This is a genomic window from Stutzerimonas kunmingensis (genome assembly GCF_002929225.1).
Classification (GTDB): Bacteria; Pseudomonadota; Gammaproteobacteria; order Pseudomonadales; family Pseudomonadaceae; genus Stutzerimonas.
The window spans coordinates 286,287-341,032 of the sequence record NZ_PISM01000004.1; the positions used below are offsets into that span (position 1 = coordinate 286,287).

The 54,746-nt window shown below is 60.3% G+C and carries 60 protein-coding genes and 1 pseudogene (2 of these 61 cut by a window edge); 41 read left to right on the forward strand and 20 right to left on the reverse strand.

The genetic code is table 11. The features are described 5' to 3' along the window. The 18 genes from cysE (CW305_RS02360) to der all read left to right on the forward strand — a co-directional run. Window positions 1-363, forward strand: partial view of a serine O-acetyltransferase gene (cysE, locus tag CW305_RS02360; RefSeq protein ID WP_042928298.1) — the 3' portion only. It extends 414 nt beyond the left edge of the window; 363 of the gene's 777 nt are visible here — the last part of the coding sequence; its start codon lies off the left edge, out of view; its stop codon occupies window positions 361-363. A gap of 158 nt (window positions 364-521) precedes the next feature. After that, a complete protein-coding gene (gene iscR, locus CW305_RS02365) occupies window positions 522-1,013 on the forward strand; it encodes a Fe-S cluster assembly transcriptional regulator IscR (RefSeq protein ID WP_014819461.1) in 492 nt (163 codons plus the stop codon). Window positions 1,014-1,044: 31 nt separating this feature from the next. Further along, a complete protein-coding gene (locus tag CW305_RS02370; RefSeq protein WP_014819462.1) occupies window positions 1,045-2,259 on the forward strand; it encodes an IscS subfamily cysteine desulfurase in 1,215 nt (404 codons plus the stop codon). A 43-nt stretch (window positions 2,260-2,302) separates the two neighbouring features. Next, complete coding sequence (gene iscU / locus CW305_RS02375) at window positions 2,303-2,689, forward strand: Fe-S cluster assembly scaffold IscU (protein ID WP_003284664.1); 387 nt, start codon at window positions 2,303-2,305, stop codon at window positions 2,687-2,689. Window positions 2,690-2,703: 14 nt separating this feature from the next. Beyond that, window positions 2,704-3,027: an iron-sulfur cluster assembly protein IscA gene (iscA, locus tag CW305_RS02380; RefSeq protein WP_003298170.1), complete on the forward strand. Its 324-nt coding sequence runs from the start codon at window positions 2,704-2,706 to the stop codon at window positions 3,025-3,027. 7 nt (window positions 3,028-3,034) lie between these two features. Further along, window positions 3,035-3,556, forward strand: coding sequence for a co-chaperone HscB (gene hscB / locus CW305_RS02385; RefSeq protein ID WP_104097013.1), 522 nt, complete (start codon window positions 3,035-3,037; stop codon window positions 3,554-3,556). A 41-nt stretch (window positions 3,557-3,597) separates the two neighbouring features. Next, the gene (gene hscA / locus CW305_RS02390; protein WP_104097014.1) at window positions 3,598-5,460 is read left to right on the forward strand and encodes a Fe-S protein assembly chaperone HscA; all 1,863 of its coding nucleotides are present in this window, start codon (window positions 3,598-3,600) and stop codon (window positions 5,458-5,460) included. A gap of 5 nt (window positions 5,461-5,465) precedes the next feature. Continuing rightward, window positions 5,466-5,804, forward strand: coding sequence for an ISC system 2Fe-2S type ferredoxin (fdx, locus tag CW305_RS02395; RefSeq protein ID WP_003298166.1), 339 nt, complete (start codon window positions 5,466-5,468; stop codon window positions 5,802-5,804). An 11-nt stretch (window positions 5,805-5,815) separates the two neighbouring features. Continuing rightward, window positions 5,816-6,016, forward strand: coding sequence for a Fe-S cluster assembly protein IscX (gene iscX, locus CW305_RS02400; protein WP_041013198.1), 201 nt, complete (start codon window positions 5,816-5,818; stop codon window positions 6,014-6,016). 168 nt (window positions 6,017-6,184) lie between these two features. Continuing rightward, window positions 6,185-6,616, forward strand: coding sequence for a nucleoside-diphosphate kinase (gene ndk, locus CW305_RS02405; RefSeq protein WP_003284654.1), 432 nt, complete (start codon window positions 6,185-6,187; stop codon window positions 6,614-6,616). Between the two features lie 19 nt (window positions 6,617-6,635). Continuing rightward, the gene (rlmN, locus tag CW305_RS02410; RefSeq protein ID WP_014819466.1) at window positions 6,636-7,784 is read left to right on the forward strand and encodes a dual-specificity RNA methyltransferase RlmN; all 1,149 of its coding nucleotides are present in this window, start codon (window positions 6,636-6,638) and stop codon (window positions 7,782-7,784) included. An 11-nt stretch (window positions 7,785-7,795) separates the two neighbouring features. Next, on the forward strand, window positions 7,796-8,554 hold the full coding sequence (gene pilW, locus CW305_RS02415) for a type IV pilus biogenesis/stability protein PilW (RefSeq protein WP_014819467.1): 759 nt from the start codon (window positions 7,796-7,798) through the stop codon (window positions 8,552-8,554). Continuing rightward, window positions 8,551-9,558: a RodZ domain-containing protein gene (locus CW305_RS02420; RefSeq protein ID WP_104097015.1), complete on the forward strand. Its 1,008-nt coding sequence runs from the start codon at window positions 8,551-8,553 to the stop codon at window positions 9,556-9,558. The genes pilW and CW305_RS02420 overlap by 4 nt, the downstream gene beginning before the upstream one ends. A gap of 7 nt (window positions 9,559-9,565) precedes the next feature. Next, entirely contained in the window at window positions 9,566-10,678 is a 1,113-nt protein-coding gene (gene ispG / locus CW305_RS02425) for a flavodoxin-dependent (E)-4-hydroxy-3-methylbut-2-enyl-diphosphate synthase (RefSeq protein ID WP_003298158.1), read from the forward strand. Between the two features lie 16 nt (window positions 10,679-10,694). Further along, window positions 10,695-11,984, forward strand: coding sequence for a histidine--tRNA ligase (hisS, locus tag CW305_RS02430; RefSeq protein WP_104097016.1), 1,290 nt, complete (start codon window positions 10,695-10,697; stop codon window positions 11,982-11,984). A gap of 27 nt (window positions 11,985-12,011) precedes the next feature. Then, window positions 12,012-12,653, forward strand: a complete 642-nt coding sequence (locus tag CW305_RS02435; protein WP_104097017.1) for a tetratricopeptide repeat protein — start codon at window positions 12,012-12,014, stop codon at window positions 12,651-12,653. Window positions 12,654-12,656: 3 nt separating this feature from the next. Beyond that, on the forward strand, window positions 12,657-13,805 hold the full coding sequence (bamB, locus tag CW305_RS02440; RefSeq protein ID WP_104097018.1) for an outer membrane protein assembly factor BamB: 1,149 nt from the start codon (window positions 12,657-12,659) through the stop codon (window positions 13,803-13,805). 102 nt (window positions 13,806-13,907) lie between these two features. Next, a complete protein-coding gene (der, locus tag CW305_RS02445; protein WP_104097019.1) occupies window positions 13,908-15,386 on the forward strand; it encodes a ribosome biogenesis GTPase Der in 1,479 nt (492 codons plus the stop codon). 4 nt (window positions 15,387-15,390) lie between these two features. Here the strand turns inward: der and cysE (CW305_RS02450) are convergent, their stop codons facing one another. After that, a complete protein-coding gene (gene cysE, locus CW305_RS02450) occupies window positions 15,391-16,185 on the reverse strand; it encodes a serine O-acetyltransferase (protein WP_104097020.1) in 795 nt (264 codons plus the stop codon). Window positions 16,186-16,343: 158 nt separating this feature from the next. Here cysE (CW305_RS02450) and CW305_RS02455 point away from each other — a divergent pair, with 158 nt between their 5' ends. Continuing rightward, window positions 16,344-17,492: a pyridoxal phosphate-dependent aminotransferase gene (locus CW305_RS02455; protein WP_104097021.1), complete on the forward strand. Its 1,149-nt coding sequence runs from the start codon at window positions 16,344-16,346 to the stop codon at window positions 17,490-17,492. After that, a complete protein-coding gene (locus CW305_RS02460; RefSeq protein ID WP_104097022.1) occupies window positions 17,480-18,274 on the forward strand; it encodes an amidohydrolase in 795 nt (264 codons plus the stop codon). Before CW305_RS02455 ends, CW305_RS02460 begins: the two co-directional genes overlap by 13 nt. Window positions 18,275-18,397: 123 nt before the next feature. On the opposite strand, the gene CW305_RS02465 is transcribed toward CW305_RS02460, so the two are convergent. The 6 genes from CW305_RS02465 to leuA all read right to left on the reverse strand — a co-directional run bounded on the left by CW305_RS02465 (window position 18,398) and on the right by leuA (window position 24,292). After that, complete coding sequence (locus CW305_RS02465) at window positions 18,398-18,775, reverse strand: DUF2784 domain-containing protein (RefSeq protein ID WP_104097023.1); 378 nt, start codon at window positions 18,773-18,775, stop codon at window positions 18,398-18,400. Window positions 18,776-18,779: 4 nt separating this feature from the next. Next, window positions 18,780-19,406, reverse strand: a complete 627-nt coding sequence (locus CW305_RS02470) for a DUF2238 domain-containing protein (protein ID WP_014819478.1) — start codon at window positions 19,404-19,406, stop codon at window positions 18,780-18,782. An 82-nt stretch (window positions 19,407-19,488) separates the two neighbouring features. Then, window positions 19,489-20,220, reverse strand: coding sequence for an endonuclease (locus CW305_RS02475; RefSeq protein WP_102833006.1), 732 nt, complete (start codon window positions 20,218-20,220; stop codon window positions 19,489-19,491). Window positions 20,221-20,322: 102 nt separating this feature from the next. Next, window positions 20,323-21,177, reverse strand: a complete 855-nt coding sequence (locus CW305_RS02480; RefSeq protein ID WP_104097024.1) for a carboxylate/amino acid/amine transporter — start codon at window positions 21,175-21,177, stop codon at window positions 20,323-20,325. A gap of 89 nt (window positions 21,178-21,266) precedes the next feature. Further along, window positions 21,267-22,322, reverse strand: a complete 1,056-nt coding sequence (locus CW305_RS02485) for an NAD(P)-dependent alcohol dehydrogenase (RefSeq protein ID WP_023446535.1) — start codon at window positions 22,320-22,322, stop codon at window positions 21,267-21,269. Between the two features lie 299 nt (window positions 22,323-22,621). After that, window positions 22,622-24,292, reverse strand: coding sequence for a 2-isopropylmalate synthase (gene leuA, locus CW305_RS02490; protein ID WP_104097025.1), 1,671 nt, complete (start codon window positions 24,290-24,292; stop codon window positions 22,622-22,624). A gap of 308 nt (window positions 24,293-24,600) precedes the next feature. Between leuA and CW305_RS02495 the strand changes: the two genes are divergently transcribed. Both CW305_RS02495 and CW305_RS02500 read left to right on the forward strand, forming a co-directional pair. Continuing rightward, a complete protein-coding gene (locus tag CW305_RS02495; protein WP_104097026.1) occupies window positions 24,601-24,954 on the forward strand; it encodes a DUF2946 domain-containing protein in 354 nt (117 codons plus the stop codon). 53 nt (window positions 24,955-25,007) lie between these two features. Next, window positions 25,008-27,203, forward strand: a complete 2,196-nt coding sequence (locus CW305_RS02500; RefSeq protein WP_104097027.1) for a TonB-dependent copper receptor — start codon at window positions 25,008-25,010, stop codon at window positions 27,201-27,203. A 165-nt stretch (window positions 27,204-27,368) separates the two neighbouring features. On the opposite strand, the gene CW305_RS02505 is transcribed toward CW305_RS02500, so the two are convergent. The 4 genes from CW305_RS02505 to xseA all read right to left on the reverse strand — a co-directional run bounded on the left by CW305_RS02505 (window position 27,369) and on the right by xseA (window position 31,589). Then, window positions 27,369-28,667, reverse strand: coding sequence for a mechanosensitive ion channel family protein (locus CW305_RS02505; RefSeq protein ID WP_104097028.1), 1,299 nt, complete (start codon window positions 28,665-28,667; stop codon window positions 27,369-27,371). 78 nt (window positions 28,668-28,745) lie between these two features. Continuing rightward, window positions 28,746-29,288, reverse strand: coding sequence for a hydrolase (locus tag CW305_RS02510; RefSeq protein ID WP_104097029.1), 543 nt, complete (start codon window positions 29,286-29,288; stop codon window positions 28,746-28,748). Window positions 29,289-29,307: 19 nt separating this feature from the next. After that, a complete protein-coding gene (locus tag CW305_RS02515; RefSeq protein WP_104097030.1) occupies window positions 29,308-30,132 on the reverse strand; it encodes a M23 family metallopeptidase in 825 nt (274 codons plus the stop codon). Between the two features lie 80 nt (window positions 30,133-30,212). Continuing rightward, the gene (gene xseA, locus CW305_RS02520) at window positions 30,213-31,589 is read right to left on the reverse strand and encodes an exodeoxyribonuclease VII large subunit (RefSeq protein WP_104097031.1); all 1,377 of its coding nucleotides are present in this window, start codon (window positions 31,587-31,589) and stop codon (window positions 30,213-30,215) included. Between the two features lie 130 nt (window positions 31,590-31,719). On the opposite strand from xseA, the gene CW305_RS02525 reads away from it, so the two are divergent. The 13 genes from CW305_RS02525 (at window position 31,720) to CW305_RS02585 (ending at window position 44,007) form a co-directional block, all read left to right on the forward strand. After that, window positions 31,720-32,271, forward strand: coding sequence for a hypothetical protein (locus tag CW305_RS02525; protein ID WP_044316105.1), 552 nt, complete (start codon window positions 31,720-31,722; stop codon window positions 32,269-32,271). A gap of 126 nt (window positions 32,272-32,397) precedes the next feature. After that, window positions 32,398-33,867 carry an IMP dehydrogenase gene (gene guaB, locus CW305_RS02530; protein WP_044316104.1) on the forward strand — a complete coding sequence of 490 codons (1,470 nt, stop codon included), beginning with the start codon at window positions 32,398-32,400 and terminating at the stop codon, window positions 33,865-33,867. A gap of 110 nt (window positions 33,868-33,977) precedes the next feature. Continuing rightward, a complete protein-coding gene (gene guaA / locus CW305_RS02535; protein WP_042928273.1) occupies window positions 33,978-35,558 on the forward strand; it encodes a glutamine-hydrolyzing GMP synthase in 1,581 nt (526 codons plus the stop codon). A gap of 308 nt (window positions 35,559-35,866) precedes the next feature. Then, window positions 35,867-37,054 carry a tyrosine-type recombinase/integrase gene (locus tag CW305_RS02540; RefSeq protein WP_011785209.1) on the forward strand — a complete coding sequence of 396 codons (1,188 nt, stop codon included), beginning with the start codon at window positions 35,867-35,869 and terminating at the stop codon, window positions 37,052-37,054. A gap of 201 nt (window positions 37,055-37,255) precedes the next feature. Further along, window positions 37,256-37,480: a helix-turn-helix transcriptional regulator gene (locus CW305_RS02545; RefSeq protein WP_011785208.1), complete on the forward strand. Its 225-nt coding sequence runs from the start codon at window positions 37,256-37,258 to the stop codon at window positions 37,478-37,480. Between the two features lie 4 nt (window positions 37,481-37,484). Beyond that, window positions 37,485-38,369, forward strand: coding sequence for a helicase RepA family protein (locus CW305_RS02550; RefSeq protein WP_011785207.1), 885 nt, complete (start codon window positions 37,485-37,487; stop codon window positions 38,367-38,369). After that, the gene (gene repC, locus CW305_RS02555; RefSeq protein ID WP_011785206.1) at window positions 38,359-39,267 is read left to right on the forward strand and encodes a replication protein C, IncQ-type; all 909 of its coding nucleotides are present in this window, start codon (window positions 38,359-38,361) and stop codon (window positions 39,265-39,267) included. Before CW305_RS02550 ends, repC begins: the two co-directional genes overlap by 11 nt. Before the next feature lie 1,125 nt (window positions 39,268-40,392). Beyond that, a complete protein-coding gene (locus tag CW305_RS02560; protein ID WP_011785205.1) occupies window positions 40,393-40,584 on the forward strand; it encodes a FitA-like ribbon-helix-helix domain-containing protein in 192 nt (63 codons plus the stop codon). 147 nt (window positions 40,585-40,731) lie between these two features. Continuing rightward, window positions 40,732-41,511 carry a P-type conjugative transfer protein TrbJ gene (gene trbJ, locus CW305_RS02565; protein ID WP_104097032.1) on the forward strand — a complete coding sequence of 260 codons (780 nt, stop codon included), beginning with the start codon at window positions 40,732-40,734 and terminating at the stop codon, window positions 41,509-41,511. Window positions 41,512-41,523: 12 nt separating this feature from the next. After that, window positions 41,524-41,760, forward strand: coding sequence for an entry exclusion lipoprotein TrbK (trbK, locus tag CW305_RS02570; protein ID WP_011785202.1), 237 nt, complete (start codon window positions 41,524-41,526; stop codon window positions 41,758-41,760). 11 nt (window positions 41,761-41,771) lie between these two features. Beyond that, window positions 41,772-43,424: a P-type conjugative transfer protein TrbL gene (gene trbL / locus CW305_RS02575; RefSeq protein WP_011785201.1), complete on the forward strand. Its 1,653-nt coding sequence runs from the start codon at window positions 41,772-41,774 to the stop codon at window positions 43,422-43,424. A 12-nt stretch (window positions 43,425-43,436) separates the two neighbouring features. After that, entirely contained in the window at window positions 43,437-43,703 is a 267-nt protein-coding gene (locus CW305_RS02580) for a hypothetical protein (RefSeq protein ID WP_011785200.1), read from the forward strand. 67 nt (window positions 43,704-43,770) lie between these two features. After that, window positions 43,771-44,007: a type I toxin-antitoxin system ptaRNA1 family toxin gene (locus tag CW305_RS02585; RefSeq protein ID WP_011785199.1), complete on the forward strand. Its 237-nt coding sequence runs from the start codon at window positions 43,771-43,773 to the stop codon at window positions 44,005-44,007. A gap of 40 nt (window positions 44,008-44,047) precedes the next feature. On the opposite strand, the gene CW305_RS02590 is transcribed toward CW305_RS02585, so the two are convergent. The 6 genes from CW305_RS02590 to CW305_RS02615 form a co-directional block, all read right to left on the reverse strand. Further along, window positions 44,048-44,461 (reverse strand): very short patch repair endonuclease, encoded by a 414-nt coding sequence (locus CW305_RS02590; RefSeq protein ID WP_011785198.1) that lies wholly within the window; start codon window positions 44,459-44,461, stop codon window positions 44,048-44,050. 12 nt (window positions 44,462-44,473) lie between these two features. Next, window positions 44,474-45,061: a DUF4928 family protein gene (locus CW305_RS02595; RefSeq protein WP_341865950.1), complete on the reverse strand. Its 588-nt coding sequence runs from the start codon at window positions 45,059-45,061 to the stop codon at window positions 44,474-44,476. 6 nt (window positions 45,062-45,067) lie between these two features. Then, window positions 45,068-45,688, reverse strand: coding sequence for a glutathione S-transferase family protein (locus tag CW305_RS02600; RefSeq protein WP_104097033.1), 621 nt, complete (start codon window positions 45,686-45,688; stop codon window positions 45,068-45,070). 37 nt (window positions 45,689-45,725) lie between these two features. Then, a complete protein-coding gene (locus CW305_RS02605) occupies window positions 45,726-46,193 on the reverse strand; it encodes a MarR family winged helix-turn-helix transcriptional regulator (RefSeq protein WP_104097034.1) in 468 nt (155 codons plus the stop codon). A gap of 10 nt (window positions 46,194-46,203) precedes the next feature. Beyond that, entirely contained in the window at window positions 46,204-46,629 is a 426-nt protein-coding gene (locus CW305_RS02610) for an organic hydroperoxide resistance protein (RefSeq protein WP_104097035.1), read from the reverse strand. A gap of 429 nt (window positions 46,630-47,058) precedes the next feature. After that, window positions 47,059-48,030, reverse strand: coding sequence for an IS5 family transposase (locus tag CW305_RS02615; RefSeq protein WP_104097036.1), 972 nt, complete (start codon window positions 48,028-48,030; stop codon window positions 47,059-47,061). 528 nt (window positions 48,031-48,558) lie between these two features. Between CW305_RS02615 and CW305_RS02620 the strand changes: the two genes are divergently transcribed. The 3 genes from CW305_RS02620 to CW305_RS02630 are packed head-to-tail and all read left to right on the forward strand — an operon-like array spanning window position 48,559 to window position 50,680. Next, complete coding sequence (locus CW305_RS02620) at window positions 48,559-49,815, forward strand: tyrosine-type recombinase/integrase (protein WP_104097037.1); 1,257 nt, start codon at window positions 48,559-48,561, stop codon at window positions 49,813-49,815. 60 nt (window positions 49,816-49,875) lie between these two features. After that, window positions 49,876-50,151, forward strand: a complete 276-nt coding sequence (locus tag CW305_RS02625) for a hypothetical protein (protein WP_102847618.1) — start codon at window positions 49,876-49,878, stop codon at window positions 50,149-50,151. A gap of 4 nt (window positions 50,152-50,155) precedes the next feature. Then, on the forward strand, window positions 50,156-50,680 hold the full coding sequence (locus CW305_RS02630; protein ID WP_104097038.1) for a helix-turn-helix transcriptional regulator: 525 nt from the start codon (window positions 50,156-50,158) through the stop codon (window positions 50,678-50,680). A 20-nt stretch (window positions 50,681-50,700) separates the two neighbouring features. On the opposite strand, the gene CW305_RS02635 is transcribed toward CW305_RS02630, so the two are convergent. Beyond that, the gene (locus CW305_RS02635) at window positions 50,701-51,048 is read right to left on the reverse strand and encodes a helix-turn-helix transcriptional regulator (RefSeq protein WP_104097039.1); all 348 of its coding nucleotides are present in this window, start codon (window positions 51,046-51,048) and stop codon (window positions 50,701-50,703) included. Between the two features lie 343 nt (window positions 51,049-51,391). Here CW305_RS02635 and CW305_RS02640 point away from each other — a divergent pair. Further along, window positions 51,392-51,598: pseudogene (locus CW305_RS02640) on the forward strand (acyltransferase family protein); the annotation flags it as partial. Between the two features lie 60 nt (window positions 51,599-51,658). Here the strand turns inward: CW305_RS02640 and CW305_RS23325 are convergent. Further along, window positions 51,659-51,991: an I78 family peptidase inhibitor gene (locus CW305_RS23325; RefSeq protein WP_342748735.1), complete on the reverse strand. Its 333-nt coding sequence runs from the start codon at window positions 51,989-51,991 to the stop codon at window positions 51,659-51,661. Between the two features lie 184 nt (window positions 51,992-52,175). Here CW305_RS23325 and CW305_RS02650 point away from each other — a divergent pair, with 184 nt between their 5' ends. Further along, window positions 52,176-52,577, forward strand: coding sequence for a PA2779 family protein (locus tag CW305_RS02650; protein ID WP_003298355.1), 402 nt, complete (start codon window positions 52,176-52,178; stop codon window positions 52,575-52,577). After that, the gene (locus CW305_RS02655; RefSeq protein ID WP_104097040.1) at window positions 52,574-53,527 is read left to right on the forward strand and encodes a PA2778 family cysteine peptidase; all 954 of its coding nucleotides are present in this window, start codon (window positions 52,574-52,576) and stop codon (window positions 53,525-53,527) included. The genes CW305_RS02650 and CW305_RS02655 overlap by 4 nt, the downstream gene beginning before the upstream one ends. Before the next feature lie 6 nt (window positions 53,528-53,533). Here CW305_RS02655 and CW305_RS02660 read toward each other — a convergent pair whose 3' ends face one another. Beyond that, window positions 53,534-54,746 carry the 3' portion of an NAD(P)/FAD-dependent oxidoreductase gene (locus tag CW305_RS02660; protein ID WP_104097041.1) on the reverse strand. Its footprint extends 71 nt past the window's final position, so the window shows 1,213 of its 1,284 coding nt (coding positions 72-1,284); its start codon lies off the right edge, out of view; the stop codon is at window positions 53,534-53,536.

Sequence of the window (54,746 nt, forward strand, 5' to 3'; positions counted from 1 at the left end):
GGCGCGGGCGCGAAGATCGGCTCCAATGCGGTGGTTACCCGTGAAGTGCCGCCAGGAGCGACGGCGGTTGGAATTCCGGGGCGGGTGATCGTCAAATCCAGCGATGAGCAGGAAGCCAAGCGCAAGGCCATTGCCGAGAAGATCGGATTCGACGCCTATGGCGTCAGCGAGGATATGCCTGATCCCGTCGCGCGAGCCATTGGGCAGTTGCTGGATCATGTTCAGGCCGTAGAGGAGCGCTTGGAGGGAATGTGTGGCGCGCTCAAGGCGCTGGGCAGCGATTATTGCGCCAAGGACCTTCCGGAGCTGCGAGAAGAAGACTTCGTTGAAGTGAAGTCCGACGCTGGCGATGCCCGCACCTGAAGTGCGCGGGCTGGCAGCAGCTGGTATCATGCCGGCCCGCTGCCTCCGGCCGGGCGTGGTTCCAGACTAAAGACCTACTGAATTAATAGGTCTTATAGTTGACTCAAATACTCGGGAATTGCATAATTGCGCCAAACCGTAATGCTTGGTGCAGACCGATGCGATTAACCACCAAAGGCCGTTATGCCGTGACCGCCATGCTCGATCTGGCGCTGCATGCGCAGCATGGGCCGGTCTCCCTGGCCGATATTTCCGAGCGGCAGGGTATTTCCCTTTCCTATCTCGAGCAGCTCTTCGCGAAGCTGCGCCGCGGCAGCCTGGTGACGAGCGTGCGAGGGCCCGGCGGCGGCTATCAGCTTTCTCGTGACATGGCCGGCATTCAGGTCGCCCAAGTCATCGACGCTGTGAACGAGTCGGTCGATGCCACGCGTTGCCAAGGTCTAGGCGGCTGCCACTCTGGCGATACCTGCCTGACTCACCATCTGTGGTGTGACCTCAGCCAGCAGATTCATGAATTCCTCAGCGGCATCAGCCTGGCCGACCTGGTCAAGCGCCAGGACGTGCAGCAGGTCGCCCTGCGCCAAGACATGCGCAAGGCTGGCGGCACTTCGCCGCATATGGACAAGATAGAAACGTCCGCCATCGATTGAGCAGGGCGACTGCCTGATAGGAGATATCTGAATGAAATTGCCGATTTACCTGGACTACTCTGCGACCACACCTGTGGATCCGCGTGTTGCCGCCAAGATGATCGAGTGCCTCACCAACGAAGGCAACTTCGGCAATCCGGCGTCGCGCTCTCATGCCTTTGGCTGGAAAGCCGAGGAAGCCGTGGAGAATGCGCGCCGTCAGGTTGCTGAGCTGGTGAACGCCGATCCTCGTGAAATCGTCTGGACATCCGGTGCAACCGAGTCGGACAACCTGGCCATCAAGGGCGTCGCGCATTTCTATGCGTCCAAGGGCAAGCACATCGTCACCACCAAGATCGAGCACAAGGCGGTACTGGATACCACTCGCCAGCTCGAGCGCGAAGGCTTCGAGGTCACGTATCTCGAACCGGGCGAGGATGGCATCGTCACGCCGGCGATGGTCGAAGCTGCGCTGCGCGACGACACTATTCTTGTGTCGGTCATGCACGTGAACAACGAGATCGGCACTATCAACGACATCACCGCCATCGGCGAGCTGACCCGTTCTCGCGGCATTCTTTTCCATGTCGATGCGGCGCAGTCGACCGGCAAGGTCGAAATCGATCTGGAGAAGATGAAGGTCGATCTGATGTCCTTCTCCGCTCATAAGACCTATGGGCCGAAGGGTGTGGGTGCGCTGTACGTTCGCCGTAAGCCCCGCGTCCGCCTTGAGGCACAGATGCATGGCGGTGGCCATGAGCGTGGCATGCGTTCCGGTACGCTGGCTACCCACCAGCTGGTCGGCATGGGCGAGGCCTTTCGTATCGCGAAAGACGAAATGGCCCAGGAGAACGAGCGCGTCCGCTCCCTGCGTGATCGCTTCTACAAGCAGGTCGAGCATCTCGAAGAGCTTTATGTGAACGGTAGCCTGACCGCCCGTGTACCGCACAATCTGAACCTCAGCTTCAACTACGTCGAGGGCGAGTCGCTGATCATGGCGCTCAAGGATCTGGCGGTATCGTCTGGCTCCGCCTGTACGTCCGCTTCGCTGGAGCCGTCGTACGTGCTGCGTGCACTGGGTCGTAACGACGAATTGGCGCATAGCTCCATCCGTTTCACCTTTGGTCGGTTCACTACTGAAGAGGAAATCGACTACGCAGCGCAGAAGGTTTGCGAGGCCGTCACCAAGCTGCGCGAGCTTTCGCCCCTGTGGGACATGTTCAAAGACGGCGTCGACATTTCCAAGGTCGAGTGGCAAGCCCACTGACCGGCGTCAAGCGCCGCACAGCCTGATCTAAGAGGATTGCACCATGGCATACAGCGATAAGGTCATCGACCACTACGAAAACCCGCGCAACGTCGGCAAGTTCGACGCTGAAGACCCGAGCATCGGTACCGGCATGGTAGGTGCGCCGGCATGTGGCGACGTGATGCGTTTGCAGATCAAGGTCAACGAGCAGGGCGTCATCGAAGATGCCAAGTTCAAGACCTATGGTTGCGGCTCCGCCATCGCGTCCAGCTCGCTTGCTACCGAGTGGATGAAGGGCAAAACCCTGGAAGAAGCGGAAACCATCAAGAACACGCAGCTGGCTGAAGAGCTGGCGCTGCCGCCGGTGAAGATTCACTGCTCCGTGCTCGCCGAAGATGCGATCAAGGCAGCTGTGCGTGACTACCGCGAAAAGAAAGGTCTGCTTTAAATAGGGAGGTTGCGATGGCTATCACCATGACGCCCGCTGCAGCCCAGCACGTTCGCCGTTCGCTGGACGGGCGAGGCAAGGGTGTAGGTGTGCGACTCGGGGTGCGTACGACCGGGTGTTCCGGCTTGGCGTACGTACTTGAGTTCGTCGACGAAACGGCAGCCGAAGACTCGGTGTTCGAGAGTCATGGGGTCAAGGTGATCATTGATCCCAAGAGCTTGGTATACCTCGACGGTACGGAACTCGACTTCGTTCGCGAAGGGCTCAACGAGGGCTTCAAGTTCAACAACCCGAACGTTCGTGGCGAGTGTGGCTGCGGCGAGAGCTTCAATATCTGAGGACGCCGTGGGTACTCCCTGTCATTTTGCATTGTTCGAGTTGAAGCCCGAGTTCGAGCTGGATCTCGCGTCTCTTGCCGATCGCTATCGAGAGCTTGCTCGCCAGGTTCACCCTGATCGCTTTGCCGACGCTGGCGAAAGCGAGCAGCGTCAGGCCCTTGAGCGCTCCGCCAACCTCAATGAGGCTTACCAGACGCTCAAGAGTCCGAGCCGTCGGGCAAGGTATCTGTTGGCCATCGAGGGGCATGAGGTTCCACTGGAAGCGACTGTTCAGGATCCCGCGTTCCTCATGCAGCAGATGCATTGGCGCGAGGAGCTTGAAGAGCTCCATGAGCAGGCCGATCTGGATGGCGTAGCGGCGTTCAAGTCGCGCTTGAAGCAGGCGCAGCAGCGGCTGAACGATGATTTCGCCCGCATCTGGCAGGATTCTGAGCGGCGTGCCGATGCTGAGCGTCTGGTTCGACGCATGCAGTTTCTCGACAAGCTGACCCAGGAAGTGCGCCAACTCGAAGAGCGCCTCGACGATTAACCCCGCGCAGCGCCCGGCGTTGCGCCCGATATCAGACAGACATGGCCTTACTTCAGATTGCCGAGCCCGGACAAACCCCCCAGCCCCATCAGCGGCGCCTGGCTGTCGGAATAGACTTGGGGACCACCAACTCCCTCGTAGCTGCCCTGCGCAGTGGTGTCACTGCGCCGTTGGCCGATGCTGATGGGCAAGTAATCCTGCCGTCGGTGGTGCGCTATCACGCTGACCGCATTGAGGTTGGCGCACAAGCCAAACTTGCCGCGGCCACCGATCCGTTCAACACCATCAGTTCGGTCAAGCGGCTGATGGGTCGCGGGCTGGCCGATGTGAAGCAGTTGGGCGAACAGCTGCCGTACCGCTTCCGTCAGGCTGAGTCGCAAATGCCGTTCATCGAGACCGTTCAGGGCGCCAAGAGCCCTGTGGAAGTCTCGGCTGAGATTCTGCGCGCACTCCGTCAGCGTGCCGAGGCGACCCTGGGCGGTGAGCTGGTCGGTGCGGTGATTACCGTTCCGGCCTATTTCGACGATGCCCAGCGTCAGGCGACGAAGGACGCCGCGCGACTTGCCGGGCTCAGCGTGCTGCGCCTGCTCAACGAGCCGACCGCGGCCGCCGTCGCCTATGGTCTGGATCGTCATGCCGAAGGCGTCGTCGCGATCTACGATCTCGGAGGCGGTACCTTCGATATTTCGATTCTTCGCCTGACCAAGGGCGTTTTCGAGGTGTTGGCCACTGGTGGCGACACGGCTCTGGGTGGTGATGATTTCGACCATGCGGTAGCGGACTGGATTCTCGAGCGTGCCGGTGTGTCCGGCGATCTCGAGCCGGGCGCGCAGCGTGAATTGCTGAAGATTGCCTGCGATGCCAAGGAGCATCTGAGTGATGTGGATGCGGTGGATGTCGCGTATGCCGGCTGGTCAGGCGAGCTGCAACGCGAAACCTTCGATGCGCTGATCGAGCCGATGATTGCGCGCAGTCTCAAGTCCTGCCGGCGTGCCGTGCGGGATTCGGGTGTGGAGCTTGAGGAGATTACCGCCGTGGTCATGGTCGGCGGTTCGACACGAGTGCCAAGGGTGCGCTCGGCAGTTGGGCAGCTGTTCGGTCGCGAGCCACTGACCGACATCGATCCTGATGAGGTTGTGGCCATTGGCGCGGCGATTCAGGCTGAGACCTTGGCTGGCAATAATCGCGATGGGGAAGAGCTGTTGCTGCTCGATGTGATCCCGCTGTCCCTCGGGCTGGAGACCATGGGCGGGCTGATGGAGAAGATCATTCCGCGCAACACCACGATTCCGGTGGCGCGCGCGCAGGACTTCACCACCTACAAAGATGGCCAGTCGGCCATGATGATTCATGTGCTGCAGGGCGAGCGCGAGCTGATCTCCGACTGCCGTTCGCTGGCTCGATTCGAGCTGCGCGGTATTCCGCCGATGGTCGCCGGGGCGGCAAAGATTCGCGTCACCTTCCAGGTCGATGCTGATGGCTTGCTCAGCGTGTCCGCGCGTGAGTTGGCATCCGGCGTGGAGGCGAGTATTCAGGTCAAGCCTTCCTATGGCCTCACCGATGGCGAAATCGCCAGGATGCTGGAGGACTCTTTCCGCAAGGCGGACGAGGACCGTGACGCCCGGGCGTTGCGTGAGCAGCTGGTTGATGCCCAGCGCCTGCTCGAGGCGGTCGAGGCTGCGCTGGCCGTCGATGGCGAGCGCTTGCTGTCTGCTGAAGAGCGCGTGGCGATCGACTCCCAGGTCGCCGAGTTGCGCGGATTGCTGGACAGTCAGGATGTGCTGGCCATCGAGCGCCAGACCAAACGCCTGAGCCAGATCACCGACGCCTTTGCTGCGCGTCGGCTGGATTCGACCGTCAAGGCCGCGCTGGCCGGGCGGCGGCTAAACGATATCGAGGATTGACCCAGATGCCGCAGATCATTTTCCTGCCCAATGCCGACCATTGCCCTGAAGGCGCCGTCATCGAGGCGCAGACCGGCGAGACGGTGCTGGACGCCGCGCTGCGCAATGGCATCGACATCGAGCATGCATGCGAAAAATCCTGTGCCTGCACCACCTGCCACGTCGTGGTTCGCGAAGGCTTCCAGTCACTGGAAGCTTCCGATGAGCTGGAGGACGACATGCTCGACAAGGCGTGGGGGCTTGAGCCCAATTCCCGGCTGTCCTGCCAGGCAGTGGTGGCTGATGCCGATCTAGTCGTGGAGATTCCGAAGTACACAATCAATCAGGTTTCCGAAGGGCACTGAGGGTGGGCGTCATGCAGCTGAAATGGAGTGACGTGCAGGAAATCGCCATCGAGCTGGCCGAGCGCAAGACCGATGTAGATCCGCGCTATGTGAATTTCCTTGATTTGCATCGCTGGGTGGTGGAGCTTCCGGGCTTCGCCGATGAGCCCGGTCGGGGTGGCGAGAAAGTGCTCGAAGCCATTCAGTCGGCCTGGATCGAAGAGGCCGAATAGAGCGGTCTCGAAGTTTTCGTTTTCCTCCGGTTGGGTATCTCGGGACCGTTCGGCGGTCCCTGGCGCCATCCGGGCTTCTACCCTCTACCCTTATGTTTTTTGACATGAACCCGCGTATAATCCGCGGGTTTACTCGTTCGCTTTAACCCATCAGTTTTGGAGTCCTACATGGCCCTGCAACGCACCTTCTCCATCATCAAGCCCGACGCTGTCGCCAAGAACGTCATCGGCGAAATCACTACCCGTTTCGAGAAGGCCGGCCTGCGCGTCGTCGCTTCCAAGATGGTTCAGCTATCCGAGCGCGAAGCGGCTGGCTTCTACGCCGAGCACAGCGAGCGTGGCTTCTTCAAGGATCTGGTTGCTTTCATGACTTCCGGTCCGGTCATCGTTCAGGTTCTGGAAGGCGAAGACGCCATCGCCAAGAACCGTGAGCTGATGGGCGCCACCAACCCGAAAGAAGCTGCTGCCGGCACCATCCGCGCCGATTTTGCCGTTTCCATCGACGAGAACGCCGTGCACGGTTCCGATTCGGAAGCCTCCGCTGCTCGTGAAATCGCTTACTTCTTTGCTGCCACCGAAGTGTGCGCACGCATTCGCTGATTGAGCGAAGGTGAATTCAATGATTGCCACGACCGGTAAAGTGAATCTGCTCGGGCTTACCCAGTCGCAACTGGAGAGCTTCTTCGAGTCCATCGGGGAGAAGCGTTTTCGCGCCGGTCAGGTGATGAAGTGGATTCACCATTTTGGTGTCGATGATTTCGACGCCATGAGCAATCTCGGCAAGGCCTTGCGCGAAAAGCTCAAGGCCTGCGCCGAGATTCGCGGCCCGGAGGTCGTCAGTGAAGACATCTCCAGCGATGGCACCCGCAAATGGGTCGTGCGTGTCGCCTCGGGCAGCTGTGTGGAAACTGTGTACATCCCCCAGGGCGGACGTGGAACGCTGTGCGTGTCCTCGCAGGCCGGTTGTGCGCTGGATTGCAGTTTCTGTTCCACCGGCAAGCAAGGCTTCAACAGCAACCTGACAGCGGCCGAGGTGATCGGTCAGGTCTGGATTGCTAACAAATCATTCGGCTCCATCCCGGCGAAAATCGATCGTGCGATCACCAACGTGGTGATGATGGGGATGGGCGAGCCGTTACTGAATTTCGACAACGTCGTCGCTGCCATGCACATCATGATGGACGACCTTGGTTACGGGATTTCCAAGCGCAAGGTGACGCTCTCGACCTCCGGCGTCGTGCCGATGATCGACGAGCTGGCCAAGGTCATCGACGTTTCTCTGGCATTGTCGCTGCACGCACCCAACGATGCGTTGCGCGATCAGTTGGTGCCGATCAACAAGAAGTACCCGCTGGACATGCTGCTGGCGGCATGCAAGGGCTATATCTCGAGGCTTGGCGAGAAGCGCGTGCTGACCATCGAGTACACCCTGCTCAAGGGCATCAACGATCAGCCCGAACATGCCGAGCAGATGATCACGCTGCTGGCGGATATCCCGTGCAAGATCAATCTGATCCCGTTCAATCCGTTCCCTCACTCCGGATATGAGCGGCCGAGCAACAATGCTATCCGCCGTTTTCAGGACATCCTGCACAAAGGTGGGCACAATGTAACGGTGCGTACCACCCGCGGCGAAGACATCGACGCGGCTTGCGGTCAGCTCGTCGGCCAGGTGCTGGACCGGACGCGTCGAAGCGAGAGATACATCGCTGTGCGTGAGCTACAGAGCGAGCCAGGTGCGGCGCAAACTGCTTCGAACCGATCCTGAGGGGGATGCTGATGATTTTGCGCGCTGCGCTGCTGCTTCTACTGACCGGCCTGTTGGCCGGTTGTGTGTCTTCTGGATCCACTGATCCGCTGAGAACCGACGAAGGTCGCCAGCAGGCCCGCGACGCCTATATTCAATTGGGGATCGGCTACCTGCAGCAGGGCGCCGCCGCGCGCGCCAAGACGCCACTGCGCAAGGCCCTCGAAATTGATCCGAACAGCGCCGATGCACACGCCGCCCTGGCTTTGGTATTCCAGACCGAAATGGAAAACGACCTGGCCGACAAGCACTACCGTGAAGCGCTCTCCAGTCGCAAGGACGCCCGCATACTCAACAACTACGGCAGCTTTCTGTTCGAGCAGAAGCGCTACCCCGAAGCTATGGAGCGTTTCCGTCAGGCTTCCGAAGACAACATGTATTCCGAGCGGGCGCGGGTCTTTCAGAATCTGGGTATGACTGCACTGCAGTTGGGCCAGCGTGAAGAGGCCGAACTCCATTTCACCCGCTCGCTGCGCCTCGACAGTCGCCAGCCCCGCGCGTTGCTCGAGCTTGCACTCATGGCCTTCGAGGACAAGCAATACGTTCCAGCCAAGCGTTACTACGATAGCTTCAGCCAACTGGCCGAGCAGAACGCACGGAGTCTGCTGCTCGGTATCCGTCTGGCCAACATCCATCAGGACCGCGACACTGCTGCAAGCCTCGCGCTGCAGCTGAGGCGGCTGTATCCCGGTACGGATGAATACAAGCAATATCTTTCGGAGCAACGATGACCGCGCCGCACCAAGAATCCGCTGCACCGATGGGCAACAACCCCGGCGAGACGCTGCGTATAGCTCGCGAAGACAAGGGCTGGCCGCTGTCTGCAGTTGCACAGCAGCTGAATCTCACCGAGCGCTCGCTGGCTCGCATCGAGGCCGGCGATTTCAGCCAGTTGCCAGGGCACACCTTTGCCCGGGGTTACGTTCGTGCCTATGCCAAGTTGCTGGGGTTGGATCAGAATCGCCTGGTTCAGGAGTTCGACCTGCACACCGGTACCAACGCTTCCGGAAGCAACGTCAACAGCCTGGGGCGCATCGAAGAGCCCGGCCGTCTGTCGCGAAGCTTCATGCGCTTCTTCGGCTTTGCCTTGTTGCTGCTCCTGGCTGCAGTCGCCTGGTATTGGTGGCAGGAACGCATGGCTCGAGAGGCCACGACGCCACCGGTCTCGGCGCTGGAGCGAATCGAAGTGGAAGGCGCGGATGGAACCACCGAGATCCATCTGCTTGATCGCGCTGACGAGGGTGCCGAGCAGCAGAGCGAACAGCCAGTCGAGCAAACAGCACCGCTAGCCGATTCGAACGAGAGTGAAGCGATCGAGTCTGAGCAACAGGCTCCAGCCACCACTGATGTGCAGGGCACCATCACCGAGCCGGCGGGCGAGGCCGCGCAGTCTCTGCCGCTGACGCTGCCTGACAGCCCCACGCAAGGCGCTGACGCAACGGCCTCCCCGGCTCCCACGAGTGCCTCGAGCGACACCGCCCCGCCAGTAGCCGGCGAGGCCCAGCTAGAGCTGAGTTTCACCGCCGATTGCTGGACGCGAGTCAGCGATGCCGACGGACGGGTACTGTTCAGCGCGCTGGCCAAGGCTGGGACGAGCAGGGCGGTCAGCGGCAAGGCACCATTGGACGTACATCTGGGCTACGCTCGCGGCGCCCAACTCAGTTACAACGGCGAAGCTGTGAACCTCGCCTCTCATATGCGCGGCGAGACAGCGCGCCTCAAGCTCGGACAGTAAGCTGACCATGCATTCCGAATCTCCTATCAAGCGTCGCCAATCCCGCAAGATCTGGGTGGGCAATGTGCCGGTCGGTGGTGATGCGCCGATTTCCGTACAGAGCATGACCAATACCGAGACCTGTGATGTCGAGGCGACGGTTGCGCAGATCCAGCGCCTGGCCAATGCAGGCGCCGATATCGTCAGGGTTTCAGTGCCTTCCATGGAGGCTGCCGAGGCCTTTGGGCGCATCAAGCAACTGGTGCAGTTGCCGCTGGTGGCCGACATCCATTTCGATTATCAGATCGCTCTGCGCGTGGCCGAGCTCGGCGTTGATTGCCTGCGCATCAATCCCGGCAATATCGGTCGCGAAGATCGCGTGCGCGCGGTGGTCGATGCGGCGCGCGACAAGGGCATCCCGATCCGCATCGGGGTGAATGCCGGTTCGCTGGAAAAGGACCTGCAGAAAAAGTACGGCGAGCCGACCCCGCAGGCGCTGGTGGAGTCCGCCCTGCGCCATGTCGATCATCTCGATCGCCTGGACTTCCAGGACTTCAAGGTCAGCGTAAAGGCTTCCGACGTATTCATGGCGGTCGAGGCCTATCGGTTGCTGGCCGGGCAGATCGAACAGCCGCTGCACCTGGGCATTACCGAGGCGGGTGGACTGCGTTCCGGCACCGTGAAGTCCGCGGTCGGGCTGGGCATGCTGCTCGCTGAAGGCATCGGTGACACCATTCGCGTGTCGCTGGCGGCCGATCCTGTCGAGGAAATCAAGGTCGGCTTCGATATCCTCAAGTCGCTGCGTCTGCGTTCACGTGGTATCAACTTCATCGCCTGCCCGAGCTGCTCGCGGCAGAACTTCGATGTGGTCAAGACCATGAACGAGCTGGAAACCCGCGTGGAAGACCTGCTGGTACCGATGGACGTTGCCGTGATCGGTTGTGTGGTGAACGGTCCGGGAGAGGCGAAGGAGGCCCATGTCGGGTTGACCGGTGGCAGCCCTAACAACCTGGTCTACATCGACGGCAAGCCGGCGCAAAAACTGAACAACGAAAATCTCGTCGATGAGCTGGAGCAGCTCATCCGACGCAAGGCCGCCGAGAAGCTCGCGGCCGACGCGGCGGTCATCGCGCGCAGCTGATCTTTAAGGAATCCCATTGAGCAAGTCCCTGCAAGCCATTCGTGGCATGAACGACATCCTGCCTGCGCAGACCCCGACCTGGCGTTATCTGGAAAGCACCTTCGCGCAACTGCTCGACAGCTACGGCTACAGCGAGATTCGCCTGCCTATCCTGGAGTTCACCGACCTCTTCGCTCGCGGCATCGGCGAAGGCACCGACGTGGTCGACAAGGAGATGTACACCTTCCTCGATCGCAACGAAGAGTCGCTGACCCTGCGTCCTGAAGGCACTGCCGGTTGTGTGCGCGCCGTGCTCGAGCATGGCATGACCGGTGGCGGCCAGGTGCAGAAGCTCTGGTGCACCGGGCCGATGTTTCGTTATGAGAAGCCGCAGAAGGGCCGCTATCGGCAGTTCCACCAGATCGGCGTGGAAGTCTTCAACCAGCCTGGGCCGGATGTCGACGCCGAGCTGATCGTGATGACGGCGCGCCTGTGGAAGCAGCTCGGCCTGGCCGACGCTGTAACGCTGCAGCTCAACAGCCTGGGCTCCAGCGAAGCACGTGCGCGCTACCGCGATGCGCTGGTGGCCTACCTGCAGCAGCGTTTCGATCAGCTCGACGAGGACAGCCAGCGGCGCCTGACGACCAATCCGCTACGTATTCTCGACAGCAAGAATGCCCAGACTCAGGCGCTGCTGGCCGATGCACCGACGCTGCATGACTACCTCGACGATGAGTCGCGCGTGCATTTCGAAGGCCTGAAGGCGCGCCTCGATGCAGTCGGCATCGCCTACGAAATCAACCCGAAGCTGGTGCGTGGTCTGGATTACTACGGTCGAACCGTGTTCGAGTGGGTTACCGACAAACTGGGTTCGCAGGGCACCGTCTGCGCTGGCGGCCGTTACGATGGCCTGATCAGTCAGTTTGGCGGTAAGCCTACCCCGGGTGTCGGCTTCGCCATGGGCGTCGAGCGCCTGGTGCTGCTGCTGGAAACCCTTGGTCTGGTGCCGGACGCCCTGAGCCCGGCGCCGCATGCCTATATCTGCGCATTCGGTGAGCCTGCTGAGCTGGCAGCACTGGCTCTGGCCGAGCGCCTGCGCGATATGCTGCCAGGGCTGCGCCTGCTGGTGAACGCCGGTGGCGGCAGTTTCAAGAGTCAGTTCAAGAAAGCGGACAAGAGCGGCGCGCGCTTTGCGCTGATCCTGGGTGACGACGAACTGGCAGGGCGCGTGGTAGGTTGCAAGCCGCTACGCGACGACAGCGAGCAACAAAGCATTGCCTGGGATGCTCTGCCCGAGCGTCTGGCTGCCTGCCTCGAGCAGGTCTGAGACTAAGCGAATGAAAGGAGTGACAGCGTGACCTCGGGTACCGAAGAAGAAACACTGGCGCAGATCAAAGACTGGTGGCAGCGCAACGGCAAGCCTCTTCTGTTTGGGGCTGTGCTCGCTCTGGTCTTGGTGTTCGGCTGGCAATTCTGGCAGAACCATCAGGTCAACCAGGCGCAGGGTGCCTCGGTGATCTATCAGCAGCTGCTCGGCGCAGCGCTGGAAGAAGGTGAAGCCGATGCGGCGGAAGTTGCGCGATTGGGCAATCTGCTGAAGAAAGATTTCGCCGGCACGCATTATGCGCAGTACGGCAGCCTGTTCGTGGCGAAGGTGGCGGTCGAGTCGGGGCGGTTGGACGAAGCGGCTAGCGAGCTTCGCGCCGTGGTCGACAAGCCCGCCGACAAGACGCTGGACGAGCTGGCTCGTCAGCGTCTGGCACGCGTTCTGGCTGCGCAGGACAAGGCAGAAGAAGCGCTCAGGCTGCTGGACGGCAAGGCTGATCAGGCCTTCGCTGCCAGTCGCGAGGAGCTGCGCGGCGATCTGCTGGTGCAGCTTGGCCGACGCGACGAGGCACATGCGGCCTACACCGCGGCGAAAGAGTCGCTGTCCCAGGATGCGGCCATCGGTGGTCTGCAAATGAAGCTGGATGATCTGGCCCGAGGGGAGGCGTAAACGATGCGCTGGAAGACTGCAGCATTGCTGACCCTGGCCGTACTGGCCGCGGGTTGTAGCAACAAGGACACTAAAGAGCCGGAGCCGGCGGAGCTGACCAAGTTCGAGGCGGAAATCTCCTTGAAGAAGGAGTGGAGTCGCTCGATTGGTGAGGGGCAGGGCAAGACCTACAACCTGCTGACGCCGGTGGTGTATGGCGACCAGATTTACGCCGCCGATGTCGAAGGGCTGGTGGTATCCATGGATCGCCTGACCGGCAAGGTCAACTGGAAGAAGGACCTCGAAACGCCGGTTTCCGGCGGGGTAGGCGCCGGGTACGGCCTGGTGCTGGTTGGCACCCTGCGCGGTGAAGTGCTGGCGCTGGACGTCAGCACGGGCGAGGAGCGCTGGCGCAGTCAGGTCAGCAGTGAAGTGCTGGCTGCCCCGGCCGTCAATGGCGACATCGTCCTGGTGCAGACGCAGGATGATCGGCTGATCGCGCTGGAGATAGATACCGGCGCGCAGCGCTGGAGCTACGAGAGCTCTCCTGCGGTGCTGACGCTACGCGGGACCGGCGCACCGCTGCTGACCAATCAGCTGGCCGTTGCCGGCCTGTCCAGCGGCAAAGTGGTCGCACTGGATACCCGTCGCGGGCTTCCGGTCTGGGAGCAGCGCGTTGCCATTCCGCAAGGACGTTCGGAGCTTGAGCGGGTCGTCGATATCGACGGTGGTCTGCTGCTATCCGGTGGCACGCTCTACGTCACCAGCTATCAGGGCCGTGCCGCGGCACTGGAACTGGAAAGTGGTCGTGTCCTCTGGCAGCGCGATGCGTCCAGCTATTCGGGCGCTGCGCTCGGCTACGGTAGCGTTTACCTGAGCCTTGCCGACGGCACTGTCGAGGGGATCGACGAGCGCTCCACGACTGCTCTGTGGCGCAATGAGTCCATGGCGCGCCGCCAGCTTTCGGCTCCCGCAGTATTTTCCAGCTATGTTGTGGTGGGTGACATCGAAGGCTATCTGCACCTGCTGAGCCAGGTCGATGGTCGTTTCGTCGCTCGCGAGCGTATCGACAGCTCTGGCGTCCGTGCCCGTCCGGTAGTCGAGGGCGACTGGCTGTATGCCTTCGGCAATGACGGCAAGCTGGTGGCGTTGACTATCCGTCAGGCTGACTGACCGCAAGTTGCGCCCACGGCTCCGCCTGGCGGAGCCCTGAATATTCGGCCGCTGCAATGCAGCGGCCTTCGTGTTTTCTGAAATATCGCAGTGGAGAGCCGCATGGTTCCCGTAATCGCCCTGGTGGGCCGCCCGAACGTCGGCAAGTCCACCCTGTTCAATCGTCTGACCAAGAGCCGCGACGCCATCGTGGCCGAGTACGCCGGTCTGACCCGAGATCGCCAGTACGGCGAGGCCAAATGGCAGGGCCGCACCTACATCGTCATCGACACTGGTGGTCTGACCGGCGATGAGGACGGCATCGACGCCAAGATGGCCGAGCAGTCCCTGCAAGCCATGCAAGAGGCCGATGCGGTGATGTTCATGGTTGACGCGCGTGCCGGCATGACGCCTGGCGATCAGATGATTGCCGAGCACCTGCGCAAGATGAACAAGCGCCACTTCCTGGTGGCGAACAAGGTCGACAGTATCGATCCGGATATCGCCCGAGCGGAATTCAGCCCGTTGGGCCTGGGCGACGCCCTGCCGATCGCCGCCGCCCATGGCCGTGGTATCACCCATATGCTCGAGCAGGCACTCGGCATGTTCCCCAAGGACAACGCCGAAGTTGCCGAAGCCGAGGGTGAAGAGGGCGAGACGGTTGCCGAAGGAGAAGAGCTCAAGCGCATCCCTGGACCGAGCGAAAAGGATGGCATCAAGATCGCGATCATCGGCCGGCCCAATGTGGGCAAGTCGACGCTGGTCAATCGCATGCTCGGCGAGGAACGGGTCATCGTTTATGACCAGGCCGGTACAACCCGCGACAGCATCTACATTCCCTTCGAACGTGACGACGCGAAGTACACACTGATCGACACGGCCGGTGTGCGCCGTCGCGGCAAGATCTTCGAGGCCGTAGAAAAGTTCTCGGTGGTCAAGACGCTGCAGGCGATCCAGGACTCCAACGTCGTGATTTTCGTCATGGATGCCCGCGAGGGAGTGGTCGAACACGATCTGAACCTGCTCGGCTTCGTGCTGGAAAGCGGTCGGGCGTTGGTCATCGCACTGAACAAGTGGGACGGCATGGAGCCGAGTGAGCGCGACTCTGTGAAGACCGAGCTGGAGCGTCGGTTGTTCTTCGTCGAGTTCGCCGACATCCACTTCATCTCCGCCAAGCATGGCACCGGCGTCGGTAATCTGTACAAGTCCGTGCAGGCCTCGTTTACTTCAGCCGTGACGCGATGGCCCACCAGCCGTCTGACGCAGATCCTTGAAGATGCGGTTCGCGAGCATGCGCCGCCGATGGTTGCCAGCCGCCGGATCAAGCTTCGTTACGCGCACTTGGGCGGCGCCAACCCGCCTCTGATCGTGATCCACGGCAACCAGGTCGACTCGATTCCAAAGTCCTACACCCGTTATCTGGAAAACACCTACCGACGCGTTTTGAAGCTGGTCGGTACGCCGATTCGTATCGAGTACAAGGGCGGAGAAAACCCTTACGAGGGCAAGAAAAACACGCTTACCGACCGCCAGGTCAACAAGAAGCGCCGTCTCATGTCGCACCACAAGAAGGCCGAGAAGAAGCGCCGCGACAAGCGCTGACTGCTCAGCGATCTCCGTCGAACGACTGGTCCATATCCAGGGCCGGTCGTGCGTGGCGCGGCGTGCCGACCTGACGAGCCGGATTGCCAACCACCGTGGTATGCGGCGCAACGGGATGCAGCACGATGCTGCCGGCGCCAACCTTGGCGCCTTCGCCAATCTCGATGTTCCCGAGAATCTTCGCTCCAGCGCCGATCATCACGCCGCTGCGCACCGTCGGATGGCGGTCGCCGCCTTCCTTGCCCGTACCGCCCAGGGTAACGCCCTGCAGGATCGAGACGTCATCGCCCACCACAGCGGTTTCGCCGATGACAATGCCGGTCCCGTGATCGAGCATGATGCCGCTGCCGATGCGGCTGGCCGGGTTGATGTCGATGCCCAGGCGTTCATTGCTGCGTGCCTGGATGAACATTGCCAGCAGGCGTTCGCCCCGTTCATGCAAGTGGTGCCCGACACGATAGGCCTGTAACGCCAGATAACCCTTGGAGAACAGAAACACTTCCAGCACGGTGTCGAACGCCGGGTCGCGGCTGACGATTGCCTGCAGGTCAGAGCACGCCACCTCGGCGAGCGCTGCGGCCTGTTGGTGAATGCCAGCGAAACGATCAGTCAGCGTACGGCTCTGCTCGGTGCCTTCCGCGAGTGCTTGCCCAATGCGCTGGGCAAGCGCGCAGCCGAAATCGGGATGGTCGAGGATAGCCCGCTGGAATAGCGCGGCCAGGGTCGGCTCCGCATCCAGCGCGTGAAGCGCCTGGGCGCGTAGCTCGTTCCACAGCGTGCTGACTGAATGACTGGACATGCGAGGTTCCTTATTGTCGATACGCGAGGGTGCTCGTTCGCTGCACTGTAGCAGCCCGCTGGCAGGCGCCGTGCACCCTCGTATCGTGCATCGCTGTTCGGCTATCCTGTCTGCCTTCCTGCCGACCCCCCGTGCGGCAGGCTTGTCGGAAGGCTGACATGCTCATCAGTAAACTGCCCAACGTTGGCACGACCATCTTCACCACCATGTCCCAGCTGGCCGCGGACACGGGTGCGCTGAATCTCTCCCAGGGCTTTCCCGATTTCGATGGCCCCGACGCGCTGCGCGAGGCACTGGCCCGCCACGTCATGGCGGGACACAACCAGTACGCACCGATGACCGGATTGCCGGTCCTGCGCGAGCAGGTCGCGGTCAAGGTCGCCGGGCTGTACGGACGGAAAGTGGATCCTGCCACCGAGGTCACGATTACCCCGGGTGCTACCCAGGCGATCTTCTGTGCGATCCAGGCAGTGATCCGGCCGGGTGATGAGGTCATCGTCTTCGATCCCTGCTACGACAGTTACGAGCCGTCGGTGCAGCTGGCTGGTGGCGTCTGCATTCACCAGCAACTGAGCCTGCCGGATTTCCATATCGATTGGCAGCGCCTGGCCGATGCCATTACCCCGCGCACGCGAATGATCGTGCTGAATACGCCGCACAACCCCAGCGGTGCATTGATCGATGCTGATGATCTCGACCGTCTGGCGGCGTTGATCCGCGAGCGTGACATCTATCTGCTCAGCGACGAGGTCTACGAGCATCTTGTGTTCGACGGCCGCGAGCATGCCAGCGTGCTGCGCCACGATGAGCTCTATCAGCGCGCATTCGTCGTCAGCTCTTTCGGCAAGACCTACCATGTCACCGGCTGGAAGACTGGATACGTGGTGGCGCCGCCTGCACTCAGCAGCGAGCTGCGCAAGGTGCACCAGTACGTCAGTTTCACCGGTGTCACGCCGCTGCAGTGGGCGTTGGCCGATTTCATGGCCGAGCATCCCGAGCACATCAGCGAGCTACCGGTGTTCTACCAGGCCAAGCGCGATCTATTCTGTGACCTGCTGGCGGGCTCGCGCTTCAGCTTTACCCGTGCCACCGGAACCTACTTCCAGCTCGCCGACTATTCGGCTATCCGCCCTGATCTGGATGACGTCGCCATGGCTGAGTGGCTGACCCGCGAGCACGGGGTCGCGAGCATTCCGATTTCGGTTTTCTATCAGAGTCCCCCGGCCGATCTGAGGCTGGTGCGCTTCTGCTTCGCCAAACGAGAGGAGACGCTGCGTCAGGCGGCGGAACGACTATGCGCGATCTGAACAATCTGCCCGACCTCGAACTGGCGCTGGTGCAAACCAGCCTGATCTGGCAGGACGCTGCGGCCAACCGCGAGCGCTTCGCCGCATTGCTGGATCAGGCCAGCGGTGCGGACCTGATCGTCCTGCCGGAGATGTTCACCACCGGTTTTTCCATGGATTCGGCCGCGCTGGCCGAGCCGGAAGAGGGGCCGACCTACGCCTGGCTTCGCGCTCAGGCCGCGCGACTGGATACGGTGATCACCGGCAGCGTGATCATCGAGGCGGCCGACGGCAGTCACCGCAACCGACTGCTCTGGGCGCGCCCGGATGGTGAGGTGCTGCACTACGACAAGCGTCATCTGTTCCGCATGGCGGGTGAGCACAAGCACTACACGCCAGGGCAGCAGCAGGCGCTGTTCGAGGTGGACGGTTGGCGCGTGCGCCCGCTGATCTGCTACGACCTGCGCTTCCCGGTGTGGAGCCGCGATCCACACGGCACTGACCTGCTGCTCTACACGGCGAACTGGCCAGCCGCGCGCCGCGATGCCTGGAATCGTCTGCTGCCGGCGCGGGCCATCGAGAATCTGTGCTATGTCGCGGCGGTCAACCGGGTCGGCGAAGACGGCAAGGGCTATCCCTACAGTGGTGACAGCCAGGTGCTCGACTTCAAGGGTGACACGCTGCTGAACGGCGAAGAGCGTGATGCCGTGTTGCGCTGCACACTGCGCTCACGCGATCTGGCGGCGTTCCGCGAGCGCTTCCCGGCCTACCACGATGGCGATCAGTTCGAGCTCAAACCCTAGGACCGGACCTCGGGCGATAGCCTGCTGCACTAAGGTGAGGCAGCGAGTTGCTGCGCTAACGGCGGTAAGCGTGAACGGCTGTTGTGGGGAGGCTCCCACCCTGGCGCCCGGGCAAACCGCTGGTTAGTGCGTTGTGCTGTGGCGCCGTCGACGCCACAACAGCCAGCCATAGATCAGCAGATTGGCCAGCAGCACTATTGCCGCCAGCACATATTGCACCGGTATGCTCAGCCAGGCCGGGTAGATCAATGGCAGCAGGTAGTGCTCGATAAAGCCCGTCTCATACCCCGCGTCACCCGCCAGCCGTCGCAGCAGATTCTCCCAGTACGTCAGCGGACACGGCCTCCCGGTCAGCTCGACGAAAACGCCCCAGACGATCGCCGGAATGTGCAGCAACACGAAGCCGCGTTTCCATGCGACCAGCAAGCCGCCAAACAGCACGAAGAGAATGAACCCGAGGTGCAGGAGCAACAAGGCGTCCGCGCCAACTCGATAGAGCATTGGGCTACGCCGTCGCGTCTGCGCGACTCATGCCGCGGATCTGGCGATCCTGCAGGCGCGCCATGAGGGTGACGGACAGGAGAGCGCCGAGCATTGCCATGAACATGTCCGATTGGGTATCCCATGGATCGCCCTGGGTGCCGAGAAAATCCTCCGCGCCCTGCCCGGCGATAAGCGCCACCCACCATTCGATGAGCTCATAGAAGGCGCTGAAGGCCAACGCGACACAAAGTGCGAGAAAGCCGAGCATCTTTCCTGGCGCGACGAAGCGCAGGCGGAGCAGGATCTCCCGTGCCAGCAGCGCCGGCGTCACACCCTGAATGAAATGGCCGAGCTTGTCATAGGGGTTGCGGCTGAGGTCGAACCATTCCTGCACCCAGAATCCCGGTGGTACCCGCGCGTAGGTGTAGGTGCCGCCGAGGATCAGGATCAGCGCATGAACGGCGATCACCACGTAGAGCAGTCGCGTCAGCGGCAGGCGCTGGTGGCTCCACAGCAGCAGGGGCGCAGCGATCAGTACCGGAGCGACTTCCAGCAGCCAGGTGGCACGGTCATACGGAGCGATCGCGGAGCAGGCCAGCGCCAGCAGCACTACCAACCCCAGCGTTGAATAGAGTGTTCTGTCCTGCATCGAGTTAGCCGTCGTGATCGATCCAGACGGCAGCATGCCGGGGAGCCAGTCGGCCTGCAACCGGACGCAGGGTCAGGGCGCTTCAACCCTGGCGGGCGGGCGCCGCTGCCGAGCGGGAGATCGAACGTTTGCAGCGCCGCAGGTCGACGGCACCGACATAGGTATTGGGATTGCCCTGCACGCAGGCGATGCGCTGGTTGCGCGTGCGCTCCCATTCGCTGACCGGATGCTGGCGGTTCCAGATGTCGTACAGGCGCCGGTCCTGTTTCGACAGGCGCAGTTTGTAGCGCTCGCTCATGTACAGATAGGTGCGGGCGATGGCACCGCGGCTGTACTCGGGTGGCATGGCCGTGCGCTGCTTGAAGTTCACCACGAAGGGGCAGGCACCGTACTGGCTGGGCTTTTCGCTGAGCATGCCGAAGCCGAAGTTGCTGCGGTCGCCGTTCACCTCGCCGACCACCGGAACCAGGTTGTGCAGGTCGGCCTCGGCCAGGCTGAATATGGGGTCTTTGGCGGTGCACTGCTTGCGCCCGCCCTGTTGCCAGCACTGACGCTGATGGCCGATGACCCAGGCCGGGACGATATGCTCCCACTCCACCCGTTGAGCGCGCTTGGGCTGCTTGCGCGGGACATACCCGCAGCTGCGTAGGTCGATGCGATTGCCCTTGAAGCTGCAGCCGCAGTAGAAGTCCACCGGTCGGTCGGCATAGAGCGTCCAGGCGACCTTCTTCGCTTCGCGGAAGGTGCGAGGCGCATCGGCGTAAGTGTTGGTGCAGCAGAACAGAGCAAGCAGAAAGAGACTGAGGCGGCGCATGGAATTCTCGACAACTGAACGAGTGTCGCATCCATGCGCGGGCCGGCATCTTACCTTTCGTTTAAGTAAAAGTAATAAAAAACAATAACTTGCATGATGTCATCAGGCCTTCATACGGCCCAGGCGGTTGATCTGCAGAGAGGCGAGAATGATCGCGCCGCCGACGGCGAGCAGAATCAGGTTGGTCGTGGTGCCCCAGAACAGCAGGTTGAGCAGCAGGCCCACCGGCACGGCCATGTTGTTCATCACCGCCAGGGTGCCGGCATCGACCAGCGTCGCGCCCTTGTTCCAGTAGAACTGGCCCAGCGCGGTGGCCAGCACGCCCATCCAGATCAGTACGGACCACTGCGTCGTGGTAGTCGGCAGTTTCTCGACGTTACCGAACAGCAGCCACGCCGGCAGCACGATCAACAGTGCGCCGAGGAAGAAGTAGCCGAAGCGGCGATGCAACGGCACGTCGGAGGGGTACCGCTGCGCCAGATGCTTGTAGAACACCTGGCCGGCGGCGAACGTGAAATTGGCCAGCTGCATGAGCAGGAAGCCGCCGAGAAAATCGCCGGAAACCCCGTCGTAACGGATGAGCCCGGCGCCGAACACCGCGACGGCTGCCGCGACCAGCGCCCAGGGGTTGAAGCGACGGTTGAGCGCGTCGTCGATCAGCGTCACGTGCAGCGGCGTGAGCACGGTGAACAGCAGCACTTCGGCGACCGTCAGCACGTTGAAACTCATGTACAGGCAGAGATACGTCACGCCGAACTGCAGCGCGCCGACCAGGGTCACGCCGGCGATGAAGCCGGGGGCGACACCGCGCCAGCGGGTCAGCGGCAGGAACACCAGGCCGGCGAGAATCACTCGGGTCAGCACTGCGAAATAGCTGTCCACCTGGCCGGCCAGGTAGACGCCGATCAGGTTGAAGGAAAAGGCCCAGAGCAGGGTGACGAAGATCAGATAGCGCATACCGCCTCCACGACGAAGGCCGGCGACCTTAGCGGCTGCGCATGAAAGAGGGAAGGGCTGGCGCGCCCGCAGGCTCGCCAGCCGAGCGGTCAGGCCGCTTTCAGGGTGGCCATGTCGATGACGAAGCGGTACTTCACGTCGCTCTTGAGCATGCGCTCGTAGGCTTCGTTGATGTCCTGCATGCGGATCATCTCGATGTCCGAGACGATGCCGTGCTCGGCGCAGAAGTCGAGCATCTCCTGGGTTTCGGCGATGCCGCCGATCAGCGAGCCGGCGATGCGGCGGCGCTTGAAGATCAGGCCGAACACGCTGGGTGAGGGGTGCGGCGAAGCCGGTGCGCCGACCAGCGTCATGGTGGCGTCGCGCTTGAGCAGATTCACGAACGCATCGAGGTTGTGCGGCGCGGCAACGGTGTTGAGAATGAAGTCGAAGCTGTTGACGTGCGCAGCCATCTCCTCCTTGTTCTTCGACACCACCACTTCCGACGCGCCGAGGCGCAGCGCATCTTCCCGCTTGTCCGGCGAGGTGGTGAACAGCACGACCTTTGCACCCATGGCGTTGGCGATCTTCACCGCCATATGGCCAAGACCGCCGAGGCCAACTACACCGACCTTCTGCCCCGGGCCGACCTTCCACTGGCGCAGCGGCGAGTAGGTGGTGATGCCCGCGCAAAGCAGCGGCGCGACGGCGGCGAGGTTGTCGGTGTGGTTGATGCGTAGCACGTACTTTTCGTCCACCACGATGTTGTCGGAATAGCCGCCAAGGGTGTTCTCGCCACCGCCGAAGGCTGGACCGTTGTAGGTGCCGACGAAGCCGTTCTCGCAATACTGCTCCAGCCCCTCGCCACAGGAGGAGCAGCTGCGGCAGCTGTCGACCAGGCAGCCGACGCCGGCGATATCGCCCGCCTTGAACTTGCTGACGTTCGCGCCGACCGCGCTCACGCGGCCGACGATCTCGTGGCCGGGCACGGAGGGATACAGGGTGTTGTTCCACTCGTTGCGTGCGGTATGCAGGTCCGAATGGCAGACGCCGCAGAAGAGAATCTCGATCCGCACATCGTTAGGCCCAACTTCGCGGCGCGAAAACGAGTAGGGGGCGAGCGGGGCGCTCGGGTCGAGGGCGGCGTAACCGATGCTGTTGCTCATGACGGCTCCTTTGTTCGTTCGGGATTTGCAGAGGCCAAGCCTAATGGCACCGGAAACAGGAGCGTTTGCACAATCCTGCCGATGGCTGACGTGTTTCTGCCGAATTGCCGGGCCTGGCTGACTGAGTTGGGAGGGTATTGGGAGGCGAACAGTTCAGTCGCTCACCGCAGTCGGGCGCGACCTGCGACGCGTGGCGGCGTCGCAACAATGTGCCGGCGCCATCGGTGATGGCGCCGGCGGGACGAGCTTGCCGGCGTAGCGCTCAGGAATGGCGAGCCCGATGGGCTCGCCGCAGGGGCTCAGGCGGCCTGCTCCTGCGACTCTCGCAAGGCCCGGTTCATGGCACTGAACAGCGCACGGATGCTGGCGGTGGTGATGTTTTCGTCGATGCCGATACCGTGCAGCGGGCGCTCGCCGTCCAGGCGTACCTCGATATAAGCAGCGGCCTTGGCGTTGCTGCCGGCGCCGATGGAATGCTCGTGGTAGTCCATGATCTCCAGCTTCACTGGCAACGCGGCGACCAGCGCTTCCAACGGCCCCTTGCCGATGCCGCGCCAGTGAGCGATCTCGCCATCGGTCGCGACTTCCACATCCACCGCACTGGTGCCGTTCTCTTCCTGCAGACGATGGCCCTTGAGCGTGTACGGCGCGGTGGCCTGCAGGTACTCGGCTTCCAGCAGCGCGTAGATCTGCTTGGCACTCATCTCCAGGCCCAGGCGGTCGGTTTCCTTCTGCACCACCTGGCTGAACTCGATCTGCATGCGCCGCGGCAGGCTGATGCCGTATTCCTGCTCGAGCAGGAAGGTGATGCCGCCCTTGCCGGACTGGCTGTTGACGCGAATCACCGCCTCGTAGCTGCGGCCGATGTCGGCCGGGTCGATCGGCAGATACGGCACCTCCCAGACGCCTTCCGGGTCCTGCAGGGAAAAGCCCTTGCGGATCGCATCCTGGTGCGAGCCGGAGAACGCGGTATGCACCAGATCACCGACATAGGGATGGCGCGGGTGTACCGGCAACTGGTTGCATTCCTCGACCACCTTGCGCACGGCGTCGATGTCGGAGAAGTCCAGTTGCGGGTCGATGCCCTGGGTGTACATGTTCAGCGCCACGGTGACCAGGTCGACGTTGCCGGTGCGCTCGCCATTGCCGAACAGGCAGCCTTCGACGCGATCAGCGCCGGCCATCAGGCCCAGCTCGGTGGCGGCCACGCCGGTGCCGCGGTCGTTGTGGGTGTGCAGGCTGACCAGCACGCTGTCGCGACGGTCGACGTGGCGGCAGAACCACTCGATCTGGTCGGCGTAGATATTGGGCGTGGCGGCTTCCACCGTGGCCGGCAGGTTGAGGATCAGCTTCTGCTCGGGCGTCGGCTGGAACACCTCGATCACCGCGTTGCAGACTTCGACGGCGAACTCCGGCTCGGTGGAACTGAAGATCTCCGGCGAGTACTCGAAACGCCAGGCGGTTTCCGGGTTCTGCGCAGCCAGGCGCTTGATGATCTGTGCCGCGTTGACAGCGATGTTCACCACGCCGGCCTTGTCCTGATTGAAGACGATGCGGCGGAAACTCGGCGCGGTGGCGTTGTAGTAGTGGACGATGGCCTGCTTGGCGCCCTTCAGCGACTCGAAGGTGCGGGTGATCAGATCCTCGCGCGCCTGGGTCAGCACCTGGATGGTGACGTCGTCAGGGATGTGCCCGCCTTCGATCAGCTCGCGAACGAAGTCGAAGTCGGTCTGCGAAGCAGAGGGGAAGCCAACCTCGATTTCCTTGATGCCGACCTGCACCAGTGTCTTGAAGAAACGCATCTTCTTCGCGGCATCCATCGGCTCGATCAGCGACTGATTGCCGTCGCGCAGATCCGAGCTCAGCCAGATCGGTGCCTGGGTGATCGTCTTCGACGGCCAGGTGCGATCCGGAATGTCGATGGCCGGGAAGGCGCGATATTTTTTCGACGGGTTCTTGAGCATGGTCATGGCGTTTCCCCAGGTGAAGCTTGAGCAAGCAACTTGTTTGCCCAGTACGGGCAGTGGTTTATGGTGCAAAGCTATTGCTTCATGGTTGGGTCTTGCAAGTCGTGATAGAAAATTGATGGTTTATTGCTGTATTCAGACCTTGTAGGTGATTTGTGCTGGTCCGAAGGTGAAAAGAGAAGATTGATTGCTCGACTCTATTGCGGCCTCATGTCGCAGCGGCCGGGGCGAAAAGGCTGTGCGATCATCCCGCCACTTCATAGGGTCATGTCACGAAGGACACGCCGGTGACACGCAAACGGCTTTCGACAATGAGCATCTGGCTTGGCCTGTTCGCCATGCTGATGATTCATGTCGGCCCGTTGTTCTCCGCCGTCCAGGCCGCCCAGGCCAGTGCGCAGCCTCATCACCACGCCGAGCATGAGCCAACCGCCCACGGTCATCACGGCCAGGCACGTGCGGGCGATCCCGCCTGGCTGGCAGCGCTCGAACTCTGCGGCTACTGCGAGCTGTTGACGGTCAATCCGCCGCTCAGCCTGTCCGTCAATCTCGTGCTGCCTCGCCACGCGCCGGCTTACTTCCACCCACTTCCCGAGCAGCCGCAGGCTCCTGCGCTGCGCCGCAGCAGCGGCCACCCCCGCGCGCCACCGTCTATCCACTGCTGACCGTAATCAGCCGCCTCGTTGCGGCCTAATCACATGCAGAAGTGGAAGTTCTTATGTCCAGCATTACTCATGGCTGTACGGCGCGAGCGCGCCTGTCTGAGCGTTTTTCGATTCAACCATCCCGCCTGCGTTGGCAGTTCGCCCATGCCGCGCTGCTGGGAATGCTCGCCAGTGGCGCACTGGCCGCGGAGGCTGAGCATGCCGGCCATGCGGAGCACGCCGAAGCCGTTGAACTGGCGCCGATGGTCATTACCGGCGTCGGTCAGCAGTCCCCACTGACCGTGGTGACCGACCCCAAGATTCCCCGTCAGCCGATGCCGGCCAGCGACGGTGCCGACTACCTGAAGACCATTCCCGGCTTTTCCGCCGTGCGTAACGGCGGCGTCAACGGCGATCCGGTGTTCCGCGGCATGTTCGGCTCGCGCCTGAAACTGCTCTCCAACGGCGGCGAAATGCTCGGCGCCTGCCCGAATCGCATGGATTCGCCGAGCTCGTACATCAGCCCGGACACCTTCGACAAGCTCACGGTCATCAAAGGGCCGCAGAGCGTGCTCTGGGGGCCAGGCGCCTCGGCCGCCACCGTGCTCTTCGAGCGCGAGCCCGAGCAGTTCAGCGAGCCGGATTACCGCCTCAACGGCAGCTTGCTGACCGCCTCCAACGGTCGCTTCGACCGCAACCTGGACGCCGCCGCCGGCAACAGTCAGGGCTATGCCCGGCTGATGGCCAACAGCTCCCAGGCTGACGATTACGCCGATGGCAACGGCGATACCGTGCCATCGCGTTACGACAAGTGGAACACCGACATCGCCCTGGGCTGGACGCCGGATGCGGACACCCTGGTCGAGCTGACCGCCGGCCGCGGCGATGGCTACGCACGCTATGCCGGGCGCGGGATGGACGGCAGCCAGTTCCAGCGTGAGAGCCTGGGGCTGCGCTTCGAGAAGACCAATCTCGGCGAGACCTTCTACGGGCTGGAGGCGCAGGTCTACTACAACTACGCCGACCACATCATGGACAATTACAGCCTGCGCGATTTCGTGCCGTCGATGATGATGCCCAACCCGACGCTGTCGCGGGTCGACCGGCGTACGCTGGGTGGCCGGCTGGTCGGCACCTGGCAATGGACGGATGTCGAGCTCAAGGCCGGGGTCGATGCTCAGCGTAGCGAGCACCGCAAGGTCATGAACCCGGCCGGCGCCGCCAACCAGATGGTCACCGCTGCGGGAAGCGACACACTGCCCTGGGTGCCGGACGCGATGTTGCACAGCTACGGCGTCTTCGGCGAGCTGACCTGGCAGCTCAGCGAGCGCGAGAAGCTCATCAGCGGCCTGCGCCTGGACCTGCACGAAGCGACCGACGAGCGCGAGTTCTTCCGCAGTCATGACGCTTCGAGCATGCCCATCGTTTCCCGCAACTGGGACAACCCTACTGCCGGTGAAACGCGTCGCGACACGCTCTACAGCGGCTTCCTGCGCTATGAGGAGGAGCTCGTCAGCCTGCCCGCGACCTGGTATGCCGGCCTCGGCCATGCCGAACGCTTCCCCGACTATTGGGAGCTGTTCGTTTCCAATCCCGGCCCGGTGGGCACGCTGCAACCCTTTGACTCGGTGCGGCCGGAGAAGACCACGCAGCTGGACGTCGGCCTGCAATACGCCAAGGGGCCGCTGGAGGCCTGGGTTTCCGCCTATGCCGGCCTGGTCGAGGATTACATTCTGTTCAGCTATGTGCCCGGCGTAATGCCCGGCATGCTTCGCGCCGAGGTCAGCAACATCGACGCTACCATCGCTGGAGCCGAGATGGGCGCCAGCTACCGTTTCACCAGCAACTGGAAGGGTGATGCGAGCCTGGCCTATGCCTGGGGCAAGAACCGCAGCGACGATCGTGCCATGCCGCAGATCCCGCCACTGGAAGGACGTCTGGGCCTGACCTACGAGCGAGACAACTGGAGCACCAGTGGCCTCTGGCGCGTGGTCGCCTCGCAGGGTCGGGTCGCAGAGAACCAGGGCACGGTGGTCGGCAAGGACTTCGACGAGAGCGCCGGCTTCGGCGTGCTGGCGGTCAACGGCGCCTACCGGCTGAACAAGAACTTCAAGCTCAGTGCGGGCGTCGACAACCTGCTGGACAAGGCCTACAGCGAGCATCTCAATCTAGCCGGCAGTGCGGGCTTCGCCGATTACGGCCTTGAGCCCACCAGCCGAGTCAACGAACCGGGCCGCACCTACTGGGCGCGGGTCGACATGAGCTTCTAACGAGAGAACGGCGGTAAAGGAGCGAGGGTTCGCCTCGCTCCGGACGTAGGTTGGCGCTGAGGCGCGGGGCGTGCTGGAGCGGTTCGCGGCGCTGGCATCAGGGATGACGCATGGGCAGCGCTCAAGGCGGTTTCAGCGGCTTCGTGCCTCAGCGCCAACCTACGATTAACTTCTTTCCTCGGCCGGATGTCCTTCCGGTTGCTGCAATGCTGGCGCGCCCGGCTGGCGCAGTGAATCGCGCCAATCGCGCCAATCGCGTACATCGCCGCCGCTTGGGTGCTGGAATACCCGCAGACCGAATTCCGGCAGGATCGCCAGCAGGTGGTCGAAGATGTCCGACTGGATGGCTTCGTACTGCGTCCACGCCACCGTATTGGTGAAGCAGTAGATTTCCAGCGGCAGGCCGTCCGCAGTCGGGCTCAGCTGGCGCACCATCAGCGTCATGTTCTGGTGCACGCCGGGGTGGGCGCGCAGATAGCGCTCGACATAGGCGCGGAAGGTCCCGAGATTGGTCACCCTGCGGGTGTTGACCGGGTCCTGCCCACGCTCGGCGAGCTTGGCGTTCCACTCGTCGATCTCCTTGCGCTTGTTGACCAGGTAATCCTCCAGCAGGCTAAAGCGATACAGCCGCTTGCGCTCGTCGGCATCGAGAAAATGCACGCTCTGCTGATCCAGATACAGGCTGCGCTTGATGCGCCGGCCGCCGCTTTCCTGCATGCCGCGCCAGTTCTTGAACGAATCCGAGATAAAGCGCTTGGTCGGGATGCTGGTGATGGTCTTGTCCCAGTTCTGCACCTTCACGGTATGCAGCGCGATATCGATCACGTCGCCGTCGGCATTGAGCTGTGGCATCTCCACCCAGTCGCCGACGCGGATCAGGTCGTTGGAGGTGATCTGTACGCTGGCCACCAGCGAAAGCAGGGTGTCCTGGAAGATCAGCATCAGCACCGCCGCCATGGCACCGAGGCCGGAGAGCAGGATCAGCGGCGAACGGTCGATCAGAGTAGCGATGATGAGGATGGTGGCGATCGCGTAGATGACGATCTTCACCACCTGCAGATAGCCCTTGATCGGGTGCAGGCGCGCGTCCGGTCGGCGTTGGTAGACCACGTTGATGATGTCGAGTACCGCGCCGAGCGCCAGCGCGATGGTCAGCACGATGAAGCCGCCGCAGACGTTCTGCACCACGGTCACCGCGGCTTCCGGCAGGCCCGGTACGGTCGTCACGCCAAGCGATAGCACCAGTGCCGGGACGATGTTCGACAGCCGCTTGATGATGCCGAAATCCTGCAGTTCGCCATCGCGGGTGTGGCGCAGTAAACGGTAAAGGCCACGCACCAGGATGCGCTTGACGATCCAGTTGGACAGCCAGGCGGCGAAGATCAGCGTGGCACTGGCGAGCAGCGTCTGCAGTTCGGGGTGGGCTCTGAGCCAGTCCAGCCAGCCGGCCAGATCGTCAGACATGTGAATCTCCATTGAGAGGTGAGGGCGCGGCCTTGGCAGATTGCCTTGGCCGCTGCCCGGCTTGTCGGTGTGGCTTGGTCAGCGGATAAATTCGCGGCTGATACTCTTGAACAGTTCGGTGCCGGCGCGTTCCATCCATTCGAAGGCAACCATCTCCCGCGAGACGATCACCGCGCCGGCCTGGCGCATGCGCTCCAGGGCCAGCGCCTTGTCGCTGGCCCGCCGCGAGCTGACGCCTTCTTCGACGACGAAGACTTCGTTGCCACGGGCGCGCAGGTCCAGCACCGTCTGCAGCACGCACACGTGAGTCTCGCAGCCGCAGATGACGAACTGCCGGCGTTCGCCACCCGGGCGCTGGAACAGTTCGCCGTCGCCGGCCGCGGAAAAATGCAGCTTCTCGACAATGGCGGTCTCGTCGACGTTGTCACGCAGAGCCGAAATCGTGTGGCCGAGGCCCTTGCTGTACTGCTCGGTCAGCAGCACCGGCACACCGATTCGCTGCGCCACCTGTTGCAGCCAGGCGGTGTGCTCGGCCATGGCTGCATTGTCGAGGATCACCGGAAACAGGCGTTCCTGGATGTCGATGATCAGCAGGGTGGAATCCGTTGCCTTGATACGCATCGCAGTGCTTCCTCGTGGTTCAGGGTTTGTAGGCGCCGATGAAGATGGCCGGGTCGACACGGGCATCGTTCAGGCTCACGTTCCAGTGCAGATGGGGGCCGGTGGCACGCCCGGTCGCGCCGACCTTGCCGAGCACCTGGCCTCGCACAAGCTGGTCGCCGACTTTCACGCCAATTTCGGAGAGATGGCAGAACATGCTGATCAGCCCCTGGCCGTGGTCGACGAAAACGGTCTTGCCGTTGAAGAAGTAGTCACCGGTGAGTATGACCTTGCCGGCCGCCGGTGCCTTGATCGGTGTGCCGCTCTTGGCGGCGAAATCCAGGCCCGAGTGCGGGTTACGTTCCTCGCCGTTGAAGAAACGGCGCAGGCCGAACGGCGACGACAGCGGGCCGTCCACCGGGCGATCGAACAACAGATTGCTTGGCTGGTTGGCGCTGAACTGCCGGTAGGCGCGGGTCTGTTCGTCCAGTTCGCGCTCGATGCGCTTGAGGTCTGCCGGATTGGGATTGACCTGGCGCTGGTTCTTCAGCGTGATGTGCTGCGCTCGATAGTCGCGGCTCTCGACCTGGAAGGCTTGGGGGCGGCCATCGATCTCCAGCTGCTGCGCGCCCGGCTTCACCGACAGCGGGATGCCGACGATGGCGATCCAGCGTTTGCCATCCTCACGCACCACCAGGGTGGGCTTGCCCTGGTAGCGAGTCTGCGGTGCGCTAACGTCGTCACCTAGCTCGATCACGGCAACGCCGCCGGGCACAGGCTTGTTCAGCAGACGGGTGATGAAGCCCTCGGCATGGGCGCAAAGGGGAAGGGCGAGGCACAACAGCAGGGCGAGAAGGCGTGGCATGAAAGGATCCGCTGGAATAAACGGCCCATCCTCGCGTAAAGCTGCGCTGGGGAAAAGGCTGGCCATCTGGCGACCGCCGGTCAGAGCAGCGGCAGCGTGACCGGTGCCAGATGATTGTCCTCCACCCGCACCTCCAATTCGCCCTCGCCGAGCCTGGCCTTGAGGCGCTGGCCAGGTTGCGTCTGGCTGGCGCTGCGGATCGCCTGGCCGCGCTCGTCGAGCAGAATGCTGTAGCCGCGGCTGAGTGTGGCCAGCGGGCTGACCACATTAAGTGTCTGGGCGAGGCCCTGTAGCTGTTGCCGGCGGCCTTTCAGGTTGGCCTGCATCGCTCGCGGCAGACGCGAGGAGAGGTGTTCGAGTCGCTGCCGCAACAGATTCAGCGAACGCCCCGGGTGTTGCGCGGCCAGGCGTGTTGCCAGGCGGGCCAGACTCTCCCGGCCGCTGCACAGGCGGCGGTCGACGGCGCGCAGCAGGCGCTGCTCGAGGTCGTCGATGCGCTGGGCCTGCTGCTGCAGCCGTTCGCCGGGGTGGCGCAGGCGACGGGTCAGGCCTTCCAGTCGCATGGCGTCACGGTGCAGACGGTCGCGCATGCGCAGCACCAGGCGCTGTTGCAGCCCGCTCAGCCGGTGTTGCAGGTCGGCGCTGCTGGGGGCCAGCAGCTCGGCGGCCGCGGATGGCGTCGGCGCGCGAACATCGGCGACGAAATCGGCGATCGAGACATCGGTTTCGTGGCCCACGGCGCTGACAATCGGCGTGACACAGGCATCCACCGCGCGCGCCACCGCTTCTTCGTTGAAGCACCAGAGGTCCTCCAGCGAACCGCCGCCGCGGGCCAGAATCAGCGCATCGAAGCCCTGGGCATCGGCCAGCTGCAGTGCGCGGACGATCTGTCCGGTGGCTTCGCGACCTTGCACGGCGGTTGGAATCAGCGTCAGCTCGACCTGCGGCGCGCGGCGTTTGAACACCGAGATGATGTCGCGAATGACCGCGCCGGTCGGCGAGCTGACGATGCCGATGCGCCGCGGGTGGGCGGGCAGGGCAGCCTTGCGTTCGGCAGCGAACAGACCTTCGGCGCTGAGCTTTTCCTTGAGTGCCTCGAAGGCTAGGCGCAAAGCGCCGTCACCGGCCGGCTCCAGCGTATCGAGAATCAGCTGGTAATCACCGCGCCCCTCGAACAGCGAGACCTTGCCGCGTACCCGCACCGCCAGGCCGTCGCGCAGCGCCTGGCGTACCCGCGCCGCGTTCTGCCGGAACAACGCGCAACGCACCTGGGCGTTCTTGTCCTTGAGGGTGAAATAGATGTGGCCGGAAGCCGGGCGGGCGAGGTTGGAAATCTCGCCTTCGACCCAGACCTGGGCGAACACGTCCTCCAGCAGCAGCCGCGCGCGGCCGTTGAGCTGGCTGACGGTCAGTACTTCGCGATCGAGATTGAGACGCTGGAAGGGATCTTTGAGCATGGCGACGATGATAAGCCGGGCGCGGCCAGGCGGAAACCGAAACTGCTTCGCGTCCGTCCAGCGGGCCTTGACCGGCCAATGGGTGGCGCTAAGCTGCGCGGCCTTTCTTCATCTCCCGTTCCGAGCCGCCATGAGCCACAGTCAAGCGATCATTGTGCCGCGCATTTCCACGTTTCCAGCGCACGAAGCCAAGGCGCGGATGATTCTGCGCTGGCTGGCCGAGCGGCGCATCGTCGAGGCGCTGCCGACCACCTGCGGTCGCGGCGTTGGCGGCATGGGCTACGCTATCGCTTCCGGCGCGCGCAGTGTCGTGCAGCATCCGGAACGCTTGCCTTTTGGCGAGGCCATCAACGGCCTTGAAGTGGTGACCAAGCGCTGCATCTACACGCCAACACGGGATTTCGCCGAGGAGGCAGGCTGCCCCGAATGCCGTCGCGAGATTGGCGAGGCGTTGTTTGAAAGCCTCGACGAGTGGATGCCTAAGCAGACCGACAATTTTACCTGTCCGGAGTGTGGCTTCGAAGACGACATCAACGGCTTCCTGTTCATTCCGGCGTGCGGCTTTTCCAATCTCGGCTTTATCTTCAATGGCTGGGGCGAGGCCGGCCTTCGCCAGTCGTTTCTCGATGAATTCGCCGAACGCCTGGGCTTCAAGGTGGCGCTGGTGATTGATCGGCCGTGACCGATCGGTCATTTCGGCGATGCCGCGCATTTCGCCGTGCGCGACGCGCCTCACATCCGCATTGAGCGTGAAGGGGTGCGTGGGTATAATGCCGCGCTTCCTTTTTCCCGCCTGGGAGCCCCCGCCATGCTGCGTATCAGCCAAGAAGCCCTGACTTTCGATGATGTTCTCCTGATCCCGGGATATTCCGAGGTTTTGCCGAAGGATGTCAGCCTGAAGACCCGTCTGACCCGCGAAATCGAGCTGAACATTCCGCTGGTTTCCGCGGCCATGGACACCGTCACCGAAGCGCGCCTGGCCATTGCCATGGCTCAGGAAGGCGGCATCGGCATCATCCACAAGAACATGAGCATCGAGCAGCAGGCTGCCGAGGTGCGCAAGGTCAAGCGTCACGAGACCGCCATCGTTCACGATCCGGTCACCGTCACGCCGGAAACCAAGATCAGCGAGCTGCTGCGCAAGGCGCATGAACTGGGCTTCTCCGGCTTTCCGGTAGTGTCCGGCAAGAAGCTGGTCGGCATTGTCACCGGTCGAGATCTGCGCTTCACGCCCAATGCCGGCGACTCGGTCGCGGCGATCATGACGCCCAAGGAAAAGCTGGTCACCGTGCTCGAAGGCACCGCCCTGGAAGAAATCAAGACTGAGCTCTACAAGCACCGCATCGAGAAGATGCTCGTGGTAGACGGCAATTTCCACCTGCGCGGCCTGGTCACCTTCCGCGACATCGAGAAAGCCAAGACCTACCCGCTGGCCTCCAAGGACAGCCAGGGGCGTCTGCGCGTTGGCGCAGCGGTCGGTACCGGCGCCGATACCGGTGATCGCGTCGAAGCACTGGCTGCTGCCGGTGTCGATGTGGTGGTGGTGGACACCGCCCACGGCCATTCCCGTGGCGTGATCGATCGCGTGCGTTGGGTGAAGGAGAACTTCCCGCAGGTGCAGGTGATCGGCGGCAACATCGCCACTGCCGAAGCTGCGCTGGACCTGGTCAAGGCCGGCGCCGATGCGGTCAAGGTCGGTATCGGCCCGGGCTCAATCTGCACCACACGCATCGTCGCCGGTGTCGGCGTGCCGCAGATCTCCGCCATCGCCAACGTATCCGCCGCACTGGAAGGCACCGGCGTGCCGATGATCGCCGACGGTGGTATCCGCTTCTCCGGTGACCTGTCCAAGGCCATCGTTGCAGGCGCCAACGCCGTGATGATGGGCTCGATGTTCGCCGGTACCGAAGAAGCCCCGGGCGAAATCGAGCTGTTCCAGGGCCGTTCCTACAAGGCTTACCGCGGCATGGGCTCGCTGGGTGCCATGTCCCAGGCACAGGGCTCCTCGGATCGTTACTTCCAGGACTCCGCCGCCGGCGCCGAGAAGCTGGTCCCCGAAGGCATCGAAGGCCGCGTACCGTACAAGGGCTCGCTGGCCGCGATCATCCACCAGCTGATGGGCGGTCTGCGTGCATCCATGGGCTATACCGGCAGTGCTACCGTCGACGAGATGCGCAGCAAGCCGCAGTTCGTGCGTATCACCGGTGCCGGCATGGCCGAGTCACACGTGCATGACGTGCAGATCACCAAGGAAGCCCCGAATTACCGAGTGGGTTGATCCGCTCAGCTAGACAGGCGCCGGAAGCTGGCAGCGGGAGCGGGGAGAGATCCTGGCTTCGGCTTCCAGCTTCCGGCTTTCAGCTTCAGGCTCTTTCCGAAGGAAAGCTCATGGCTCACCAAGACATTCACGCCCACCGCATCCTGATCCTCGACTTCGGTTCCCAGTACACCCAGCTGATCGCCCGCCGCGTGCGCGAGATCGGCGTGTATTGCGAGCTGCATCCGTGGGACATGAGCGAGGACGACATCCGTGCCTTCGCGCCACGCGGCATCATTCTCGCCGGCGGCCCGGAGTCGGTTCACGAGGCGGGCAGCCCGCGCGCGCCGCAGGCCGTGTTCGATCTCGGTGTGCCGCTGTTCGGCATCTGCTACGGCATGCAGACCATGTCCGAGCAGCTGGGTGGGAAGGTGCAGGGCTCCGACGTTCGCGAGTTCGGCTATGCCCGCGTCGATCTGGTCGGCAAGTCGAAGCTGTTCGACGGCATCGAAGACCACATGGATGACGACGGTGTGTTCGGCCTCGACGTGTGGATGAGCCACGGCGACAAGGTCACCACGCTGCCGGAAGGTTTCCATATCCTCGCCAGCACGCCGAGCTGCCCGATCGCAGCCATGGGTGACGACGACCGCCGTTACTACGGCGTGCAGTTCCATCCGGAAGTGACTCACACCCGCCAGGGCGGCCGCATCCTTTCCCGTTTCATTCTCGACATCTGTGGCTGCGAAGCGCTGTGGACGCCGTCCAACATCGTCGAAGACGCCATCGCCCAGGTGCGTGCCCAGGTCGGTGATGCCAACGTGCTGCTCGGCCTTTCCGGCGGTGTCGATTCGTCGGTGGTTGCGGCGCTGCTGCACAAGGCGATCGGCGATCAGCTGACCTGCGTGTTCGTCGACAACGGCCTGCTGCGCCTGCACGAGGGTGACCAGGTGATGGCCATGTTCGCCGAGAATATGGGCGTCAAGGTGATTCGCGCCGACGCCGAGGCACAGTTCCTCGGTAACCTCGAGGGCGAGGCCGATCCAGAGAAGAAGCGCAAGATCATCGGTCGTACCTTTATCGACGTGTTCGATGCAGAAGCCAGTAAGCTGGACAACATCCAGTTCCTCGCCCAGGGCACCATCTACCCCGACGTGATCGAGTCGGCCGGCGCCAAGAGCGGCAAGGCCCATGTGATCAAGTCCCACCACAACGTCGGCGGCCTGCCGGAGGAAATGAACCTCAAGCTGGTCGAGCCGCTGCGTGAACTGTTCAAGGACGAGGTGCGCAAGATCGGCCTGGAACTCGGCCTGCCCTACGACATGGTCTACCGTCACCCGTTCCCGGGCCCGGGTCTGGGTGTGCGCATCCTAGGCGAAGTGAAGAAGGAATATGCCGACCTGCTGCGTCGCGCGGATCACATCTTCATCGAAGAGCTGCGCAACTTCGACTGGTACCACAAGACCAGCCAGGCCTTCGTGGTGTTCCAGCCGGTGAAATCGGTCGGTGTGGTCGGCGACGGCCGCCGCTACGCCTGGGTCGTCGCGCTGCGCGCGGTGGAAACCATCGACTTCATGACCGCACGTTGGGCGCACCTGCCTTATGAGTTGCTGGAAAAGGTGTCCAACCGCATCATCAACGAAATCGAAGGCATCTCCCGCGTGACCTACGATGTGTCGAGCAAGCCGCCGGCCACCATCGAGTGGGAGTGATCACACGTTAGGCACTGGCTGGTACTAACTGGCATTAAATGACGCTTAAGCCCATGTTTTCATGGGCTTTTTTGTTTTTATGTCTGGCATTGTCTGGCAACCAATGGCATTGGGAAGCACCGCTTGAGCGTGGTATCTGAGGTGGTATTATCGAGGCATGATGCCATGAGTGATAGCCGATACCATGCTGCTTGATCCTGTGTTTTCATGGTATCGAAAATGCTTAAGTTACTGTTTTTATTGTGATTAAAGCCTGAATTTTGGGTGATCTTTCAGCATGGTATCGGAATCGAAGAAGGATAAGACTCTTGCTGACCGATACCAAGCTGCGAAACCTCAAGCCGAGGGATAAACTCTACAAAGTGAATGACCGGGACGGCCTTTATGTGGCTGTCACCCCTGCCGGTTCCATCTCATTCCGTTACAACTACTCGATCAATGGCAGGCAAGAGACGATCACCTTTGGTCGTTACGGCGTTGGGGGTATCACTCTCGCAGAAGCCCGTGAGCGACTTGGTGAGGCCAAGCGGATGGTCGCTGATGGAAAGTCGCCAGCGAAGGAGAAGGCCCGAGACAAGGCGCGTGTAAAAGGAGCTGAAACCTTTGGTGCCTGGGCGGAAAAATGGCTACGTGGCTACCAGATGGCCGACTCTACCCGTGATATGCGCCGCTCGGTTTATACGAGAGAGCTGGAAACAAAATTCGGCAATCAAAAGCTGACCGAAATCACTCACGAGGACTTGCGAGCATTGACCGACGCCATCGTAGAGCGTGGAGCGCCTGCTACGGCGGTTCATGCGCGTGAGATTGTACTCCAGGTATACCGCTGGGCCACTGAGCGAGGCCAGAAGGTTGAGAACCCGGCAGATCTGGTGCGGCCAGCAAGCATTGCCAGATTTGAGCCGAGAGATCGAACTCTGGCGCCTGAAGAAATCAGGATCATGTATCAGTACATGGGGCGTATTGGTACATCACCATCGATCCGTGCAGCGGTCAAACTGTTGTTGTTGACGATGGTGCGAAAAAGCGAGCTGACGAATGCTACCTGGAGTGAGATCAACTTCAGCGAAGCGCTCTGGACGATCCCCAAAGAAAGGATGAAGCGGCGTAATCCTCACCTGGTGTTTCTATCCAGGCAGGCTATGGACATCTTCATCGCTTTGAAGACGTTCTCCGGTGGATCGGATTATGTGCTGCCGTCGCGTTACGATTCTGACGTGCCCATGAGCAGTGCCACGCTGAACCGGGTGATGACGATGACTTACAAGCTGGCTCAGAAAGAGGGGCAGCTGCTTGCCAAATTCGGCCCGCACGACTTGAGACGAACAGCCAGTACCTTGCTCCATGAAGCCGGTTACAACACCGACTGGATTGAGAAATGCCTGGCGCATGAGCAAAAGGGTGTGAGGGCGATCTATAACAAAGCCGAGTATCGCGAGCAGCGCACAGCCATGTTGCAGGACTGGGCTGACATGATTGATGAATGGACTGCCTAAAAGTGGGTAGTTGTCATTTTTTTAAAGGTTCGATGGTTGCTAATTTTGATATCTTTGATAGCATAATTGGCGTACATTGATGCCAAATTTCCATTCAAGGCCGCCCTCCGGCATCGGGAAGGTCAATTACCGATTAGCAGACGCTACTCGATGAATAGTCCGCTTGAGACATCAAGCGCATTCATTTGAGAGGTATTGACCATGCACACTGCCAAAACCCTCATCAACAGGAAGCAGCTCCTGGAGATGATCCCTCTTTCAACGCGCACAATTTATAACCTGGAACAGCGTGGGGAGTTCCCACGCCGAATTGCGCTTACCAGCAGAAACGTCGCATGGGACTTGTCAGAAGTAGAGCAATGGATTGAGGAGCGTAGGTCTTCAGGCATTCAGGCTGCTCGACCTGGCAATACCATAGAGGCGTAACAGCATGGCCATCGAAATTTCGTGGCTCGATTTAAGAAGTGCTGTTGAGAACGAGCCGGAACCCCTTGATTTTGTATTTCCTGGTTTCAAATCAGGAACAGTTGGAGCATTGGTAAGTCCTGGTGGAACAGGTAAAACCATGCTTGCTCTACAAGTTGCCGTAACGGTTGCTACCGGTGCGGATCTATTGAATTTGTCTGAGATGGACAGTGCGTGGCGGCTGGTCACTGGTCCAGTGGTATTTTTAACCGGAGAAGATCCTGCAGACGTGTTAAATGGACGTTTTCACGCTATAGGTCGACACCTCAACACCAGCCAGCGTGAGGCCATGTATAACAACTTAGCGGTTGTCCCTCTGGTCGGTTTCAGTGCCGATATGATGAGTGGAGAGTGGCGGAATTGGATTGAGAACGTCACTCGAGGTGCTCGCCTAGTAGTAATCGACACGTTACGCCGGTTTCATCAGTTGGACGAAAATGATGGAGGCCATATGGCAGGGTTGTTGGCCTACATGGAACAACTTTGCAGAGCTAATAGAACCAGCATTTTATTCCTGCACCATACAAACAAAGCCGGTGCGTTTAACAGTGGCGACGCTCAGCAGGCTAGCCGAGGCAGTTCTGTGCTCACGGATAACGCCCGCTTTCAAGCGAATTTAATTGGCATGGGGGCGGCAGAAGCCGAAACATGGGGAGTAGACGAAGAATGCCGCCGCCATTTTGTGCGATGGTCCTTCCCTAAGCTTAATTACTCTGCCCCTATCTCTGACAAGTGGTATCGACGACATGAAGGAGGGGTACTAAAGCCTGCCGTATTAGAGAAGCAGAGTAAATCCAATAGAGTGCTGCCATTCAATAAATCTAAGAGTGGTATGCGCGATGAGCTTTGATCTTACCCATGTTCGACATGACCCAGCCCATTGCTTGGCTCCTGGCTTGTTTCGTAGCCTGAAGCGTGGAGAGCGGAAACGGCTTAAGCTGGACGTAACCTATACCCATGGCGAGGATTCTATCCGTTTCTGGGGACCTGAGCCTCTGGGAGTTGATGATCTTCGTATCCTACAAGGGCTTGTGGCTATGGCCGCAATTTCTGGTGATGGGGGGCGCGGGATTGTGCTGCGAAACGAAACAGAGTCAGAGGTTGGGCAGCAATTGCGCCTCTTGCTAGACCTCAAGTGGGACGCGGTTGAGAAGGACGCGATGGTTGCTAAGGGCAGCTTCCGACAACTGGCCCGGGAACTTGGATATGCCGACGATGGAGGCAGCCAGTTCAAAACTATCCGCGATAGCATCGAGCGACTATGGGCAGTATCTGTCATTGTGGAACGTAACGGGCAGCGTCAGGGGTTCCGTATCCTGTCCGATTACGTCAGCGACGACCGGGAAGGTAAGCTGTTTGTCAGCCTGAACCCTCGATTAGCAGAGGCTGTAATGGGAGAGCGTCCACATACTCGCCTCGACATGACTGAGGTTCGGGCGCTACAGACCGATCCCGCTCGATTAATTCATCAGCGATTATCGGGCTGGATTGATGCCGGTAAATCTGGACGCGTAGAACTGGATACCCTTTGCAACTACGTCTGGCCGGACGAAACGAAGAACCCCAACACCTTGAAAAAGCGTCGCCAAACGGCCCGAAAAGCGTTGACTGAACTGATTTTAGTGGGCTGGACTGTACATGAATACGCCAAGGGGAAATGGGAGATTAGGCGGCCAGGGATCAACCATGCCAACCCCCGGCGTGACAGCACCCTTCCCCGGCATAATAGCACCCGTCCCCCGGCATAACAGTATCCCATCCCCGGCATAACGGTATCCGCTCCAATCGCGCAAACGCTTGCAGGACAAGGCTTTCCGGCCTGTTTTGGAAATCGATCCAAGATATTCCAAAGAATATCCATCATGCGCGGCATAGCCCGCGCCTTAATGGCGCGTTCATGCCTTGCCAATTCTATCGGCCTCCGGCCGATGTTTTAACGCCAAGAGGGAGGCCGATTTTGTATGCTCGCCAGGCGCAAACCCTTCTCCTTGGCGTTCAATCCGTCCGAAGGACGACCAAACCGGCCTCATAAGCCCTAGGAGCGTCGATCATAGGCTGACAGTGGTGAAGAGGAGGTAATGTCTGAAACGCCTTACAGGGACGCTCAGGAAAGCTGTATTCCCATACATCAGGATAGTAGGCAGTTAAAATCTGGTAGCAGGCTGAAATGTGTGCGGTTTGTAGATTGTAGTATGTAGTAGCACCATACAACATACTACAACGCTACATTCCTATTCGCATATACATTGTGCTTGAAACCTGTCCGAAGGTGGGCGCGCGGCGCAGCAAAAATGCCTCAACTAATACCGGCCCCAAAAAGTCAATGAAAGGCCGCCAAGTGGGTGGAGTAATAGGTAAGCCTTTGTAAAGCAGGGAAATGTGTCGGGTTTTCACGTGTTTCATTGACATTTGAGGGGCGGGATTACAAGCAAGGTAGCCACATGAGGTAGCTCACAGGAAAGCTGTGTTTTTGTGTGTAGTGAATGGCGAGGAAAGTAGTCATCTCAAAACGCTGCTAGACCGCTATTTTAGCGCTGCCGAGTCGCTATAAGTGCGCTGTCATACCGCTGTAAGTGTCGATTTGCTCGGAAAAAACGGTTTGCACAGGAATAAACAGGTTACTGCACAGAAATGCACATACCGTACGCGCAAGAATCAACGCTGTGGTGCGGGCAGGATAGGTGAAGTTAGCTAACCGGCGGAGCCGATTAACTATCTTCACTTCCCCTTATTCGCCCCGGAGGCGCTCAACGGGTAATCCTGCTCTGCGAGGCTACCGGCTACCGCCGATTTGTGAGGTGGGTAGAAAACATGGTTGTTGTTTATGCTATCTTTGATATCATTAGTAGCTAGTGCATCAAGAAGGTATTAACATGGCGAATGTACTTGTCCGTAATTTGCCTCCCGAAGTTCACCGGGCGCTAAAAGTGCGTGCGGCGCTTAACGACAGGAGCACTGATGCGGAAATACGGGAAATACTGGCAGCGGCAGTGCAACCGCTTGAGCTGGATGTCATTGGTCGAGAAGTTGGATTAAGCGAAAAAGCCAAGACCCCAGCAAAGTAAGTTTGAGATTGATGCCGTGATTCCACAGAAAAAAGGCCGCCTTTCGGCATCGGGCTGGTCAATTACCGATTAGCTGCTTCGGCAGCTTCTCGATGACTTTAACGCTTGTATCACAAGCGTTCATTTACTCATCGAGAGGTATTGACCATGCGAAAGAAGAAAATTTTAGCGGCTAAAATTCCAATCCTACCGGTTGCCTTGGCAACCTCGATTCTCATCACCCTGGTACAGCCTGTACAAGCGGGCATCCCTGTCATCGACGGCACCAACCTGACGCAAAACATCATGTCAGCCCTGGAAGCCGTTGCGCAGACGGCCAAGCAAATTCAGCAGTACCAAACGCAGTTGCAGCAGTACGAAAACCAACTGCAAAACACGATGGCCCCGGCGGCCCACATTTGGGACCAAGCGCAGCGCACCATCAACGATCTGAACCAGGCGACCAACACGCTTGCCTACTACCAGAACCAGCTTGGCAGCCTCGATGCTTACTTAGGCAAGTTCCAGGACGTGGCCTATTACCGTGGATCGCCTTGCTTCTCGTCTACAGGGTGCAGCGATGCCGAGCGGGCCGCGATGGAAGAAAACCGCCGCTTGGCGTCCGAATCCCAGAAGCGGGCCAACGACGCACTGTTTAAGGGCCTGGAGCAGCAGCAAGACAACTTGGAAGCCGATGCCCGTCAGCTCACACGCCTGCAATCTGCCGCTCAAGGTGCAGACGGCCAACTGGCCGCCATTGGCTACGCCAACCAGCTCGCCAGCAACCAAGCCAACCAGCTCCTGCAAATCCGCAGTTTGCTAATTGCTCAGCAGAATGCCGAAGCGACACGCCTGGCGTCTGAACTGGATGACAGTGCCAGAGGGGAGGCACGAGAAAAGCAGCTTCGTACTTGGGAATACCAACCCAGCTCAGCAGATCGCTACTAAGGAGGACATAGCATGAAAAGAGCAATTTTCCTTATGCTGGCCGTCACTGCTGTTTTGTTGGCTGGGTGTGAGGACACACCACCGGAACCCAATAAGGCGACCTGCACCGGCGATGCCTATCAACAGGCCCTTTCCGAGATCAGCAGCGAGGCGAAACGCCAGGCGTTTGCTGCCGAGTGCGAATCTTTCCAAAAAGCTCAGCAAATGGGTGAATGGGAGTTCAAACCCAGCTCCCCCGACAGATATTGAGGGAGGGCATCATGAAACGATTTGTCTTTGGCGGATTGGCTGTGATGGCCGCCGTCATGCTGTCCGATACGGCAATGGCCCAGGAACTGTCCAGCACTAACATCATGGATGATGTGCTGGACCGCTTTCACGCCGCTGCATCAACATGGGGACCAGCCATTGAAGCCGCTGCCACTCGGTTGTTTTGGACCCTCGTTGTTATCTCGATGGTCTGGACGTTCGGCATGATGGCGCTGCGCAAGGCCGACATTGGCGAGTTCTTTGCCGAGCTTGTCCGCTTTATCATGTTCACCGGCTTTTTCTGGTGGCTGCTTTCCAATGCTACACAGGGAATGAATATCGCCGGAACCATCATCGCTTCATTGCAGCAACTCGGGGCCGAAGCCGGGGGGCTTGGTAGTAGCACGCTTGGGCCATCGAGCATCCTGGATATGGGATTCGAGCTTTACGATAAGACTGTTGAAGCCACTTCGGAACTGAGCTGGCGACAGTTTCCAACCGCGTTAATGATGGAGCTGATGGCTTTGGCCGTGTTGGTGGTTCTGGCACTTATTTCCATCAATCTGCTGCTGTTATTGGCAGCCAGTTGGATACTGCTTTATGCCGGAATTTTCTTCCTAGGCTTTGGCGGTTCGCGTTGGACTTCAGACATGGCCATCAACTACTACAAAGCCATTCTTGGTTTAGCGGCCCAGTTGTTGGCAATGGTGCTGATCGTTGCGATTGGTAGGCAGTTTCTTGTTGATTACCACGGCCAAATGCGGGCGGAAAACATGGCAAGCCAGGAGCTGGCCGTCATGTTCGTTATATCCCTGGTCTTGCTGTTCCTGGTAAACAAGGTTCCCCCAATGATTTCCGGCCTGGTGACAGGAGGTAGTGTCGGTTCTATGGGAGTTGGCTCCTTTGGTGCCGGGGCCGCCGTGGGGGCTGCGATGACAGCGGCAAGCATGGGAATGGCCGGGGCCAAAATGGCCGGTGCGGCGATGCTGGGAGGTGCGGCAAATAGCGTTGGTGGAGCGAGTGCCATCAAGGCTGCCTTTACCAAGGCACAGTCCAATATGTCTGGGGGGGACATGCCAAGTTTCGGCGGTGGTGGCTCTGGTGATACCGGCGGTGGCTGGGGTAGTGGCGACACGGGCAGCGATAATGTGAGCACAGGTGATACCCCGTTTGCTCAGGCGGCGGGCTTTGCCAGTTCTTCACCGTCTGGCAGCTCTGGCTCTTCAGGTGGTGGCTTTCGCAGGGCGGCTTCCTTGGTGGCTGGTACGGCGGGTGAGCTGGCTAAAGGGGCTGGGTCCAAGATGGCTGGGAAGTTTCAGGACAAAGTAAACCAGACTGCCGGCGGTCGTTTGGCGTCCTCGATCCGCGAAAGCATGGAGCCGAAGGGCGATAGCAATGCCGGGGCGGACAGTGCTTCACCGTCGTTCGATAGCGATAGCTTGAGCGGTGGAAGCGGCGGCTGGGTAAACCAATCAGGCGGCTTTGATGCTCTGTCCAGCGAGGACCAGGACAAGGCCCGCCAATCACACGCTGAGTGGCAAGCACGCGATCCGGAAAAGCACACCTTCGACGTTGGGGACTACGTTTCGTATGCCCAGGAACGCCAGCAGGAGCGTAACGAAGAGGTTGCCAGCTTTGTGAACCGAGGCCCACAGGCCACGTAAGGAGATACCACGATGACACAACGTAATTTCATGGCTGCCCTGGATATGATCGACGAGGTCCAGGAAGCCCCCACAGAGACGGCTTTTGTGCCGGTTGTCGAACCAACAACCGAGGGAGAGAAAGACGCTGAGGCGGAGATTGCAGCCTTTGTGAACCGCCCGAACCCGACTGGTAGGGTGGAAGCATCGAGCAGCACACGCATTAGCAATGATGCAGTGGTTGGAACTGGGAAAACCCCGTTTTCAGAAGCTGCCGGGTTTTCCAGTACCGGGCTTTAAAAGCACACGGGCCGGTGATGGTGCACCGGCCCGCATTTCCACATACCACCTGACAGAGAGGTGACACATGACAGCCACGCATAATATCGAAGTTCAGCAAGCAATTCATCAGGCAGCGACCAAGCTGTCCGCCCTGAAGTTCATCGACCAGGAAACCGCCCGGCAGATTTCACCCGTCGCGGAAGCGGTCGCCAATATGTTCACGATCCTGTACTACCAAGCCGAGACTGGTCGAGCGACGCAGGAGGACTTCCAGGAGGCGTTAGCCACTATCCGGCAGGCGACAGAATATGATGAACGTTAAGACAGAACGAGTAACGAGGAAGATTTGATCCTCTGATTTCCTATCGCCCACGACTTGACCGAATGGCCTTGGCCAGTCGGTCAAGTGCATCCCGTTTGCGTATCTCGCATTCCCATATTACAAGAACAGTCCATCCCGACGCTTCCAGCTCGGCACGATTGCGCTCGTCACGCTCGACGTTGCGAGTTAGCTTCCGTGACCAATACTCCGTGTTGGTCTGAGGACGAGACGCAGCGGCGCAGTTGGGGTGCTGATGCCAAAAGCAGCCATGCACGAAAACCACAGTGCGGTATTTCGGGAATACCAAATCAGGCGAGCCAGGCAGGCGCCGGTCATGCAGGAGGTAACGCAGCCCTGCGGCATGAAGGAAGCGCCGAACAGTCAATTCTGGCTTTGTGTCGCGAGAGCGAACAGCTCGCATTGTGCGGCTGCGTTGCTCCGGCGTCTCCTTCATGCTATTTGGACCTTATTGCTTAAATTCGATTTTCAAGCTCGGGTCTGTTTCGAAGTTTTCGACAATTTCATTATATCGAGTTACAACGTCCCCGACCGCTGTGCGTCGCCCTTCGGCTGCGAACTTGCCCAACTCGTACAAGTTGAGAGCTACGAACTGTTCAACCTCAAACACGTCTATACGATCACCTAACCCAGCATTCTCAGCCAAGACTTCTGCGGCTGAAACGCCTCGCGATGTAGTGACAATAATCGGTCGGTGACCGTCATCGATATTGTCGCGGCACCGACCAATAACGGCTTCACCCGGAGCTGTTGTAACGTGCAATGCGACATCTCCGATAAAGAAATCACCGGCGCGCCCTGACTGTGCGTCCGAAGTGGAAAAGCTATTATGCTCAAAGTTGCCTATTCCCAGAGCGCAATCAAGCTTGGCTCCCACCAGGTGTTGTAGCACCGCTCCGGCGTACTGCATCCCTGGGGCATTGCGCTGGCGTTCCTCAGCCTGAACGATCATGTCGCGAACCAAAGTACTGATGGTTGAAGTGAGTGGAAACCAGAAAAATGGGGTTGCAACAAATCCACAGGCGCTTGAGCTCAGATTGCTCTAATCGAGTTTCAACACCAGATCCGGATCGGCCTTGGCCATGGCGCGCTGAAAGGCAGGCCGGGCGGCCAGGCGTTGCAGATAGGCGAGAATGTTCGGATAGGGCGCGAGGTCGAGCGGTACGAACTGGCGCATGGTGGTGAGCGGAAACGCGGTCATGATGTCGGCGACCGTGAACGTATCGCCGGCAAGCCAGGTGTGCCCCTCGGCGAGATGGTCGTCGAGCGCCTTGAATCCGCGATCGGCCCGCGCCCGCATCGTCTCCGCCATCGCGCCCTCGGCCATCAGCATCATCATGCTCGGCATCAGCGAGCCGTTGGCGAAGTGATACCAGTATAGATAGCGGGAGAATGCCGGATCGTCCGCCTTGAGCGTCAACCGGCCTTCACCGTAACGCGCCACCAAGTAGTCGATGATGGCACCGGATTCGGCAAGCACCAGATCGCCGTCGGTGATGACCGGGGCGGTGCCGCACGGATGCAGGGCCTTGTACTCCGGCGGCGCCAGCCGGGTGACCGGATCGCGCTCGTAGCGGACCAGTTCATAAGAGAGTTCAAGCTCCTCGCAGAGCCAGACGATGCGATCCGATTGCGAAACGCCGAGATGGTGAACCTTGAGCATGGGAGTCTCCTGAGAAAGTCGGTTATGAGAAAGTCGGTTAACGGTCATTTGCACGCGCCGGTCCGCGCAGCGCCGCGACCAGGGCCTGGACCCGCGTGCGCAGTTCGATGACGTCATCGGGCTGCATGTCGAGGCCGGCGGCAAGGGTCGCCGGCACATTGCGGGCGGCCTCGCGCAATGCGCGCCCCTCGGGGGTGAGCTCGATCAGCACCCGCCGCTCGTCCTCGGCATCGCGGGTGCGCGTTACCAGGCCCGCCAGTTCCATCCGTTTGAGGAGCGGCGTGAGCGTCCCGCTGTCGAGGTTGAGGCGATCGCCCAGCGATCCGACGGTCTGGGGCGTCTGTTTCCACAGCACCAGCATGACCAGATACTGGGGATAGCTCAAGCCAATCTCCGCCAGCACCGGGCGATAGAGACGGGTCAGCAGATTGGATGCGGCATAGAGCGGAAAGCAGACCTGCCGATCGAGATCGAGCAGGTCATCCTCCTGATCAGACCAATCCATGCCACCCCCTCTAGTCGGCGCTGACGGTGATGGCGACATCGATGTTGCCGCGCACCGCGTTGGAATACGGGCAGACCTGATGCGCCGCTTCGACGATGGCCTCGGCCGTCGCCTGGTCGACGCCGCTGATCGTGACGTCGAGCGCCACGGACAGGCCGAAACCGCCGCTACCGTTGGGCGCCATGCCGACGGTTCCCACCACCACGATATCGTCGTCGCGGACCCTCTCATCCTGGTTGCGGGTTACATGGATCACGGCGTTCCCGAAGCAGGCGGCATAGCCCGCGGCGAACAACTGCTCCGGATTGGGGGCGTCACCCTTGCCGCCGAGCGCCTTCGGCAGGGCCAGCGGCAGATCCAGAAGGCCATCGTCGCTGTTGACGGAGCCGTTGCGGCCGCCGATGGCTGTCACTTTGGTGGAATAGAGCGTGTTCATGAATCATCTCCTGTTTGAGTGGTTCAAATAAATATATCAAGCAATTTAATTGTGCGCAATACAAATAAGCGCGATTGCAGACGCATTTTCCGCCAGCCACGGCTCACCCCTGGCGGTGGGGTCGTGCTGGCCGCAAGCGGCCAGGGGTCGGGCAAACCCACCACGTCGGCATAGGGCAGGAAACCTGCCAACACGGCCAATTCACCGTTTGATGTAAGCTTCCCAGTGCTCTCCCAGGCTGAGACTTGTCGTTGCCATGTTACTCTCCAAGTATTCATAATTAATAAATATGAATATAGGTTAGGGAAGGTGTGAACAAGCCATCACCCTTCGCTCCAAAATCCAGTTTGACGGCGACCGGAAGCAAAAATAGCTATATTTGCCTGGTTTTAACCGCCTTCAGCCGCCTTTTCAGGCAGTGCGGACGGATTAACCCCTTGCTCTCAACATCTGATCCACACGCACGGCATTGGATAGCGCGAACAGCATGGCCAGCTTGCCATCATTTTTCATCAGGCCTCGGTAGCGTGCTTTCACAAAGCCGAACTGACACTTAATGATGCGGAACGGGTGCTCTACTTTCGCGCGCATGCTGGCTTTCAGGTATTCAGTCCGGATCCTGAGCTTGTTGATGCGCGGGTGCTTTTTCAGGGTCTTTAACTTCCCCGGTTGCTCGGCGATGTGCCAGTCAGCCCGCACATTCTTCAGCTCTGCGCGCTTTTCAGCCCCGCGGTAGCCGGCGTCAGCAAAGATGAAAGCTTCCTCACCATGCAACACCTGGCCTGCCTGATTGAGATCGTGCTCATGTGCCGCCGTTGTTGTGAAGCTATGAGTGATACCGGTGCGGGCATCCACGCCGATATGGGCTTTCATCCCGAAATGCCACTGATTTCCTTTTTTCGTCTGATGCATCTCGGGATCACGCTCGCCGGCTTTGTTCTTGGTGGAGCTGGGGGCCTCGATGATGGTCGCGTCAATCAGCGAGCCTTCCTTGAGCAGGATGCCGGACTCGGATAGCCACTGACTCATCTCGTTGAAAATCTGACGGGCAAGACCGTGTCGTTCCAGCAGGTGACGAAACTTCAGAATGGTGGAGTGATCGGGAATTGCCCTGTCCAGTGACAGGCCTGCGAACAGTCGCATGGACGCTATCTCGTACAGCGCATCTTCCATGGCGGGGTCACTGAGGTTGTACCACTGCTGCATGCAGTGAATCCGCAGCATGGTGGCCAGCGGGTATGGCCGGCGACCGTTGCCTGCTTTGGGATAGTGAGGCTCAATAATCGCTTCGAGGCGTGCCCACGGAATCAGCTTGTCCATTCGGCCCAGGAACTTCTCCTTGCGGGTCTGACGGCGCTTGTTGCTGAACTCGCTGTCAGCGAATGTGAGCTGCTGATCCATTCGGTGATCCTCGATGTGGATGATCGGGCGATTGTCTCATGAGGGGGGCTTGTTCACACCTTCCTTAGGGTGGAATCATAGGCAACTGGTTTTTAATCCATGTTATTTTGCGGGTTCATTCGGCAATTTCTGAGCGTGGTATTTTTCATGGTATTACCGTTTGGCAGGAAAATAAGCCATTGAATATAAAGGATAAAAAGGGCTTGTTTACAATCGAGTGGGAGTGATATCAGGTCCTTCGGGGATTATCGGTACCTATCGATAAGATGCTGTAACGTGTTGATTTATAATAAAATACGTCGCGGCACCTATCGGTAGCTATCGCCAGGCAGCGGGATGGTTTGGCGGTACTGGTAACGGTAAGAACCGATGCCCGGATTCGGACCCTCCCGTTTACTATCGAGACCAAACCGGTCTTTGACGGTAAATCTCTCCTCCGGAAAGCTTGCGCCATACGGCTTTCCCGGCATCAGCAGGTCTCCTGGCCCTTGACGGTAAAAGCCGTCATGAACCGGAGGAAAAACCTCGATGCTGACCGACACTGCACTGCGCAATCTCAAGCCCAAAGCCAAGCCCTACAAGGCTTCCGATCGCGACGGAATGTACGTAACGGTATCGCCCGGCGGTACCGTCACCTTTCGCTACGATTACCGTCTCAACGGACGCCGGGAAACGCTGACCATCGGACGATATGGACCAGCGGGGATTTCATTGGCCATGGCGCGCGAAAAGCTGCTGGATGCCAAGCGAATGGTTGCTCAAGGCATATCTCCTTCCTTGGAAAAGCAGCGAGCCAAGCGGCGTCTGACTGCTGCCAAGTCGTTTGGTGAGATGCTGAAGAGATGGCTGGCTGATGCGCGTATGGCCGACAGCACGCGATCCATGCGCAAGAGCATCATTGATCGCGACATCCTGCCGGTCTTCGAGAACCGTCTCCTGACCGAAATCACCGCAGACGATCTCCGTGCGCTCTGCTCCAGGGTGAAGGGTCGCGGGGCGCCGGCCACAGCCGTTCACGTTCGCGACATCGTGAAGCAGGTCTTTGCGTTTGCAATCCTGCACGGTGAGAAAGTGGAGAATCCGGCCGACGGTGTTAAGGCCGCATCGATCGCCACCTTCGTGCCGAAAGACCGAGCGCTGACCCCGACCGAGATTCGCCTGGCTTTTCACCAGTTGGAGTCGATTGCGGCGTACCCCACCATTCGATTGGCCTTGCGCCTGGTACTGCTGACCTTGGTGCGTAAAAGCGAGCTGATCGAAGCTACTTGGAATGAGGTGGATTTTGAGAACGCCACGTGGACGATCTCCAAGCAGCGTATGAAGGGACGCAATCCCCACGTGGTTCACCTGTCGCGCCAGGCTCTGGATATCTTCGTGGCACTGCATACGTGTGCTGCAGGATCGAGGTTTGTCCTGCCCTCTCGCTACGACATCCACCGTTGCATGTCGCACGCGACCTTGAACCGAATCACGCAACTGATCGCATCGCGGGCCAAGGAGGCGGGGTTGCCGCTGGAGCCGTTTACGGTGCACGACCTGCGCAGGACTGGCTCTACGCTACTCAACGAAGTGGGGTTCAACGGTGACTGGATTGAGAAGTGCCTGGCGCATGAGGACGGGCGTTCCTCGCGCTCGGTCTACAACAAGGCCGAGTACGCGGAGCAGCGGCGCCACATGTTGCAAGAGTGGGCAGACATGGTTGATGCCTGGATCGATGGTCGGACTCACCTGCCGAAGCTGTTGCCGGACAATGTGTCCGTGCCGGTATTGAGTGCAGCCGTATAAAGGAATGGGCAGGTTGTCAGTTGACAACCTGTCGAATCATACGAATACTGGAGACTATCCATGGCCCGTCCTTCACATCCGAAGAAAGAGATCGAAGAAGCGCTTAAACATGCCGAAGGGCAGGGGTGGCGCATCGAAGTTGGCGGCAGTCACGCCTGGGGGCGGATCTACTGTCCCTATAACGACGAGGAATGTCGCTGCGGCGAGTTCTGCATCACCAGCGTGTGGAGTACGCCGAAGAACCCCAGCAACCAAGCACGCGCCTTACGCCGCGTGGTGGACAACTGCACCACGCATCGTAAGCAGCAGGATACTGCCGACGATGCAGAGGAGTAGCACGATGGAATACACATTCACCCTGAAATACCAGCTCGCCGACAATGACCGTACCCCGGATATTCTGGTCGAGCGCCTTGGCGAAGCGGGCTGCGACGATGCCCTGGTCGGCATCGGCCAGCCGGGTCGGCTGGCGCTGGAGTTCACTCGAGAGGCGGAGAGTGCGGATGCGGCTGTGCGCAGTGCACTGGCCGATGTGCGCCATGCAGTGCCCTCAGCTAGGTTGATCGAGGTCGCCCCTGATCTGGTCGGTCTAACCGACGTGGCCGAAATGGTTGGGGTATCGCGACAAAACATGCGCAAGCTGATGCTGGCCAATCCGGGCAGCTTCCCCGCACCGGTGCACGAGGGCAGTGCGTCGATCTGGCACCTGGCGGATGTGCTGACCTGGTTGCAGGCCAGGGGCAGCTATTCGCTGGCCAGAGATGTACTGGAAGTGGCTCAAGTGGCTTTGCAGGTCAATCTGGCGAAGGAAAGTCGGCGTCTACCTCGCTCGACTTCTACGGAGCTGGAAGCTCTAGTTGGCTGAGGCCTGCATCGGCCGCATACCTAATCTGAGCTCGACCGAACCGGGCGGGTTTTCCGTAGGCGGACATCCGGGCAACTGATGTCTTTACGAGGCGCCTGCTTGCGCTCCTCGATCCAGGCCTCCACCTCAGCTAAGTCCCATACGACGCAACGCGGTGTCAGGTTAAAGCGTCTAGGGAACTCGCCACGACGCTCCATCTCGTAGATGGTCGTTTCGGACAGAGGGATGATCTGTCTCAGCTCTTGTCGCCGAATGGTGCGCCGAAACGGTAGGGGGCTTTGCTTCGGAAACTGTGGTAGCACGTCGTAGCCGTCTGTCTCTGGAATGGGCAGTGGCTCGCTGTTTTTAGAAATCAGTAAGCTGGGCATAGGCGATTGTGGCTCCACGTTGACTAAGGGAGTCTGCGGAATAGCGGCATGGTGCGGTTCGGTACCTATCGAGACAACCTGTTGCAGCGTAGAGGAACGAAACCTAGATCCATCTGCAATGCCCTTGTAGTCACGGGATTCAATTGATGCCAGCGAGCGAAGGACAACACCACCACGAAGGCTTCGGGCAATTGCAGCCGGTCACGACTGGCAGCTACCGGCCCAGAGTGTGTAAAAACGTCTGATCGAACCCTTGCTATGCTTTCGGGCGATTCCATCGCAAGGGTCACCCATGAAGCGCTTCATTCAAGGTGAGCATCGAGGCCAAAGTACGTTGCTCCCCGCCGGTAGCGGGGTGCGGGTAATACTCAGCAAATTCCTCGGTATTGATTCAATCACAGCGCATCTGATTATCGGAACGCTGATCGGTACGGCGGCTCCGTTGTTGGCGCAAGTCGTGATCAATCGCTACAAACTGTACTTCTTGCTCACCCCGCCCAAGCAGATTTCGGCATCTCAGTTCCATATGCGCAAGGCTGTTGCCCAGTAGCGCGGCCCTGTCATGCACCGACGCAGATGCCGCTCAGCAGGCCATGCTTGCTGAGCGGTATCACGCATGCCGTATTAGCCGCAGCCGATGCGCTCTATGGTCATATCCTTGTCGGTATAGATATTCAGTCTCTGCGAGTTTGTATTCCAGCGTGACTATATCGTCGGGCCGCAGGACCCGCGCGGTGATTGCCCCGGATTGCTCCCTTGCTCGTTCAAGTATTTCTGGCGTGACGGTTTGGCCCGTCAAGCTTGCCACGGCATCGGCGTTGCACCGTCCGACTGACTCAGTCGGGCTGCTGTTTGACGGTGCTGTAGAAGTCGTTTGACAGCCTGTCAGTACAAATGCGGCCGAGGCTATGGCAATTGGTAGGGCTCGTTTGATGCGCTGCACAGCGTCTCCTTTTTCGTCTGGTTTGTCGGAGCGCAACTACTATCAAAGATACGGGCATGCCGATAGGCCTCCATGCCAGTTGGAAAAAACAGCTGTGGATGGGAACCGAAGCGGCGTTGGCTCGTCTTAATGGCTGATGGCGCTTTGCAATCCCCTGGCTGCAAGAAAAATTAGGAGTTCCGCTATGTTCAATTCCCCCCTACTCAAGCGTGTCGCTACGGTGCTAGCTGCTCTGCACTTGCTTCTGGTAGCTCAAGTTCCGCTGGCGCAAGCTGCGATGATCGGCACGCCTGAGGTTGTTGCTGAACATCAGCAGCAGGTCGATCGGCAACAGTTGCTGACGATGCTGGATGATCAGGATGTGCAAAAGAAGCTGGAAGCGATGGGCGTCGAACGTGATCAGGTTGAAAAGCGCATCAACGGCCTGACGGCAGCGGAACTGGCCCAGTTCAATCAGCAACTTGATCAGGCCCCCGCAGGGGCAGGCGTTGTCGGCGTGATCGTGCTGTTCCTAGTGATCTTCATCATCACGGATATGCTCTGCGCCACTAACATCTTCAACTTCGTCAACTGCATCAATCGTTGAGCCAGCGGCTACTCATACTGCTCCTGATCGGTCTGCTCGGGGGCTGTGCGCGAACGACGGTTACGCTTGTCGATCATGCTCAGCTCCCGACAAGAGCCGAGTTGGTGGACGTTCCGTTCTACCCGCAGGAAGACTACCAATGCGGACCCGCTGCATTGGCAACCATGCTCGTGCAGCGTGACATCGAAGTAACGCCGGAAGCGCTTGTAGAGCAGGTCTACATTCCCAAGCGCAAAGGCAGCTTGCAGGTGGAGATGGTTGCTGCCGCCCGTTCTGCTGGGCTTCTTGTATATCCGCTGCAGCCTAGTCTCAGTGATCTTCTTGCCGAAGTCGCTGCGGGCAACCCGGTTCTGGTTCTACAGAACCTCGCTTTCGATCGTTGGCCTCAATGGCATTTTGCCGTGGTGGTGGGCTATGACCTTGCAGATCAGGAAATTGTGCTTAGGTCTGGCACTACCAAGCGTTTGGTGGTGAGTTTTCACGAGTTCGAGCGCTCGTGGCGCAAGGCGGAGCGCTGGGCCGTACTTACTTTGCAGCCACAGCGGATACCACAAACTGCGCAAGAAACTGTCTGGCTTCGCAGTGCCAGCGATCTGGAAGAGGTTGGGCAATTGCGCGCGGCTCGGGCGGCGTACGAAGCCGGCGCGAAGCGTTGGAACTCGGCGCTCACGCAGTTTGCTTTGGCGAACAGTCAGTATGCGGCTGGAGAAAAGGCTGCGGCTGAGGAATCGTTACGGCGCAGTGTTCGTCTCGACCCGGGCTTCGCCATTGGTTGGTTCAATCTATCGCAGGTAATGGCTGAGAACGGTTGTGACGTGGGTGCTCGCCACGCACAGGCCTGTGCCCTGCGAATGGATCCGGATGATGATCGGCTCAGGGCGCCGCTGCCGGCCCTGGAGGGCAAGCGAGCGGCGCAATGCTTGCCGAGCCCGCCATGCGTGTCCAAGTGATCTCGGTCAGAAGCCAAGCCTGTCGCGCAGGTTGTAGTACATCGCTCCGAGAGCGCTGAGCGGTACCTGAAAACGCTGTCCTCCAGGGAAAGGGTAATGAGGCAGGCTGGCGAGCGCATCAAAGCGCTCTGCCTGGCCGCTCAGGGCCTCGGCGATCACCTTTCCAGCAACATGTGTATAGGTGACGCCATGACCGCTACAACCCTGCGAGTAGTAGATGTTGCTGCCCAGCCGCCCCACCTGGGGCAGCCGTGAAAGCGTCAGCAGGAAATTGCCTGTCCAGGCAAAGTCGATCTTCACTTTTTCCAGCTGCGGAAAGGTCTTCAGCATCTTGGGCCGTATGATCGATTCGATGTCGGCGGGATCACGTGCGCCGTACACTACGCCGCCCCCGTAGATGAGCCGTTTATCCGCTGAGAGCCGGTAGTAATCAAGCAGATAATTGCAGTCCTCTACGCAATAGTCCTGAGGCAGAAGGCTGTTTGCGAGCTCATCATCAAGTGGCTCCGTCGCGACCACTTGTGTGCCGCAAGGCATGGATTTGGCGGCGAGCTCGGGAATCAAATTGCCAAGATAGGCGTTGCCTGCTACTACGACGAATCTTGCGCGCACGGTCCCCTTTGGAGTGTGCACCAGCGGCGCGTCGCCATATTCGATGCGAAGCGCGGGGGATTGCTCGAAGATGCTGCCTCCCAGTGATTCAACAGCTTCTGCTTCTCCGAGTGCCAGATTGAGAGGGTGAATATGGCCGCCTTGCTTGTCGAGCATACCTCCGGCATATCTCTCGCTAGCGACCACTCGCTGTATGCCTTGTTTATCCAGTAGCTCGAGGTGCGGGTAGCCATATCTTTCCCACAAGGCCTTCTGTGCTTCGAGGTGGTGCATCTGCTTCTGATTGAAGGCGGCAAATACGCCGCCGTCTTTCAGGTCGCACTGAATGCCATAGCGTGCTACGCGTTCACGGATAATTCGTCCGCCTTCGAATGCCATATCCCCGATCAACTTCGCTGCCGAGGCGCTCGCACTACGCTCGATGCTGTCAAGGTCTCGGCTGTAGCTGTTGACGATCTGCCCGCCATTGCGCCCAGAGGCGCCGAAACCGACCTTGGCTGCTTCCAATATGATTACGCTGAAACCCTTTTCAAGAAGAAACAGGGCCGTCGACAGGCCTGTGTATCCGGCGCCGATCACGCACACGTCGGCCTGCTTGTTTTCCTGA

What these genes read in the sequence shown, in the direction of transcription:
- CW305_RS02620 (WP_104097037.1), top strand. Translation starts at nt 48,559, where the DNA reads ATGCTGACCGACACTGCACTGCGCAATCTCAAGCCCAAAGCCAAGCCC.
- CW305_RS02550 (WP_011785207.1), top strand. Translation starts at nt 37,485, where the DNA reads ATGGCCATCGAAATTTCGTGGCTCGATTTAAGAAGTGCTGTTGAGAAC.
- CW305_RS02560 (WP_011785205.1), top strand. Translation starts at nt 40,393, where the DNA reads ATGGCGAATGTACTTGTCCGTAATTTGCCTCCCGAAGTTCACCGGGCG.
- CW305_RS02635 (WP_104097039.1), bottom strand. Translation starts at nt 51,048, where the DNA reads ATGCCCAGCTTACTGATTTCTAAAAACAGCGAGCCACTGCCCATTCCA.
- guaB (WP_044316104.1), top strand. Translation starts at nt 32,398, where the DNA reads ATGCTGCGTATCAGCCAAGAAGCCCTGACTTTCGATGATGTTCTCCTG.
- CW305_RS02420 (WP_104097015.1), top strand. Translation starts at nt 8,551, where the DNA reads ATGACCGCGCCGCACCAAGAATCCGCTGCACCGATGGGCAACAACCCC.
- CW305_RS02480 (WP_104097024.1), bottom strand. Translation starts at nt 21,177, where the DNA reads ATGCGCTATCTGATCTTCGTCACCCTGCTCTGGGCCTTTTCCTTCAAC.
- CW305_RS02495 (WP_104097026.1), top strand. Translation starts at nt 24,601, where the DNA reads ATGAGCATCTGGCTTGGCCTGTTCGCCATGCTGATGATTCATGTCGGC.
- CW305_RS02510 (WP_104097029.1), bottom strand. Translation starts at nt 29,288, where the DNA reads ATGCGTATCAAGGCAACGGATTCCACCCTGCTGATCATCGACATCCAG.
- CW305_RS02515 (WP_104097030.1), bottom strand. Translation starts at nt 30,132, where the DNA reads ATGCCACGCCTTCTCGCCCTGCTGTTGTGCCTCGCCCTTCCCCTTTGC.
- iscA (WP_003298170.1), top strand. Translation starts at nt 2,704, where the DNA reads ATGGCTATCACCATGACGCCCGCTGCAGCCCAGCACGTTCGCCGTTCG.
- CW305_RS02615 (WP_104097036.1), bottom strand. Translation starts at nt 48,030, where the DNA reads ATGGATCAGCAGCTCACATTCGCTGACAGCGAGTTCAGCAACAAGCGC.
- fdx (WP_003298166.1), top strand. Translation starts at nt 5,466, where the DNA reads ATGCCGCAGATCATTTTCCTGCCCAATGCCGACCATTGCCCTGAAGGC.
- CW305_RS02630 (WP_104097038.1), top strand. Translation starts at nt 50,156, where the DNA reads ATGGAATACACATTCACCCTGAAATACCAGCTCGCCGACAATGACCGT.
- CW305_RS02460 (WP_104097022.1), top strand. Translation starts at nt 17,480, where the DNA reads ATGCGCGATCTGAACAATCTGCCCGACCTCGAACTGGCGCTGGTGCAA.
- CW305_RS02650 (WP_003298355.1), top strand. Translation starts at nt 52,176, where the DNA reads ATGTTCAATTCCCCCCTACTCAAGCGTGTCGCTACGGTGCTAGCTGCT.
- CW305_RS02610 (WP_104097035.1), bottom strand. Translation starts at nt 46,629, where the DNA reads ATGAACACGCTCTATTCCACCAAAGTGACAGCCATCGGCGGCCGCAAC.
- pilW (WP_014819467.1), top strand. Translation starts at nt 7,796, where the DNA reads ATGATTTTGCGCGCTGCGCTGCTGCTTCTACTGACCGGCCTGTTGGCC.
- CW305_RS02605 (WP_104097034.1), bottom strand. Translation starts at nt 46,193, where the DNA reads ATGGATTGGTCTGATCAGGAGGATGACCTGCTCGATCTCGATCGGCAG.
- CW305_RS02455 (WP_104097021.1), top strand. Translation starts at nt 16,344, where the DNA reads ATGCTCATCAGTAAACTGCCCAACGTTGGCACGACCATCTTCACCACC.
- CW305_RS02545 (WP_011785208.1), top strand. Translation starts at nt 37,256, where the DNA reads ATGCACACTGCCAAAACCCTCATCAACAGGAAGCAGCTCCTGGAGATG.
- trbK (WP_011785202.1), top strand. Translation starts at nt 41,524, where the DNA reads ATGAAAAGAGCAATTTTCCTTATGCTGGCCGTCACTGCTGTTTTGTTG.
- CW305_RS02590 (WP_011785198.1), bottom strand. Translation starts at nt 44,461, where the DNA reads ATGAAGGAGACGCCGGAGCAACGCAGCCGCACAATGCGAGCTGTTCGC.
- CW305_RS02525 (WP_044316105.1), top strand. Translation starts at nt 31,720, where the DNA reads ATGAGCCACAGTCAAGCGATCATTGTGCCGCGCATTTCCACGTTTCCA.
- der (WP_104097019.1), top strand. Translation starts at nt 13,908, where the DNA reads ATGGTTCCCGTAATCGCCCTGGTGGGCCGCCCGAACGTCGGCAAGTCC.
- CW305_RS02580 (WP_011785200.1), top strand. Translation starts at nt 43,437, where the DNA reads ATGACACAACGTAATTTCATGGCTGCCCTGGATATGATCGACGAGGTC.
- CW305_RS02470 (WP_014819478.1), bottom strand. Translation starts at nt 19,406, where the DNA reads ATGCAGGACAGAACACTCTATTCAACGCTGGGGTTGGTAGTGCTGCTG.
- trbL (WP_011785201.1), top strand. Translation starts at nt 41,772, where the DNA reads ATGAAACGATTTGTCTTTGGCGGATTGGCTGTGATGGCCGCCGTCATG.
- repC (WP_011785206.1), top strand. Translation starts at nt 38,359, where the DNA reads ATGAGCTTTGATCTTACCCATGTTCGACATGACCCAGCCCATTGCTTG.
- CW305_RS02500 (WP_104097027.1), top strand. Translation starts at nt 25,008, where the DNA reads ATGTCCAGCATTACTCATGGCTGTACGGCGCGAGCGCGCCTGTCTGAG.
- CW305_RS02625 (WP_102847618.1), top strand. Translation starts at nt 49,876, where the DNA reads ATGGCCCGTCCTTCACATCCGAAGAAAGAGATCGAAGAAGCGCTTAAA.
- leuA (WP_104097025.1), bottom strand. Translation starts at nt 24,292, where the DNA reads ATGACCATGCTCAAGAACCCGTCGAAAAAATATCGCGCCTTCCCGGCC.
- bamB (WP_104097018.1), top strand. Translation starts at nt 12,657, where the DNA reads ATGCGCTGGAAGACTGCAGCATTGCTGACCCTGGCCGTACTGGCCGCG.
- rlmN (WP_014819466.1), top strand. Translation starts at nt 6,636, where the DNA reads ATGATTGCCACGACCGGTAAAGTGAATCTGCTCGGGCTTACCCAGTCG.
- CW305_RS02485 (WP_023446535.1), bottom strand. Translation starts at nt 22,322, where the DNA reads ATGAGCAACAGCATCGGTTACGCCGCCCTCGACCCGAGCGCCCCGCTC.
- ispG (WP_003298158.1), top strand. Translation starts at nt 9,566, where the DNA reads ATGCATTCCGAATCTCCTATCAAGCGTCGCCAATCCCGCAAGATCTGG.
- cysE (WP_104097020.1), bottom strand. Translation starts at nt 16,185, where the DNA reads ATGTCCAGTCATTCAGTCAGCACGCTGTGGAACGAGCTACGCGCCCAG.
- CW305_RS02475 (WP_102833006.1), bottom strand. Translation starts at nt 20,220, where the DNA reads ATGCGCCGCCTCAGTCTCTTTCTGCTTGCTCTGTTCTGCTGCACCAAC.
- iscX (WP_041013198.1), top strand. Translation starts at nt 5,816, where the DNA reads ATGCAGCTGAAATGGAGTGACGTGCAGGAAATCGCCATCGAGCTGGCC.
- CW305_RS02465 (WP_104097023.1), bottom strand. Translation starts at nt 18,775, where the DNA reads ATGCTCTATCGAGTTGGCGCGGACGCCTTGTTGCTCCTGCACCTCGGG.
- trbJ (WP_104097032.1), top strand. Translation starts at nt 40,732, where the DNA reads ATGCGAAAGAAGAAAATTTTAGCGGCTAAAATTCCAATCCTACCGGTT.
- CW305_RS02370 (WP_014819462.1), top strand. Translation starts at nt 1,045, where the DNA reads ATGAAATTGCCGATTTACCTGGACTACTCTGCGACCACACCTGTGGAT.
- iscR (WP_014819461.1), top strand. Translation starts at nt 522, where the DNA reads ATGCGATTAACCACCAAAGGCCGTTATGCCGTGACCGCCATGCTCGAT.
- guaA (WP_042928273.1), top strand. Translation starts at nt 33,978, where the DNA reads ATGGCTCACCAAGACATTCACGCCCACCGCATCCTGATCCTCGACTTC.
- hscA (WP_104097014.1), top strand. Translation starts at nt 3,598, where the DNA reads ATGGCCTTACTTCAGATTGCCGAGCCCGGACAAACCCCCCAGCCCCAT.
- CW305_RS02600 (WP_104097033.1), bottom strand. Translation starts at nt 45,688, where the DNA reads ATGCTCAAGGTTCACCATCTCGGCGTTTCGCAATCGGATCGCATCGTC.
- ndk (WP_003284654.1), top strand. Translation starts at nt 6,185, where the DNA reads ATGGCCCTGCAACGCACCTTCTCCATCATCAAGCCCGACGCTGTCGCC.
- CW305_RS02505 (WP_104097028.1), bottom strand. Translation starts at nt 28,667, where the DNA reads ATGTCTGACGATCTGGCCGGCTGGCTGGACTGGCTCAGAGCCCACCCC.
- xseA (WP_104097031.1), bottom strand. Translation starts at nt 31,589, where the DNA reads ATGCTCAAAGATCCCTTCCAGCGTCTCAATCTCGATCGCGAAGTACTG.
- iscU (WP_003284664.1), top strand. Translation starts at nt 2,303, where the DNA reads ATGGCATACAGCGATAAGGTCATCGACCACTACGAAAACCCGCGCAAC.
- CW305_RS02585 (WP_011785199.1), top strand. Translation starts at nt 43,771, where the DNA reads ATGACAGCCACGCATAATATCGAAGTTCAGCAAGCAATTCATCAGGCA.